Below are 52,352 nucleotides of genomic sequence, written 5' to 3' on the forward strand. Positions count from 1 at the left end.
CCGCTCGCCTCGTCGTCGCGCCGCCGGACAGCCTGCTCCGGGTCGCCGACAGCCCCGGCGTCAGTGCCGACGACCGGCCGGAACGGGCTGATCTCAACGACTACGGCGGCAGTTACTCGGCACAACTGCTGGCGGCGTCGGGCTTCACACCGGGTGCCGAGGTGGTCCGGGACGGGGTGTCGTTCCGCTGGCCCGCCGCCGCTCCCGGTGAGCCCGACAACGTGGTGGCCCACGGCCAGACGATCCCGCTGCCCGGCGCCCGGCCAGGCGCGCCGACGCTGGGTTTCCTCGGTTCCGCGCTCGGTGGTCACGGCCAGGGGACCGGTTCGGTCACCTACACCGACGGTTCCACCGGCACGTTCACGCTCGCGTTGTCGGACTGGACGCTCAAGGGCGGCAGCGTGCCCGCCTTGCCGGGCAACCGGATCGCCGCGGACATGCCGTACCGCAACTACCCGGCCGGGCCCGACCACACCCGCACCTACCTCTTCTCCACCTCAGCCGCGCTGGACCCGGGCAAAACGGTGGCGAGCGTGACGCTGCCCGCCGATGTCGTGGATCGGGACCTGCACGTGTTCGCGATCGGAGTGGGCGGATGACCCGGGCACTACGGCTTGTCGTCGCGCTGGTGCTGGCTCTCGGGCTGACACCGGCGCCGCTCGCGAGCGCCACACCGGTGCCGTCGATCTTCCCGGTTCCGCAGTCGTTCGCGGTCCGGGGTGAGCCGATCACCATGCCGCCGGTGGTTTCGCTGAACACCGGCGCCACGGCGGATTCGGCGACGGTGGCCGAGGTCGAATCGATCCTGCGGGACTGGGGTGTGCGCGAGATCCGCCGCGATCGCCCGGCGCCCCTGACGATCTGGCTGGGCACGCCACAGGAGAACCCCGGAGCCGGGGAGGCGTTGCGGTGGCTCGGGATCGACGGTCCGGAGGGCTTGCCCGCGGAGGGATACGTCCTGGCGTCGGGGCGGAACACCGTGGTGCTGTCCGGTGTGGACGGAACGGGTTCCTACCGCGCGGCGGCCACGTTGCGGCAGCTGCCGATCGTCGCGGGCGGTCGTACCCGGTTGCCCGCGGTCCAGGTGCGGGACTGGCCGTCGATGCCGTGGCGCGGGCTCGTCGAGGCGTTCTACGGCCCGGCGTGGACCACCGCCGACCGGCTGGCGTACCTCGACCTGGCGTCGACGGCCAAGCTGAACACCTACGTCTACGCCCCCAAGGACGACCCCTACCACCGGGAACGGTGGCGTGAGGCGTACCCGCCGGATCAGCTGGCCGAACTGGGCCGGGTCGCCGGGCACGCGCGGGACCGGCACGTCCGGTTCGTCTTCGCGGTCTCGCCCGGCCTGGACATCTGCCACTCCGCGCCCGCCGAACTCGAAGCGCTCACCCGCAAGTCCGACGCGCTGTGGCAGCTCGGCGTCCGGGACTTCGCGGTGTTCTTCGACGACATCGGCGGCGGGCTGCACTGCCCGGAGGACGAACTCCGGTTCGGCGGCGACCCCTCGCCGCTGGCCGCCGCGCAAGCGCACCTGCTGGGCGAGTTCCAGCGTGCGTTCCTGACCCCGCGGCCGGGCGCCGGGCGCCTGATCACCGTGCCGACCGAGTACACCGGGGTCGGCGGATCGGTGTACCAGCACCGGTTCGGTGAACTGGTGGCGCCGGACGTGCTGATCTACTGGACCGGTGAGAGCACGGTTCCCGCCACCATCACCGGCGCGGACGCGGCCAAGGCCAGTGCGGTCTTCCGCCACGACTTGCTCATCTGGGACAACTACCCGGTCAACGACTACGAGCCGCGCAAGTTGTTCCTCGGCCCGCTCACCGGCCGGGCGGCGGACCTCCCGGCCCACGGGATCGCCGGGCTGACCGCGAACCCGATGCCGCAGGCGCGGCCGTCGGCCATCGCGCTGCTCACCTCCGCCGACTACAGCTGGCATCCCGCCGCGTACCAGCCGTCGAAGTCCTGGCAGCGGGCGATCGAGCAGCTGGGCGGCACAGCCACCGGCGCACTGCGGATCTTCGCCGACGCCGCCCGATCCTCACCACTGGACCCGGTCGAAGCACCCGAACTGGCTTCGCTGATCGACGCCTTCTGGGCGGATCCGGGCGGTGCGGCCGGTGCCGCGCTGGCCGACCGGTTCGCCGGGATGGCCGGTGCGGCCGGGCAACTGAGGGAAGGCATGAACGATCCCGCCTTCGTCGACCAGGCCGAGCCGTGGCTGACCAAACTGCGCTGGTACGGCGTCGCCGGGCAGGCACTGACCGACGGGCTGCGCGCCGAACTCCGCGGCGACGACACGACCGCCTGGCGGCAACGGGTGCTCGCCGGACGCGCCGCGACCACGGCGAGCGAGGTCTACGAACAGGTGGCCGCCGGGGTGGTGCGCCCGTTCCTGGACCGGGCCACGGCCGCGAGCCAGGTGGTCACCCTGGAGGCGGGCGACCGGCTTTCCGCGTCCGTGCGGGCGGGGGAGACCCCGATCGCCCGGGTCGAATTCCGCAGCGGCGGCACGGAAATCGGTCAGGACGCGACCGCGCCCTACGAGCTGGACTGGTCACCACCGCCGGGGCGCCATGTGCTGACCGCGCGAGCCGTCGCGGTCAACGGCGAGGTGGTGACTTCGGCGCCGGTCCGGGTGACCGTGGGGGATCCGCCGCCCGCGTTGCTGCTCACCGGCACCGAGCAACCGGCGGCCGACGAGTCCGTCCGGGAACGGCTGGAGCACCTCGGGTTCCCGGTGGTCGCGGTACCCGCGGCCGTCACCACCGAAGCGGATGCTGCGGGCAAGGCGCTGATCGTGGCGCCGTCGACGATCGCCTCCAGTGACCTCGGCACGAAGTTCCGTGAGACCCCGGTCCCGCTGCTGACCTGGGAGTCCTTCGCCTTCGACGATCTGGGCATGGCCGGTGAGGTCGGCGAGACCTGGCGCGTCGACCGGGTGCGGATGACCGAAGCAGCCGGTCCGCTGGCCGGCGGGCTCACCGGGGAGCAGGTCGTCTACAAGGGACCGAACCGGGTGCGCTGGGGAGTGGTGCCCGACAGCGCGGAACGAGCCGCCACCATGCCGGACGACCCGGCGCTGGTGACGTTGTTCGGCTACCCGACCGGCACGCCGATGCTCGGCACGACCGCGCCGGCTGCCCGCGTCGGCCTGTTCCTCGGTGACGACGGCCTGGACCCCGATGTGGTCACGCCCGCCGCGCTGCACCTGTTCGACACCGCGGTCCGGTGGGCGGTGAAACTCCCGTCGCTTTCCCCGGCGTAGCGCCGGAACCTAGAGCGCTTCTTCGATGGAGTGGTACAGCTTCAGCGCGTTGTCCAGTCCGGCGATCTCGATGGGGCGGATGACGCAGCTGTTGCTGTCCACCACGAGTCGTGGCCGGGGGCTGTGCCGAGAGGCGTCGAGCAGCGCGGTCAGTCCGGCGGCGTTCAGGAAGCCGACCCGGGTCAGGTCGACGATGCAGGGGTCCGGGTGCGCTTGGTCGATGGCGGTGGTCATCGCGTCCAGCAGGGCGGGCGCGGACTCCATGTCGATCTCGCCGACGACCTCGACCACGAGGGCACCCGACACTCTCCGGTGGGTGATGGTCAGCCATTCCGGCGGCGGGGTCGTTCTGGCCGGCTCGCCGAGTGCTTGCTGTGGCACCGTCGCTCCCTTCGCGTGGTAGGGGCTCAGCTGGGACGTGGTCCGCGGGGCGCGGCAGCCAGGTGCGGGGCGTGGCCGCTGCTGCCCGGCTGGTCGAGGGTCAGTTCGGCCCAGACGGTCTTGTGGTGGCCGTGGTGCTGGACGCCCCAGGAGGACGCCAGCCGGTCCACCAGGAGCAGTCCCCGTCCGCCGGTCGCGTCCGCCGGGCGGATCGCGGGTTCGCCCGGCGAGGTGTCGTCCACTTCGATCCGCAACGATCTTCGCTGGTCGATCAGCCCGAACCGGCACAGGCGCGGCGGCTCGCCGTGGCGGTGGGCGTTGCTGACCAGTTCGTCGGCCACCAGTACCGCGTCGTCGACCAGCAGCCCGGCTTCGCCGGAGAGCAGGTCCCTGATCCGCTGCCGGACCTCCCGGTTCCCGGTCACGTCGAGATCGCACACGGCGGCCAGCGGCACCGGTTCGGCCCGTTGTTCACCCCACGACTGTGTCTCCACGGCCATCCACCACCCTCATGTCGGACCGAGTTTCGTGCGGCATAGATACCCTGGCAGTCGCACTGGTCAAACCTGCCGCTGGCCAGGTGCGGTTTGTGCCGAGCGCATCGGGGGTACTGCGGCTGTTAGTTCCAACAGCGGGAGGTCACACAGTGCAGATCCAGGTCAACACCGATCACAAAATCGAAGGCGGCGAACGGCTGGCCGCCTACGTGGAGACCGAGCTCGCGTCCGCTCTCGCCAGGTTCGACGGGTGGCTGACCCGGGTAGAAGTGCACTTCAGCGAAGAAGGCGCGGGACGGACCGAGGACAAGAAGTGCGCGATCGAAGCCCGGCCGGCGGGTTCGCCGCCGGTCGCGGTCACGCACCACGCGGCGACGGTCGACGAGGCCTGCAGCGGCGCGGTGGACAAGCTGGCCAGCGCGTTGGACACCAAGTACTCCCGCGCCCACGACCACAAGGGCGGTGACAGCATCCGCCACCTGCCGGTGACCCCGGAACCGATCTGAGCACCCACGTGGCGAAACGGCCCATCGACAGCACGCTGTCGATGGGCCGTTCCCCTTTCAGCCGGCTGCGCGGGTGAAGGTGACATGCGTGACGCCGCTGGGCGAGGACGTGGCTTCGACCTGGTAGTGCTCCTCGAGCCCTTCGAGTCCGTCCCACAGGCGGACGCCTCTGCCGAGCAGGATCGGGACCACCACGACGTGCAGGTAGTCGACCAGCCCGGCCGCGAGGAAGTCGCGGATGACCGTGGGCCCGCCGCTGAGGCGCACGTCCAGGCCGCCGGCGGCTTCACGGGCCGTCTTCAGCGCCTCGGTGGGTGAGGCGTCGATGAAGTGGAAGGTGGTGCCACCCTCCATCTCGATGGACGGCCGGGTGTGCTGGGTGAGGACGAAGACCGGGATGTGGTACGGCGGGTTGGCACCCCAGGCGCCCTTCCACTCGGGGTCCTCGTGCCAGCCGGGGTGGCCGAACATCCCGGCTCCCATGATCTCCGCGCCGATCGCCGGGTCGCGCTCGGCGAGCGGGCCGCGCTGCCTGGCGAAGACGTCGTCCACGCCACCGCTGCCGCCGGCCTGCCAGAACCGGGTGGCGAACATCCATTCGTGCAGCCGCTGCCCGGCGTGACCGAAGTGCAGTTCGCTGCTCTGCCCTTCACCGGTGCCGAAACCGTCGAGGGAAATCGAAAAGTTGTGCACGCGGACGAGTGACATGGCTGCTGCTCTCCTCGGGTCGGGGAACTCGGTTTGCCCTACAGGAAGTTGGACCGGCGGCGACCGGAAAACTCATCGCTGCCCCGGCCGAGTCAACTCAGGGCGTCCAGTCCGCGCTGCCAGCGTTCCCGTCGCTCGGCGGAGTCCTGGTCCCACCAGGGCGTGCCGCGCTCGCCCAGTGCGACTTTGGCGGTGTGCACGCGTGCCCGGGCGTCGCGTTCGGCGTCGGTGTCCTGGTCGCGGCGGGCCGCGCCGACGTCCCGGCGGGCCCGCATCAGCAGGCTGCGCAACCGGGCCGCCGCTTCTTCCGGGATTTCGGGGTCGGTGGCCCGCCAGCGGCGGCCGTCGACCACGATGAACCGCCCGTCCGGCGTGCGTTCCGGCTCAGCCATCAGCGTGCGGGGACAGCTGGATCCGGATCGGGCCTTGCCACTCGGCGTCCGGGTCGAGCATGCGGCCTCGTTGGGTGAGTCGTACCTGACCAGCTCGGGCTAGGTCGCGGGCCACGTTCCGGGCCTGGGGCAGCAAGGGACGCCAGTCGTCGGCCACCGCCCTGGCCGCGTCGGACGGGCAGGTGCTGCTGTCTTCACCCCGGGCGCGGGCCAGGGCGAGAATGGCGGCCCGCAGCCGGTCGGGCGGGGACCCGGCGGTCAACGCGATGCGGGCCTGCTCCGCGCCGGGGCCGTCACCGTCCCGCGTCCGTTCCAGTTCCCGCCGTGGCCCGGGCACCTCGGTCATGCCGCCAGAATCGCACCGATCGGCTCACCCCGCCTGGCGGCGCACCATCTCGGCGATCCAGGCCGGCGCGAACGGCGACGTGCAGTTCGGCGGGGTCGGGTAGTCCTTGAGCACTTCGAGGCGCTCGCCGATGTCGATGGCGCGGGCGCGGTGCCCGGCGTGGTCGATGCCGATCTGCGCCAGGCAGTGGTTCATCGCCCACTGCAGGCGGTCCGGCGCACCCTTCATATCCGCCTCGATGACGTCGAGCAGGCCGGTGAGGTCCAGGCCGTCCGGCTTCTTCGCCACGCGGTCGGTGGTCAGTGCCCAGCCGGCACCCGCGACCACCGGATCGGCGTCGGCGAACCAGGCCAGGCGCAGGTCCTCGACGTGCGGGCTCTTCTTCACCACGTAGTTCACCAGCCAGTCCTGCACCTTGGGGGTGCGGGCCTCGCGCACCATGGCGTCCAGCTCGTCCCGCCCGAACGCCTTCGGACGGCAGATGAGCATCGCCAGCAGCCTGGCCGCGGTGTCGCCCGTGGCCCAGAGCTGACGCGCGAGGTCCTGCTGCGTCTTCAGCCGCTTCGCGACCGCACGCAGCTTGGTGAGGTTCACCCCGTGGTCGTCACCGTGCTTCTCGTTCACCGCACGTGCTTTCGGGTCCTCGAGGGCGGCCAGTTCGGCCATCACCCCGGCCACCGTCGTCTCGGCCACTTCGGCCTCCTTCCGGAACTCCGTGGCAGGCAGGATAGGGCTCGGACCGCTTCCCTGGCCGCGGTCAGGCCGTTTTGATCGCCCCGCCGTCGATGACGTGGTCCGCGCCGGTGGTGCTGCCTGCCAGCGGTGAGGCCAGGTAGGCGACCAGGGTGGCGACCTCCGCGGGCTCGACGAACCGGCCGGTGGTGACCCCCATCGCGGCAGGTATCCGGGTCAGCAGGTCCGCGTGCGGCACGCCCATCGAACGTGCGAGCTCCGCGCCGTAGCCGTCCGGGGACTCCCACAACGAGGTGCGCACCGGGCCGGGGGAGACGGTGTTCACCCGCACGCCCTGCGGGCTGACCTCCTCGGTGAGCGCCTTCCCGAACGCGGTCAGCGCGGCCTTCGCGGTGGTGTAGGGCATCGGCCCGGCGTGGGGGACCCGGGCGCCGTTGGACGAGATGTTCACGATCGTGCCCTTGCGCCGCAGCAGGCTGGGCAGGGCGGCACGGGTGGTCCGGACCGCGCTGAAGAAGTTCAACTCGAACGTCTGCTGCCACTGGTCGTCGCCGAAGGCGGTGAAACCGCCGGTCTGGCGGCCGTCGCTGTCACCGCCGCCGACGTTGTTGACCAGCAGGTCGATTTCCCCGAACTCGGCCAGTGCCCGTTCGACGAGCCGGGCGGGGCCCTCGGCGGTGGACAGGTCGATCGGGACCGCGACCGCACCGGACGCAGCCAGCTCCGGCGGCACGGTGCGCGAGCCGGACACCACGCGCATGCCCTCGGCGAGCAGCGAGGTGACGATGGCCAGGCCGATGCCGCGGCTCGCGCCGGTCACCAAAGCGGTCTTGCCGGTCAGTTGAAGGTCCATGTTGTCCACCCATCTGCATCACTTGAGACCCGTCTGGTCTCTTAGTTGCGACACTACTGTTGCAAGTACGGCCGCGCAAGGGTCGTGCCTGTAGTGTTTCGACCTGGCGAGAGGAGGTCGTGGTGACACAGCAGGATGAGGCGCGTCCGGCCGGGCGGCCGCGGCGTGCGGATGCCGAGCGCACCGTGCAGGCGATTCTCGAAGCGGCGGAACGGGTGCTCAGCGCCGATCCCACGGCGTCCATCGAGCAGATCGCCGCGGCGGCCGGGGTGGCCAGGACCACCGTCCACCGGCGGTTCGCCACGCGTGACGTGCTGATCGACGAGCTGACCGCCTGGGCCGCCCAGCGGTTCCGCGAAGCGGTGCGCCGCGGTCGCCCGGAGACCGCCCCGCCCCTGGTCGCGCTGTACCAGGTGACTGCGAACGTGCTGGACGTCAAGATCAGCTGGGGGTTCGCGATGAGCCGCACCTCCTCGGCCGATTCCCGCGTGGCCGAGGTGCACGACGAGGTGCGCGAGGAATGCGACCGCCTCTTCCTCCGCGCACGGGACGCCGGGGTGATCCGCGCCGACATCGATCTCGACTGGGCCCGCCACGTCTACTACGCGCTCATTCACGAAGCGACCCAGGTACCCGAGCCAGTGGACACGGACGCGCTCGCCACGCTCGTGGTCGACACGGCGCTGCGGGGAATCGGCGCCAACGGCGGACTTTGAGCGGCACCTCCACAGTGGCATCTCCCACAATGGGAGCGTCCACCATGGGCATCATGCACGTGAACATCGACGCCCGCGGTGGGCAGCACTGCGAGACGACGGCGCTGGCGGTACTGCTGGGGCACCAGGGACTCGAACTGTCCGAGCCGATGCTCTTCGGCCTCGGTTCCGGGCTGTCCTTTGTGTACTGGGACAGCAAGGACCTGGGTTTTCCCTTCCTCGGCGGCCGCGTCAAACCCTTCGAGCTCACCAGGAACCTGGCCACCAGGCTCGGGCTGGAGTTGCTGGTCCAGGAGACCACTTCGGCCCGCAAGGCGTGGCAGAACGTGGCGGGTCCCCTCGACGCCGGACACCCTGTCGGGCTGCAGCTCGACAGCTTCCACCTGGACTATTTTGGTTCGAAGGTGCACTTCGGGGGCCACGTCGTGGCCATGTACGGCTACGACGACCGGAACGCCTACCTGGTGGACACCGAGCAGCAGGGCGGGGCGGTCTCCACCAGCCTGACCAGCCTCGCCCAGGCCAGAGCCGCACGCGGGCCGATGACCGCCAAGCATCGGTCCTTCACCCTCACCGTCCCCGGAAACCGGCGCCCGGCACACGACCAGCTCGTGCTCGCCATCACCGCCTGCGCTGAAGCCTTCCTCGATCCGCCCATCGCCAACCTGGGGCACCGGGGCATCGAAAAGACCGGCAAGTCGGTGCGCGACTGGCTCCAGCGGACCGACAACCCGCAGCAGGACCTACCGCAAGCCGCCCTGCTGATGGAGAAAGCGGGCACCGGCGGCGCGTTGTTCCGCAACCTCTACCGCGATTTCCTCGCCGAATGCACCGGACTGGTCGACAGCGAGCACCTGCGTTCCGGCCACCGGCTCTACGCCGAGGCGGCCACGCTGTGGACGGAAGTCGCCGCGCTGATCGCCCAAGCCGGGGAATCCGGTGACGAGCAATGGCTCGTGCAGGCGAGCACCCTGCTCGGCGACCTCGCCCGCGTGGAGCGCGAAGCCATGCAAGCGTTGCGCCGCATGGGGGAATGACCAGGGAGGCGCGGGAACGCCCCCAATGCTATGAGTGGGGCATTACTTGCATCCATTGCAAGTAATGCCCCACTCATAGCATTCGCATGCTCCCCCCGGGACACCGTCAGGCCTTGCGCTGCATGCTTTCCCTGGCCGGGTTGCCCTGCTCGCCGGCCTTCGGGTCCTTCTCGTCCTGCTTGTCGCGGACACCGGCTTCGACGCGGTCGCCGAGGTCCTTGTCCACGTTGTGCCAGTAGTCGAAGGCACGCTGCAGCACCGGTTCGCTCACGCCGTTGAGCAGGTGACCGACGATGTTGTCGACCAGGCGCGCCCGCTCGTCGTCGTTGAGGACGTCGCGCACCATGGTGCCCGCCTGGCCCCAGTCGTCGTCCTCGGCGTGGTCGACGTAGGCAGCGCGGACCATCTCACCTTCCGCGGCCCAGCCCGCCGGGGTGCCGTAGCGCTGCAGGTCGGCGCGGGGCCCGCCCTTGGAGTTCGGCGCGTACACCGGGTCGGAGACCTTGGTGTAGCGCATGCTGCCGTCCTTGCTGTAGCTGTGCACCGGCGAGGTCGAGGCGTTGACCGGCAGCTGCTTGTAGTTCGCGCCGATGCGGTAGCGGTGCGCGTCGGCGTAGGCGAACAGCCTGCCCAGCAGCATGCGGTCCGGGCTCGCCCCGATGCCGGGCACCAGGTTGCTGGGTTCGAAGGCGGCCTGCTCGATCTCGGTGTGGTGGTCGGTCGGGTTGCGGTCCAGGGTCATCCGGCCGACCTCGTGCAGCGGGTAGTCGCCGTGCGGCCAGACCTTGGTCAGGTCGAACGGGTTGAACCGGTAGTCCTTCGCCTCGTCGAACGGCATCACCTGCACGTACAGCGTCCAGCTCGGGTGCTCGCCGCGGGCGATGGCCTCGAACAGGTCGCGGGTGTGGTAGTCGGTGTCGGCCGCGGCGAGCTGGTCGCCCTCGTGCTGGGTGAAGGTTTCCACGCCCTGGTCGGTCTTGAAGTGGTACTTCACCCAGAACCGCTCACCCGAGGCGTTGATCCACATGTAGGTGTGCGAGCTGTAGCCGTTCATGTGCCGCCAGGTGCGCGGGATGCCGCGATCACCCATCAGCCAGGTGACCTGGTGCGCCGACTCGGGGGAGAGGGTCCAGAAGTCCCACTGCATGTCGTGGTCGCGCAGGTTGTTGTCGGCACGCCGCTTCTGCGACCGGATGAAGTGCTGGAACTTCAGCGGGTCCTTGACGAAGAAGACCGGCGTGTTGTTGCCGACCATGTCGTACACGCCTTCGGTGGTGTAGAACTTCAGCGCGAAGCCACGCGGGTCGCGCCACGTGTCGGGGCTGCCGCGCTCGCCGGCCACGGTGGAGAACCGGGCGACCATCTCGGTGCGGACCCCCGGCTGGAAGACCGCGGCCTTGGTGTAGAGGCTGACGTCCGCGGTCACCTCGAACCGGCCGAACGCCCCGCTGCCCTTCGCGTGCGGCTGCCGCTCGGGCACGCGTTCGCGGTTGAACTGCGCCATCTGCTCGATGAGGTAGTGGTCCTGCAGCAGGATCGGACCGCCAGGGCCGAGGGTGAGCGAATGCTCGTCGCTTTCGACCGGGATACCGGCGTCGTTCGTGGTGGGCTGGTCGCTCATCGGTTCCTCTCATCAGGGGGTGGGAGCGGCCCCTCCGGCGCACGCCGGGCACAGCCCCCAGAACACGATCTCCGCCTCGTCGACGGAAAATCCGGAGTACCCGGCGGGTTCCAGGCACGGCGCGGCACCGCGCACGCAGTCGACGTCCTCCGCGCGGCCGCACCGGCGGCACACCACGTGGTGGTGGTTGTCACCGGTCCGCCGTTCGAAGCGGGCGGGCTGCCCGGCGAGGTCGATGCGCCGCACCAGCCCCGCCTCACCGCAGGCGGCGAGCACGTCGTAGACGGCCTGCACCGAGATCCGGCCGAGCGCCTCGCGCGCGCCGCCGACGATGGCGTCGGCGGTCGAATGCGGGTGGTCGGCGAGCCAGCCGAGCACCGCCAGGCGGGGCCGCGTCACCCGCAACCCGGCTTGGCGGAGTTCGGCGTGCGACGCGGTGTGAACCACTGCGCACCCCCCATAATCTGGAACCATTCGAGTTATCCAGGGGTACCCGGGGCCTTTCGTGTTCACACCTCCCCCGTTCGCGCGACGGGACGAGGGGGCCTGGTTTCAGTCGAGAGCGCCGTCCAGCACGGCTTGGGTGACGCGGTCGTCCAGCGAGCTGACCGGGGCTTCCGCGGTGACCCAGTGGGCGCCGCCGAAGTACTTGGTGAAGATGTGCTCGGCGGTGCGGGTGGCCACCGCCTGGGTGGTCAGGGTGGGGTTCGGGCCGCCGAGGGCGTTGGCGAGCGCGGAGTTGTCGCCGACGAACAGGCGGTCGACCCACCGCGCTTCGGCGTGCGGCCCGAGCACCGAATCGGCGGGGTCGGTGCCCATGCGCATCGTGGAGTGCACGTGCAGCGGGACCGGCGGGAAATCCATGCGCAGCACGGTTCTCGCGCCCGCCTCGCGGAGCACGGAGGCCCCGCGTCCACAAAGGAATTCGCGGTTGCGCTGGGTGCGTGCGCTGCGGTTGCGGTGTTCGAAGATCACCTTGGGGATGGGGCCGTGCTCGTCCGGCGGCAGGATCGAGCGCTCCACCCGGTTGTCCGCTTCCACGTCGTCGTCGGTGAGCACCAGGATGTTGACCAGGCGGTCGACGTCGGACAGCGCGGCCTTGAGCTCGGCACCGACCACCCGGCCCGCCTTGCCGTCCCAGGCGCCGGTCGGGCCGCGGCCGTTGTCGTAGGCCCCGCGCACGCCGCTGTCGCTGAGGCCCATGCTGAGGGCCTGCAACGCGGGCGGGAGCCCGACCTGCTCGATCGCGCCGTACCCGGGGAAGTCCGCCCGTGCCGAGGAGGACGCGCCCTTGGAATTGCCGGTGTACTCGTCGAACACGCCGATCACCCAGTCGATGGCGTGATCGGTGTAGCCGCGGCCCACCCAGCCGTTCGGGTCGGGCAAGCCGCTGTTGAGCCACAGCCGTGGGTTCTCGGTGCACCCGCCCGCCAGCACGACCACGGCCGCGGTCTCCTCGTGTTCGGTTCCGGTGCGCGTGTCACGCCAGCGCACACCCCGTGCGACGGTCCGGCCGCCGCGTTGCTCGGTCAAAACCTTGGTCACGAAGGCGTCGGGGACGAACGACGCGCGGCGGCCGCCGGACGCCCACCTGTCCGCGGTGAGCATCATCGGCAGGTAGGAATTGTCCGTCTGCCGCTTGGCTTTGAGGTTCCGCGGCGCCTGCCGTGGTTCGAGGCAGCCCTGGAAGCAGTAACCGCAGAACGTGCAGCCGGTGGCCTCCGGGAACCTCAGGTGCGCTGACTCGTTCGTCCGGCCCGCCGTGCCGCCGGGTTGCAGGATGGCGTTCTCCTGCGGCCGGAAACTCGCCCGCAGGATGTCCTTGGTGGTGTTCACCGGCAGCCCGAGCCGTTCGCAGCCGCGGAAGAACAGCGCCTCCTTCGTGCCCATCGCCGCGGTCTGCACGGGCAGCGTCGCTTCGACCCACTCGTAGTAGGGGATCAGGTCGCGGTAGCCGAAGGGGAACAGGTGCGCCACGTCGTAGGCGCCGCGGTCGGCTCCGGTGTAGTCGGTGAACACCCCCGGCATGGCGCGCGGTGAGTTGCCGAAGTAGTGCTGCGTGGTGCCGCCGGATCCGGCGAGCTGGAAGGTGAAGGCGTACTGCGGCAGCTCGCGGAACCACGGCGGCTGCTCGAAGCGGTCCGACGAGCCGAAGCGGAAGTAACCGTCCGCCGGGCTGTTGCAGTCGTTCTCGTAGCGGGACCACTGGTTCTCCGGGTCGCGGTAGAACGGTCCCGCCTCCAGCACCAGCACGTCCAGGCCGCGCCCGGCCAGTTCCTTCGCCACCACCGGCCCGCCACCACCGGCGCCGGCCACGATCACGTCACGCATCAGCCTTCTCCGTACTCGGGCGCGGTCGCCACCGCCCGTCGTCCCTGGTAGTAGCCGAGGAATTCGTTCCAGCCGTCCGCGGGCACGGTGCGCCCGGGCATGTAGCGGCTCAGGTCCCAGCCGACCGGCCGCCGCACCGCTTTCCCGCTCGCCCGATCGAACACCGCGTATTCGGTGTAGGCCGAGTAGGTCGACAAGGTCAGCAGCAGCCCGCCCGCGTACTTCAGCAAGCCGGACGCGGTCTCGTTGAGCGGTTCGGGCAGGTGGCCGTCGATCAGCTCCACCAGCGCGGGGTTCGCCTGCTCGATCCGCTGGAAGGCGTAGGCCTTCTCCTGGTGGGTCAGGTTCGCGAACGGTGAACCGGCGATGGGCCCGGCGACCGAAGTCGCCCGGACCTGGGTCGCCGCCACGTTCATCAGCAGCGCCAGGACCAGCGACATCGGCAGGGTGCGGTCGTTGCGCAGGGCCAGCTGGATGACGTCGTCGAGCGTCGCGCCCACCGCCTCCAACGGCGCCAGCAAGCCGCCGAGCAACGACGACGGGATCGGCACCTCGCTGACGCCGGTGGTGAAGGCCGCGGTGAGGGCGTGCACGTAGGCGTCGGGCCACGGCACGAAGAAGTCGACCGTGCGCTGGAGCAGCGCCGGCGAACCCGCCTCGACCCCGCCCGGGGTGGGGCTGGTCAGGCCCTGAGCCGCGGAGTACCGGTCCGGCCCCGGCACGCCGAACACGGCCAGACCGGCGTAGGTGTCCGCGGTGAGCAGGTTCAGCGCGGGCTGGACAACCAGTTCCAGCAACGGTTCCAGGGCTTCCGGCACGTCCGCCGACGCGCGCGCGGGCAGCACGCCGCCGACCGCGGCGACAGCGCCGAGCAACCCGGCGCGGATGAGCAGATCCCGCCGTCCCAGCAGCGCGGACGGGCGTCCGTTTCTCGGTGGTGGGGAGTCACCCAGCCATCGTCATCGGAGTCTTCCATGATCGCCCGCCGGGCGACGGGAAGTTGTGCCCCGCTTGACAAAAGCGCTTCGCGGACCGCTCATCCGCGAGTAGTCAGGACGGCCAGCTCCCGGCGGCCGCGGTGGCCTCGGCGAATTCGGCGAAGGTGCGCGGCGGACGGCCGAGGGCGCGCTGCACGCCGTCGGAGACGTATTCGTCGGTGCCCCTCCTCAGTGGTTCGATGACGTCGGCGAAGGCTTCGGCGTCCGCGGGCGGCAGTCCCACCTGAACGAGTTCGGCGATGTAGTCCTCGACGGAGAGCGGCACATAGCGGATCTCCCGGCCGGTGGCCTCGGAAATCGTGGCGACCGCCTCGGTCAGCGACACCGCTCGCGGGCCGGACAGCTCGTAGATCCGGCCGGAGTGCCCTTCTTCGGTGAGTGCGGCGACCACCACCGCGGCGATGTCCTCGGCGTCGACGAAGCTGGCCGCCCCTTCCCCGGCGGGCAGTCGCAGTTCACCGGCGCGGATGGCGTCGGCGAAGAAGCCCTCGCTGAAGTTCTGCGCGAACCAGCCCGGCCTGCTGATCGTCCACTCCAGACCGCTCTCGCGCACGGCCGCCTCGCTGTCGACGAGACCGTCCAGCATTCCGCTGCTGTCCTTGGCGTAGTCCGGGTTGTCGATGCCGCGTCCCGAGGCCAGCACGACCCGCCGCACCCCGTGCGCCACCGCCCGCTCGACGAGCGGGCGGACGAGCTTCGTGCCGTCCAACTGGACGATGTAGACCGCGGACGCGCCCTCCAGTGCGGAATCCCAGGTGCCGCGGTCGGTCCAATCGAAGAGGTGCTCGCCGCCCCGCGCGGCGGCGCGAACCGGCAGTCCCTTGGCGCGCAGTCGCTCGACGACCCGGCGGCCGGATTTGCCGGTCGCGCCGGTGACAAGAATCGGTTGTTCAGCCATGACCCCAGTCAACCGGCGGTGATCGAGACGATCCATGGCTGGAAGCCTCCGGATGATGTCTGGGCGTCTACACTTCGCCCATGGACGCCGTGTCGGAGTTGCTGGCGGACGTACGGGCACGCGGAGCCGTCTTCCGGCAGACGATCATGCGGTCACCCTGGGCGCTGCGGATGTCCACTGGCGCACCGCTGACGCTGGCCACGATGCTGCACGGCGAAGCGTGGATCGTGCCCGAGCAGCACGAACCCGTGCGCATCGGCGTCGGCGACATCGCCGTCGTCCGCGGCGACGTGCCCTACTCGGTGGCCGACGATCCCGCCACCACCCCCGCGCTGACGGTGACCGACGCCGACTACTGCCCGGGCGCCGGTGGCCTCGAAGACACCCGGACCTGCGGCACACCCGCCGAAGGAGCCGCCGTACTGCTCAGCGGGGCGTTCGAGCGGCGGGGAGAACTCAGCGAACGGCTGCTGCAGGCCCTGCCCGCCGTGCTCGTGGTGCCCGCCGGGGACAGCGCCCACCCGTCGGCTGAGGTGGTGGCCGAGGAGATCACCAAGGACCGGCCGGGCCAGCAACTGGTGCTGGATCGGCTGCTGGACCTGATGCTGGTGTCCGCGCTGCGCTCGTGGTTCGACAACCCGCTCGCCGGGGCACCCGCCTGGTGCCGCGCGATGGACGACCCGGTGGTGGGCACCGCGTTGCGGCTCATGCACGACACCCCGGCCCACCCGTGGACGGTGGCGAACCTCGCGGCCAAGGTCGGCGTCTCACGGGCCGCGCTCGCCCGGCGGTTCACCGCGCAGATCGGCGAGCCGCCGATGGCCTACCTCACGAGCTGGCGCATCGCACTGGCCGCGGACCTGCTGCGGGGGACCGGCCACACCGTCGACACGATCGCCAGGAAGGTCGGCTACGCGAACGCCTTCGCGCTGAGCGTGGCGTTCAAGCGCCTGCGCGGCGTACGCCCCAGCGAACACCGGAGCCGGACCGGGCAGTAACGCGAGCGCTCCCCGACGTGGGACGGGCCGCCGTTCCGGCTGGTCTACGAGAACCCGGGGTTCCGCGTCTACCAGCTCACACCACCGGGTACGTGAGGTCCTTGGGCCTGCCGCGGAAGAGGGCGCGCTCGAGTTCGTCGGCGGCGCGGCCGTGGCGCCGGGCCCAGCGGGCGAGCAGGTCGCAGTAGCGCTGGTAGGTCTGCGCGGACCAGTTCCCCGTGGGCAGGGACTTCCAGTCGGCGTGATCGCGCAGCGCCATGGCCACCACGCTGTCGAGGATCAGGCACGGGTGGTCGGGCGCGCCACCACCGGCGAAGTAGAGGAACTTGGTGAAGAAGGCGGGGCCGAGCCAGGGAATCACGTTGCGCTGTACCGGTCGCAGGAGGGTGTAGGCCGCGGCCGGGGCGTGGCGGGACAGTTCCCGGGCTTCGGTGAGCACGTCCTTGATGAGGGCCGTCTCGTCGCGGATGCTGTCGAGTCGGCGGGTGTTGTTGCGCAGGTAGTGCCCCGAGCCCCACGCCAACGCGCGCCACAACAGGGTGAACACGTCGTCCGCGGCCGACCACACCTCGGCCCGGCTCAGCCGGTCACCGGCGGGTGGCGTGCCGGGCAGGCCGCGGGAGGTGATGGCGTGGTGCCACCACTGCGTCCGGATGGCAATGCTGTGCTGGGCCACGGCGATCGCGCGGGACTGGGCGGGAATGGCCCAGCCAGGCAAGGCCAGGTCGGTGGTCGGCATACCCATGAGTCGCGGACCGGGCACCGGTGTTACCCGCGCGGAACATCCCGCTTGGCAAGTCCCTGGCGTTCGCTCGATGCGGTGTTGAGGTGTGTCGGGGACGCGGGCCCGGTGATCTCTGCCGGACACTGCGGCGGTGATGAACACGTCGATGGAGGATGCCGGCCGTTGCCTGCTGTCCGTGGCCTGGAACATGCGCGGCGGTCACTCGGCCGAGTACAGCCGGAGCCAGGAAATCCGGGACCACCTCCAGCTCGTGTGCCGATCCACCGGGCATGCCGCGTGCGCATGGGCACGCACCCACGGCGCCGGCTCGGCGGCGGACTACCTGCCGTTCCTGCAGCTGGCGGACCTCGCCTACGAGATCGACACCCTGCTGCTCCTGGTCACCAGCCGCCTGGTGCCGGAAGTGGAACGCGACCTGCGGCGGTGGGACGAAATCGAGGCGCTGGTGCTCCGAGCCGAGCGGCTGACCGAACACACCGCCCGCTTCCTCGGCCGATCCCTCACCGCCCCCTGCTGAGCCTTCGCCGTGATGTCACGAATGTGGCTTTGGGGGCGGATTCGGCCCCGAAAGCCACATTTGTGTCGCGGACCGGGGTCGCGGGCGCGGCGCCAGGTGCTGCGACGTTCGACGAGGTAGGTCGCGCCGTGAATGTGGCTTTCACGGCACATTCCGCCGTGAAAGCCACATTCACGGCATGGGCGAGGGCCACCCGACTAGAACGATAGGCGTCGGTCGTTGAGGGGCGTGGTTGTGCGCCGGATGGTCCACCGCCGCAACTCCTCGTCAGTGACGGATCCGGGTGGGCCTGGTCGAAATCGGCCGCCGAGCGTGCACAAGCGCACTACGATGCGTATACATGCACAGCTGAGGGGACGGGTATGGCGATCACCAGCCACGACGTGGCCCGGCTGGCCGGGGTCAGCCAGGCAACCGTCTCGCGCGCGCTGCGGGGCGCGGCCCGTTCGACTTCGACACCGGTTACCGGGCGCTGCCCGTGCTGTGGGCGCAGGAGCCGCGGCCGACCGCGGTGTTCTGCGGCAACGACGTGACCGCGATCGGCGCGCTCAACGCCGCGCTGCGCCACGGGATCCGGATCCCGCAGGAGCTGACGCTGGTCGGTTTCGACGACATCCCGACGGCCGGGTGGGAGTCGTTCGACCTGACCACCGTGCGGCACGACCTGCACGAGATGGCGCGGACGTCGGCGCGCATGCTGGCCGAGCGGATCGACCACCCCGATCTCGCGCCGAGAAGAGCCCTGTTCACCCCGGAGCTCGTGCGCCGGGGCACGCACGCCAAACCCGCCGAGGAGGACCAATGCACCACGTGATCCGGGAAATCCACCCGCCTTCGGGGCCGCGCAACGCCCAGTTCATCGGCGAGCCCTACGGCGCCGACATTTCTTTCTTCCTGGTGGACGCCGAACCGGGCCAGGGCCCGAAGCCGCACCGGCACCCGTACCCGGAGACGTGGATCGTGCGCTCCGGCCACGGCACCTTCTACGCCGAAGGCGACGAAACCGAAGCGGGGCCGGGTGACGTCGTGGTGGTGGGTGCGCACACGCCGCACACCTTCCGCAACACCGGCACCGAACGACTGGAACTGGTGTGCATCCACGCGGCGAGCGAAATGAGCACCGAATGGCTGGAAAGCACCGACCCCATCCCGTAATCCGGGTAAGAATCTCGCCAGGACACGAATGTGGCTTTGGGGGCCGATTCCGCCCCCAAAGCCACATTCGTGTCCTTCGATCGAGTCGAGATGGAGCGGAGGTCCGCGCGTGAAGCGGTTTGTGGCGCCGGTGGCGGTGGGTGTGATCGCCGCGGTGGCGTTCGGGGTTTGGTGGGTCACCACGCGGCACACGGCCACTCCCGAGATCCTCGAAGGCTGGGCGATGCCGGACGCGGGCGGGGTCGCCATTTCCCTGCACGACACCGACGATGACTCGAGCGGGGAAGGCTACATCATCGCCGGAGCGGCGTGGGTCGGCCGGGACAACGCCTGGCACGAAGGAGCAGGCGGCCCCACCTGCGTCGGCACGGACACCACGACGAAGACGCGTGTGCGGCTGGGTGTGGTGCACGCCGAGCCCGGGGAGGGGATCGGTAGGGCCCTCGTGGTGTGGCTCCGCTGCCTCGAGTGATCGCCCGGAATTGTCGGTGTCGCGCGATAGCGTCCGGTGGTGGCAGAAATCCGCTACCTCGTCGGTGACGCGACCAGCCCCCAGCCGGCTGGGCCGTCGATCGTCGCGCACATCTGCAACGACCGCGGTGGCTGGGGCAAGGGTTTCGTGTCGGCGATCTCCCGCCGGTGGCGTGAACCCGAGGCCGCGTACCGGCGGTGGTATCGCGAGCGCGCCACGAACGACTTCGGGCTGGGTGCCGTGCAGTTCGTCGAGGTCGAGCCGGAAACCTGGGTGGCGAACATGGTGGGCCAGCGCGGGGTGCGGACCAGCCGCAGTACCGGCCCGCCCATTCGCTATGACGCGGTCCGTCAGTGCCTGGGTCACCTCGCCACCCGAGCGCGGGACCGGAAGGCAAGCGTGCACATGCCCCGGATCGGCTGCGGCCTGGCCGGTGGGTCGTGGGAGCAGATCGAGCCGCTCGTCCACGGTGAGCTGGTAGATCAGGGCATCCCGGTCACCGTCTACGACCTGAGCTGAGTGGGGGTGTCGATGTCGCGTGCGTTGGTCCTCGGCGGAACCGGCGTAATCGGCCGCGCGGTTGCCCGGCGGTTGCTGGCGGACGGCTGGTCGGTGCACGTCACCGGCCGCGACGAGTCGCGGGTGCCGTCGGAGCTCGGGGACGTCGGGGTTCGGTTCAGTCCCGTCGAGCGCGATGACGAGGTGGCGCTGCGCAGCGTCCTGGGCTCGGGTGTGGATCTGCTGGTCGACTGCCTCTGTTTCACCGCAGGCCACGCACGCTCGCTGATACCGCTGGCCCGGCACGCGACTTCCACGGTGATGATGTCGAGCAGAGCCGTCTACGTCGACCGCGAAGGCAACCACGTCAACTCGCCGGTCGCGCCGCGATTCAATGCCCCGGTGACCGAACAGCAGCCGACGATGGCCCCGGGCTCGATGCCCCACGACTCGCCGGAGGGCTACGGACCGAACAAGGTCGCGGCCGAACAGGCACTGCTCGACAGCGGCTTGCCGGTCACGGTGCTGCGGCCGTCGCAGGTTCACGGGCCGGGTGCCTCGTCGCCGCGGGAGTGGTACTTCCTCAAGCGTGCGCTGGATCGCCGTCCCGCTGTGCTCCTGGCCGGACGGGGCGGCGGTGCTGATCACTCGTCAGCCGCGGTCAACATCGCCGCGCTCGTCGCGCTGGTGGCCGAGCGGCCAGGGCGCCGCATCCTCAACGCCGCCGACCCGGACGTGACGGCAGCGTCGGCGATCTCACGGATCATCGCCGCCGCTGCCGGGCACAGCTGGCGGGGAAGTGCTGCTGGACGACGGCGCCCCACCCGGGCTCGGGCGGCACCCGTGGCATCGGGTGCCGCCGATCGTGCTGAACCTCAGCGCCGCGCAAGCATTGGGCTATCAGCCCGCGGGCAATTACGCGACCACCGTCCAGGAGGAACTGCGGTGGCTGATGTCCTCGCCACCCCGCACTTCCGACCCGGCCGATTTCGATTACGCGGCCGAGGACGCCTACCTGCGTTCTCGCTGACAGGTAGGCGCCCGAGGGTACCGGCGAGTGGTTACCAGGGGTGCCAGGCGCCGTTGAACCACTGTTCGTGGGCGTTGTCGTTGTGGTGGTCGACGTTCCAGTCGTTGGGGTAGTTGTGGATGTGGTTGTGCGGGTAGGTCCAGATGCCCGCCGACTCGTCGCAGACGTAGTCCCAGTGGCAGATGGACTTCACCGGGACGTCGCCGAAGTAGCGGTCCGCGCCGGCGAGGGGGTAGCCAATGATGCCGCCGAAGGGGACGCTGCCGCCGTTGAGGCCGGGCGGGGCCTGCCGCTTGGGGTCGGAGATGAGCACGGCGTTGACGTTGCCGAAGCTCTGCCAGTTCTCCGTCACCCAGACGTGCACCACCGCGGCGCCGAGCGAGTAGCCGACCGCCTTGGCGTGCTGACCGGGGCAGACGTGGCGCTGGTCGCGGATCAGCCGGTTCAGTTCGTTGACCCCGGCCCGGACGCTGGCGCCGTTGGGGATGGCGGTCGGGTAGCCGACGTGCTGCTGGATGTTGCCGGTGAACCCGTCGTTGTTCCAGGAACTGCCGGTACCACCGACCACGATCGTGTAGGTGCCCTCGCACGGGGCTTCCGCCTGCGCGACGGACCCCGTGGCCACGGAAAGCCCCGTCGCGGCGAGCAGGCCGGCCAGTACCAGCGCTGCCTTTCGTATTTTCATCACCGGCGGACCGTAGCGGGAAGCGATGAATTCCTGATGAAACAGAATCCGACTTTCGCAGGTGACGACTCACCGCGGCGCCGCTTACCGTTTCATCCATGCGTCTCGCTGCCACCGCTCTGGTCACCGCCGCCGCGTTGATCGGCCTTTACGCACCCGCCCAGGCCATCATCGACGGCGAGTTCACCGAATCGGCCCCGTGGTCCGCCCGGCTTTACCAAGATGGCGCGGACGGGTACTGCACCGCGACGGTCATCGCGCCGGAATGGATTCTCACCGCCCGCCACTGCATCGGCGGGAATCACCAGTGGGGTTTCCGCGTCGGAAATGTCGAGCACGCCCAAGGTGGTTATGTCGACGCCGCGCCGGGCGGGGTCACGCTGCACGAAAACGCGGATCTGGCGCTGGTGAAGCTGGCCGAAGCCGTGCAGGCGCCGCCGGTTTCGCTCGGCGACCTCGATTCCGTGGCCGACGGTGACACCGTCACCATCCACGGCTGGGGTGACACCGGCGGCGGTCAGCAGTCGCCGCGGCTGAAGAACGCCCGGCTGGAAGTGACCGACGTGCACGCCACCGACGCCTACGACGGCCGTGCGATCAACGGCGACCGCATCAACGGGGTGTGCGGCAGCGGCGACTCCGGCGGCCCGATGTTCAACGCCGCCGGTGTGCAGGTCGGCGTGCTCTCCACCGGCAACAGCACGAGCTGCCAGTACACCCACGTCGGCGCCTACCGTGACTGGATCAGTTCGGTCACCACCTGACCTTGCCGCTGCGGCCATCCCACGCCTACAGTGCTAGGTAACTAGCTAAATGGAGGCCGTGGTGCTGGAGTTCCACCTGGACGCCCGTTCGGGGCTGTCGCCGTACCAGCAGCTCGTGCGCCAGGTCCGGCACGCGCTGCGCCTGGGCCTGCTGCACGAAGGTGATCAGCTGCCGAAGGTCAAGGACGTGGTGGCGGCGCTGGCCATCAATCCCAACACGGTGCTCAAGGCCTACCGCGAACTCGAGCACGACGGGCTGGTCGCGGCGCGTCCGGGGGTGGGCACGTTCGTGACGGCGACGTTGTCCGGTGGCTCCCCGGCGGCGCTGGCCCCGCTGCGCCAGGATCTGCGCCGCTGGCTGGTGAAGGCGCGGCGCGCGGGGCTCGACGACGAGAGCATCGAGGCGTTGTTCGCCGACACGTTTCACGCTTCCGCCAGGGAGGGCATAGCGTGACCGTGCTGCGCGCGAGGGGGCTCGGCAAGAGGTACCGGCGCCGCTGGGCGCTGGCCGGGTGCGCGCTGGACATCCCCGCCGGTCACGTCACGGGACTGGTGGGGCCGAACGGTGCCGGCAAGTCCACGTTGCTCCGTCTCGCGGCCGGGATGCTGGCGCCGACGACGGGCACGATCGAGGTGTGCGGCGGGGTGCCGGGCAGCGGACCGGCGCAGCTGGCGAAGGTGGGGTTCGTCGCGCAGAATTCGCCTGTCTACCCGACGCTGACCGTGGAGGACCATCTGCGACTCGGCGCGCGGCTCAACCCGGGCTGGGACGCGACCCTGGCCCGTGACCGGGTCGAGCGGATCGGACTGGACCCGGGGCAGCGAGCCGGACGGCTTTCCGGTGGTCAGCGGGCGCAGCTGGCGTTGACGCTCGGCATCGCGAAGCGTCCCGAACTGCTGCTGCTCGACGAACCGGTCGCGGCCCTGGATCCGCTGGCGCGCCGGGAGTTCCTGCAGGACCTGATGGCGTCGGTGGCCGAGCACGGGCTCAGCGTGGTGATGTCCTCCCACCTGGTCACCGACCTGGAGCGGGTCTGCGACCACCTGATCGTGCTGGTGGATTCGCAGGTGCGGCTCACGGGTGAGGTCGAAGACCTGCTCGCCTCGCACCACCGCCTCAGCGGCCCCCGCCGTGATCTGGGCACGCTGCCCGGCGACCAGAAGGTCATTTCCGCGAGCCACACCGAACGCCAGACCACGCTGCTCGTCCGCACCGAAGGCCCGATCCTCGATCCGGCCTGGACGGTCGGCGGGCTGGGGCTGGAGGACCTGGTGCTGGCGTATCTGCGCGGTCCGGGCGCGGAGGCGCCCCGCGCGCTGGAGGTCGTGCGATGACCTGGTTGGCGTGGCGGCAGTTCCGTATCCCGGCGTTGTCGGTGTACGCCGGGATCGCCGTGGTCGCGGTGCTTCTGCTCGTCGGCCGCGGAACGGTCGGCGAGCAGAAGGAATTGTTCTATCGCGGCGGGCAGATCGCGCTCTACGCCCTGCCCGCCGCGCTCGGCGCGTTCTGGGGCGTGCCGATGATCACGCGCGAGCTGGAGACCGGCACGCACAACCTGGCGTGGAACCAGACCGTCACGCGGACCCGCTGGCTCGCGGTCAAGCTGGCGCTCGGCGTGGTGGCGGCCATGGTCGCCACGGGGTTGCTGAGCGCGGTGGTCAGCTGGTGGGCCGCGCCCATCGACGGTGCCGCTGCGACGGATCCCGGCAGTTCCTATGAGCCGCGCATCGCGGTCGCCATCTTCGCCGCGCGCGGGGTCGCGCCGGTCGGGTATGCCGCGTTCGCGTTCGTGCTCGGCGTCGCGGTCGGGCTCGTGGTGCGCCGCACGGTGGCGGGTATGGCGGTGGTGCTGGTCGTGTTCGCCGCCGTGCAGGTGGCGGTGCCGCTGGCGGTGCGCCCGCACCTGCTGCCGGCGACCGAGCAGGCGGTCACGCTGACCGCGGAGGTCATCGAAGGTGTCCGGACGGAGGAAACCGCCGGTGGGCAGGTGCCCGTCTCGCTGGCCGTGGCCCGGCCGTCGGGGGCTTGGGTTCTGGCCGACGAGACCGTGGACCGGGACGGCACCGCGATCAGCCCCCTGCCCGAGGCGGTGCGTGGTTGCTCGCCGGAACCGCAGCCAGGGGTGATACCGGACTTCGAACGGTCGCACGCGTGCTTCGCGCAACTGGCCGATCTCGGGTACCACCAGCGCCTGGTCTACCAGCCGGGCGAGCGGTTCTGGCCGCTGCAGTGGCTCGAAACGGCGCTGTTCCTGGCTATGTCGGTTTTGCTGACGTGGTTCTGCTTCCGGCGGCTGCGTCACGTGTCCTGACGCCTCAGTCCCACGGCAGGCGAGCAGCAGTGCGATTGAACAAGAGCATCCGCAGCGTCGAAAGCCCACCTGTCGGTCTTCTCGCTACCAGCGACCACGCACAAACGGCGCTCGCGATCTCGACTTGAGAGCCAAGGTCACCTGAGCCCGTGTTCGTCCAGCCAGGTGGCGATGGCGGCGGCGACCGCTTCGGGCTGGTCTTCCGGGGTGTGGTGCCCGGCGACGAGATCGTGGTGGGCGAGGTCGAGCCCGGCGATGTTCGCGGCGCACCAGTCGATGAGGTCCTGGCTCAGCATGGTGTCGAAGCCGGGGCGGAAGGTGATCAGCAGTTTGGGGACCTCGGGGGTGGTGGCGAGCCAGTGGTCGTAGCGTTCGACGCGGCGCACCACGTCGGCGGGCTCGCCGTCCAGTGGCATCATGCGGGCCCAGCGCAGCAGCGGCAGCCGGCTTTCGCTTGTCGGGTACGGCCGCCGGTAGGTCTCGAGGTCCTCGCCGGTGAGCCGGGCGGACGACTGTGGCAGGGCCTCGATGAACGCGTTCTGTTCCTGCATCATCGCCTCTCCCACGCCGGGGGTCTTGATGGCGCGGAACAGTTCGCGCGCGGCTTCGGGGAACTCCGCCCAGGTCATCGGCTTGACGATGGTCTCGGTGAAGGCGATGCCGCGCACCCGGCCCGGGTGGCGCGCGGCCCGGTCGAAGGCCAGCGCGCCACCCCAGTCGTGGCCGACGAGCACCACTTCGTCCAGGTCCAGCGCGTCGAACCAGGCGTCGAGGTAGCGGGCGTGGTCGGCGAAGGTGTAGCCGACGGGCGGTTTGCCGGACTCGCCCATGCCGATCAGGTCCGGCGCCAGGCGCCGCCCGGGGTCGCCGACCGCGGGCAGCACGTGCCGCCACAGGTGGGACGAGGTGGGGTTGCCGTGCAGGAAGACGATCGGCGTGCCGGTGCCGAGTTCGCGGTGGGTCATGGTCGAGTCGAGTACACGCATCGGGCGACTCATTTGAACGCGGCGGAGTTGCGGGCGGCCCAGTCGGCGAAGTCGCGTGGTGGCCTGCCGAGGACGCGTTCGACGTCGGCGCTGACCTCCTGCTCGGCGGGCAGCGGTGTGCCGAGGATGTCCAGGGTGGCTTCGGCGACGGGTTCGGGCATGTATCCGAGCATCTGGGCGCGGGCCTCGGCGCGGGTCTGTTCCTGGAAGCCCACGGGTTCGCCGAGCGCGTCCGCGAGCGCGGCGACCTGCTGTCGTGGCGTGATCGGTTCCGGGCCGGTGAGCACGTAGGCCTGGCCGTGGTGCCCGGGCCGGGTGAGGGCCGCGGCGGCGATTCCGGCGATGTCGGCCGGGTCGACGGTCGGCAGGGCGATGTCGGCGAACGGCGCGGCGACCAGCCGCCGGGTCCGGATGGTCTCGGCCCAGGCGAAGGTGTTGCTGTGGAAGCCGCCAGGGCGCAGCAGTGTCCATTCCGGACTCCCCGCGGTGACGGCGGCCTCGTGGACGGCGGGGTGCCTGCCGGTGGCCACGCCCTGGGAGGACAGCAGCACGATGCGCCCGATCCCGGCGTCCAGCGCGGTTTTCACGACCTCGGTGAGGTCGATATCGGGGCTGGCCATCAGGAACAGCGCTGAGGCGCCGGCGAGTGCGGGCCGCAAGGTCTCCGGTTGTCGCAGGTCGGCGTGGTGCTGCCGCACGCCGGGGATGGTGTTCGTCCGTGATACCGCTGTCACCTGCTCGCCCACGTCGGTCAGGGCTTGCACGAGCGGCCGTCCCACGTTGCCCGTCGCTCCGGTCACCACGATCATGTTCGCTCCCTCGGTTCGGTGTGCGAGGGACGTTACTGGCGCCGATATAGTAGGTACCTAGAGGAAAGTACTGGGAGAGGCGGCGGACTGTGATCGAGCACACCACGACCCCGGAGCTGGCCTGCCCGATCGCGCCGGTGGTCGACATCGTGTTCAGCCGCTGGACCACGCCGATCCTGTGGGCGCTGCACGAGTACGGGCGGCAGCGGTTCGTGGAGCTGGAGCGTCGCATCGCCACGATCACGCCGAAGGTGCTCACGCAGCGGCTGCGCCGGCTCGAGCGGGACGGGCTGGTCGTGCGCACCTACCACGCGGAGGTCCCGCCGCGGGTGGAGTACGAGATCAGCGAGCTGGGCCGCAGCCTGGCGCCGTTGTTCGCCGCGCTGTCGGAGTGGTCGGTCAACCTGCCCGAGGTCGAGCGGGCCAGGACCGACTACGACGCTCGCGGCGGGCGTCGCTGAACCCGGCTGCAGCGCCCGCCGCGGTGCCGGCCACTTACCGGTGTGATGACCGCGAGAAGCAAACGGGTGCCGGTGGCTGACCACGCATCCGATACCGAGTTGTGGCGGCGCGCGGCCCTGGGGGATCAGGACGCTTTCGCCACGCTGTTCGAGCGCCACGTGCAGGCGGTGTGGAACCACGCCTACCGGCTGACCGGCTCCTGGCCGGTGGCCGAGGACCTGGCGTCGGCGACCTTCCTGATCGCCTGGCGCAAGCGGGCCGAGGTGACGCTGGTGAACGAGTCGGCGCTGCCGTGGCTCTACACCGTGGCGGGCAATCTGGCGCGCACCGAGCACCGCAGTTCGGCGCGCCGGTTGCGGCTGGTGCGCAAGGCTGGGCCGCTCGCGGAGGTGTCCGACCACGCCGACTCGGTGGTGGACCGGGTGATCGCGGGTGACCGGTTGCGGGAGCTGGCCGCCGCGGTGGCCCGGCTGCCGACGGCGCAGCGGCGGGTGGTTCAGCTGTGCCTGCTCGGTGAGCTGCCGGTGCCCGACGCCGCGGTACTGCTCGGCCTGGCCGAATCCTCGGTCCGGTCGCACCTTTCCCGGGCACGTGCCCGCCTGCGGACGGAACTGGAGGAGACCCGGTGAACGACTTCGACCTGCCCGCACGGCGGGAACTGCCGGACGAGGTGCGCGACAGCATCCGGCTCAAGCTGAGCGAGGGGATGGACCAGCCGCGACGGCGTTCGTGGCGGCGCCCGGCGCTGGCCGCGGCCGCTGTGGCGGTGCTGGCCGCGGGCGCGCTGGTGGCGACCGGTGACTTCCGGGCGCCGGACGACGTGGCACCGGCCACGGCGCCGCCATCCGGTGTCCCTTCGGAGACCGCGCTGGTCGACGAGGCGCTCGACCGCTGCTGGGCGGCGCTCGGCGCGGCGGGCAAGGCGGACGGCTTCCCGGACCGAAGCACCTGGATACCGGTGCGCGACATCAAATCCCAGGTCTACGCGCCGTTCCAGGTGACAGTGCTGTCCCGCGCCGAGGGCAAGCCGCTGGTGTGCGACACCACGGAGACCACGGTGACGGTGTCGGACCCGAACGCCGTGCCACAGTACGCGCCGGGCACCTCGACCGCGGTGCTGCTGGCCACCCCGGGCGGGCTGATCGCCGGAGTCGCCGGTGGCCCGGGGATGCTCCGGCTGGTCTACCCGCAGGGCTCGAGCGCGGTCGGTATCGAGCCGGTGGACGGCCTGTTCGCCTACCCGATGTCGGAACGCCCGTCGAGCGGCACGCTGACTTTCGACGACGCGGAACTGACGTTGCCCGCGCCCGCGCTGAGCGTGGTCGACCGGCCGACGCCCGGGGTGGACCGGACCAGCGACCGGGGCCGCCTGCTGGGCGACTGCCTGGCCGGGGCGCACGACGCGACGCTCGATCCGGGGAGTTTCCAGCCGGGTGCTTCCCTGTCCCAAGGACCGACCACGGTGGTGGTGGGCTCCTTCGGCCAGCGGTTCGTCTTCTGCGCCCAAGCCCCGGGGAAGATCCTGTCGAACGACGTGGTGTTGTCCCAGCCCACCGCGGTGCGCGCGGTCCGGGGGTTCACCAACGGCATCAACGCCGCGCCCGAGTCGGTGGGTCAGGAGGTCATCGGTGGTTTCGTGCCGCCGGAAACCACGCGGATGGAGGTGCGGCGCGCGAACGGCAAGCCGACGCTGACACCGGCGGTCGTGGGCGGCACGTTCGTCACCGTGCTGCCCGAGGACTTCGGGCGGCAGGGGGAGAACGTGACCATCGCCCTGTACGACGCGCGGGACGAGCTGATCCTCGAGGAGCCCGCGCTGTTCCCGGCGGCGGGCTAGCGCGGTTTGAGCTGCCGCAGCGTGAAGCCGCGGCCTGCCGGGTCCAGCGCCCGGGTCGCCTGTTTGAACAGGTACTCGGCGCGTTCGTAGGACAACCTGCGGCGGCCGGTCTCCGGGCAGAGATCGGCCGCCGCGGGCGTGCGGGCGGGGCCGGGGCGGCGGTCGGCGAGGAACAGCGGGCCGCGGGTGCGGCCGTCGAGCAGCTGGGGGAGCAGGCGGGCGGTGCCGGAGCGCCAGGTGACCCAGGTGCCGCCGACCCGGGCGCGGCGGTCGTCGAGGTCGAGGTGCTCGATGTCGAGGGAGAGCACGGTCCGCACGCCGGCGCCGGATTCGTGCAGCAGCCGCCAGAGGGTCCGCTCCCGCAGGGGCTGGTCGCCGGACCAGAGCGCCTCCAACTCGGCCGGTGCCATCGACGGGGTGCGCGGGCGGGTTTCGGCTCGGCGCTCCAGGCCCGCGGCGATGTCGGGCATCCCGGCCCAGGCGGCGAACGAGCGCAGCGCCGAGCGGTGCCGGTTCCAGGTCTTGGCCGCCGATTCGCCCCAGGCGGTGGTGCACACGCGGGCGAGCTGGTCGGCGGTGAGCGTGGCCAGGGGCAGCTGGTCGCCGAGGGTGGTGCGCAGGCGCCGCAGGGTCTGGCCGTAGGAGCGCACGGTCTGCGCGTCGAGGGTGTCACGGGCGAGGAAGTCCTCGGCGGCCTCGGCGAGGGTGATCACGGGTGCGCCACCGGCGGGCAGGCCGTCGGCGCGGCGCAGCAGGAAGGCGCGTTCGGCGGCGTTGCGGGTCAGCGCGGCGGCGCGCTGGAACTCCAGCCGGGCCTCGTCGTTGCGGCCGAGTTCGGCCAGCAGGTCGCCGCGGACCCCGGGCAGCAGGTGGTAGTCCTGCAGGGCGGGGTCGGACAGCAGCGCGTCGGCCATGGCCAGCCCGGCCGCGGGACCGTGGGCCCTGCCGTAGGCGACCGCGCGGTTGAGCTGGACGATCGGGGTGGGCAGCAGCCGGACGAGCGCGTCGTAGAGGGTGGCGATCTGCCGCCAGTCGGTGTCCTCGGCGGTGCGTGCCTGGGCGTGGCAGACCGCGATGGCGGCCTGCAGCACGTACGGGCCGGGTTTGCCGCCTGCTTCGCGGGCGCGCAGCATCGCGGTGAACCCGCGGCGGATGAGCAGGCGGTCCCAGCGGCCGCGGTTCTGCTGGTGCAGCTGGACCGGCTCGCCGGACGGGCCGGTGCGCGCGGCCGAGCGGGATTCCTGGATCTCCATCAGCGCGACCAGGCCGTGCACTTCGGCTTCGCCGGGGGCGAGCCTGGCCAGCAGCCGCCCGAGCCGCAGCGCCTCCAGGGTCAGGCCGGGGCGCAGGAGGTCGTCGCCGGAGGTCGCGGAGTAGCCCTCGTTGAAGATCAGGTAGATGACCTCGAGCACCGAGGAGAGCCGTCCGGCCAGCTCGGCGGGGCCGGGCAGGTCGAACGGCACGCGTTCCTCGGCCAGCGTGCGTTTGGCGGTGGCCACGCGCTGAGCGATCTTCGGTTCGCTGAGCAGGAAGGCCCTGGCGATCTCGGCGGTGGTGAGCCCGCCGAGCAGGCGCAGGGTCAGTGCCACCCGGGCCGGGGCGGGCAGCACCGGGTGGCAGGACAGGAACATCAGGCGGAGCACGTCGTCCTGTTCGGGCTCCGCCGCCACCGCGGCGGTCTCGGTCTCGGCGGTCTCGACGGTCTCGTCGAGTTCGCCGAGCCGCCGGGACCGCCGCAGGTGATCGATCGCCCGCCGCTTGGCCACGGTCATCAGCCAGGCGCCCGGGTTGTCCGGGACGCCTGCCTCCGGCCACTGTTCGAGCGCGGCCACGAGCGCGTCCTGCGCCATTTCCTCGGCGAGGCCGACGTCGTGGACCAGCCGGGTCAGCCCGGCCACGATCCGGGCCGACTCCAGCTTCCAGACCGCGTCGATCGAGCGGTGGGCGTCCATCACCGGCTCACGCGAAGACCTGCTGGATCACGCTGCGGCTGTTGCCGACCATCTTGACGAACCGCCGCGCGATCTCCACGACCTCTTCCTCGGTGCGGACCTCCACCAGCGCGAACCCGGCCACGGACTCCTTGGCCTCGGCGAACGGGCCGTCGGTGACGGTGACCTCGCCGTCGTTCTCCTGGACCTCGATGCCGGTGGGGGCCAGGCCGCCGGTGGCCAGCAGCACGCCGGAGGCGGTCAGTTCCTCGATCCACGCGCCCATCTCGGCTTCGAGGTTCGGGTTGGTGGTCTCGCCGGTCGGGGTGGACATCATCAGGTAGCGCATCGCCATCTCCTTCGTTCGGGTGCCTTCGCTGACGCGTCGAACCACCCATGTGACAGGGAATGTAGCCGTTCCCTGTCACATCCCGGCCGCGACGCGTCAGCAGCACCCACCGAAAACGAAAGGTCCGGCCATGATCGCCACCGCTTCCCCCGCCACTTCCTCGACCAAGGCCTCCACCCGCTCCCTGCTCACCTGCGCGGTCGTCGCGGCGCCGCTGTGGGCGTCGGTCTCGCTGGCGCAGGCCGCCAGCCGCGACGGGTTCGACCTGACGCTGCAGCCGCTGAGCATGCTCAGCACCGGCCCGTCGGGCTGGCTGCAGATCACCAACTTCCTGGTGAGCGGCGTGCTCATGGTGCTCGGCGCGGCCGGGCTGAGCCGGGTCCTGCCGGGCCGCTGGGCGGCGAGGCTGCTCGCCCTCAGCGGCGCCGGGGTGATCGGAGCGGGCGTGTTCACCATGGACCCGGCCGACCCGTTCGGCGGCGCGAGCCTGCTGCACCTGCTGGCGGGCACGCTCAGCTTCGCCACCCTGATCGCCGCCTGCCACGTGCTGGGCAGGCGGTTCGGCCGGGCCGGGAAGCGCCGCCACGCCGTGGCCTCGCACGTCGCCGGCGCCGCGTTGCTGGCCGGTGACCTGTGGGCGATGAGTGGCGGCGTCGCCGGCTCGCTGACCCTGGCCATCGGCTGCATCACCGCGCAGCTCTGGATCTCCTTCGTCGCCGCCCAGTACCGCTGACCTTCACCCCCCGCTCTGGAAAGGACCGGAAACCATGCCCAAGTTCGCCACCGTCGAGGCCTACCGCGACTCCCTACCCGCCGCCCAGCAGGACCTGCTCGGCAAACTCCTGCCGCTCATCGACGCCGAGTTCCCCGGCGCCGGCGCCGTCTGGCACGGCCACCCCGTCTGGAGCCTGGGCGCGACACCCGGCCAGAAGCCGGTCTGCTTCGTCAAGGCCTACGCCGGGCACGTGAGCTTCGGCTTCTGGCAGGGGCAGTCGATCACCGATCCGTCCGGGCGGCTGACGGCCGGGGCACAGGAGATGGCGAGCGTGAAACTGCGCGAGGTGGCCGATCTCGACAGCGCGCTGTTCGCCGAGTGGTTGCGCCAAGCGCGCGAACTCGCCGGTTGACCCTGACACGGTGTCAGGTCCTAGAACTGCCGCCATGGACTACCAAGGCAACGTTCCCTACTGCTACGCCGACTCCCTCTCGATGCTGTTGTCGGTGCACGGCGAGCGGGTGCGCCCCGGGCTGATCGAGCCGCTCACCGGCGTCGGGCTCGGGGCGCTCCGCGTGCCGGACGGGCGCACCTACTTCAGCGCGATCACCCCGCCCCAGGGCCTGGACGCCGCGCTGCGGCTGCTCGGCTGCGACTTCACCGGCACCTGCGGCCCCGACGACGTCCCGGTCGAGGAGATCCTGCGTGAGGAACTCGCGACCGGGCCCGTGCTGCTGGGACCGCTGGACATGGGGCACCTGACCTACGTGCCCTGGCACCGCGACGTCCCCGGTGCCGATCACTACGTGGTCGCCTACGACCTCGACGACGAAGGCGTGCTGCTGCAAGACCCGGCCGGGTTCCCGTGCGCCCGGCTCGGTTTCGCCGACCTGGAGGCGGCCTGGCGGGCCGAGCGGGTCGACTACGAGCACGGTGTCTACCAGCGCTGGACGCGGATCGGCCCGCCGCGGGAGGTCGTCTACGACGAGGCGAGGGCGTTCTTCAGCGGCATCTACCGGGACAACCCCGGCGCCGGTGAGGTGATCCGCGCGCTGGCCGCGGACCTGCGCGGGCCGGTCGACCCGGCGACGGCCGGGTTCCTCACCGGGTTCACGCTGCCGCTGGGCGCGCGCCGGGCGCTGGACTTCGCGGTGCTGTTCGAGCAAGGCGGCGACCACCGGCTCGCCGCGGTGAAGAACGAGCAGGCGCACCTGTTCGCCCGGGCGCGGGCGGCCGGGTTCCGGGAGGGGTGGGCCGAGGCGGCCGACGTCCTCACCGAGCTCGCGGGCTGCGAAGACACCGTCGAACGCCTCCTGCTCAAAGATAAACCGAGCACGCGGTCTATTATTCGGTGACATGACGCGCACCTCCTCCTCGACCGTGGTCGCGCTCGCTCCCGGCTGGCGGGTGCTGGGCTGGCTGCTCTGCCCGCTGCTGGGCGCGGCGCTGCTGTGGGGGCTCAAGCTCGCCGCCGGCTGGGTGAGCACGCTGGCCTGGTTCCCGTTCCAGGGACCGTTCCGGCTGGTGGAGTCGATCCCGGAGCCCGCGGCCACACTCGGCGCGCTGGGCCTGGGCGCGGTGGCCGGCCTGGGGCTGGCGCTGCTCGGCGAACTGGACCTGCTCAGCCTCGACATCGGCACCTCCGGGGTCGAGCTGCGCCGGGGCGGGCAGAGCCGGCGGTTCGACCGCGGCTCGGTCGGGGCGGTGTTCTTCGACAGCGGCAAGCTCGTGCTGCTGGGTACCGGCGGCGACGAACTCGCGCGCGAATCGTCGGACCTGAGCAAGGCCCGCGTGCGCGCGGCGTTCGAGGACCACGGCTATCCCTGGCACGCCGACGGTGACCCGTACCGCGAGGACTACCGGCTCTGGGTGGAGGGCACACCGGAGTTGTCCGACCGGGCCAACGCGCTGCTGCGGGCACGCAAGGAGGCGCTGGCCAAGGACCAGGGCGACGAGGCCAAGGAGCTGCGCCGGGAGCTGGTGAAGGCCGGGGTGTTCGTCCGCGAGGAGAAGAAGCGCCAGTACTGGCGGACGAGCCCGGACCGACAGCGCTGACAGCGGCCGTCAGCCGGTGGTGCGCGGATGGTCAGCGTCACCGCCGAGCCTGGGGCCATGACGAAGAAGATCCTGATCTCCGGCGCCAGCGTGGCCGGCCCCTCACTGGCCTACTGGCTGCACCGGTACGGCTTTTCCGCGACCGTCGTCGAGCGCGCGCCGGGCCTGCGTGGTGGCGGGTTCGCGGTGGACTTCCGCGGGGATGTGCACCTGCGGGTGCTGCGTGAGATGGAGTTGCTCGACGAGGTCCGGCGGCGCCAGACCAACATGGGCGACCAGGTGGTCGTCGACGGGCGGGGACGGCAACTGGCGAAGCTGCCCTCGGCGTTCATGAGCGGCGACGTCGAGATCGAGCGCGACGAACTCAGTCGGCTGCTCTACGACCGCACCCAGGACCACACCGAGTACCTGTTCGGGGACTCGATCGCGTCGATGACCGAGAGCGCCGACGGCGTGCACGTGAGCTTCGAGCACGCCGAGCCGCGCACGTTCGACCTGGTACTCGGCGCGGACGGGCTGCATTCGAATGTCCGGGCGCTGGCCTTCGGGCCGGAATCGCGGTTCATCCGTCACCTCGGGTACTACGTCGCCGCGTTCGACATCCCCAACTTCCTCGGCCTCGACCACACGGGCCTGATGTACAACGAGCCGGGTCTGGGGGCGAGCATGGGCAGTGCGGGCGGCAAGACCGACGGCGGGTTCGTCTTCCCGTCCGAGCCGCTCGAATACGACCGGCGTGACCTGGACCAGCAGAAGCAGCTGGTCGCGGACCGCTGCGCGGGCGCTGGCTGGGAGGTGCCGCGGCTGCTGGAGGCGATGTGGGCGGCGCCGGAGCTGTACTTCGACTCGATCAGCCAGGTGCGGATGCCCCACTTCCAGCGCGGCCGGGTCGCGCTGGTCGGGGACGCCGGGTACGGCGCGACCCTGGGCGGGCTGGGCACGGGCACCGCGATGGTCGGCGCGTACGTGCTGGCCGGGGAACTGGCGCTCGCGCGCGGCGATCACCGCGTCGCGTTCCCGCGCTACGAGGAACTGATGCGTGACTACGCCGCGGGCTGCCAGAAGCTGGCCGAGGGCGCGGGCCCGTTCCTCGCCCCGCCGACGAAGTTCAGGATCTGGCACCGCAACCAGATGTACCGGGTGCTGGCGTGGCGGCGGCTGGCCGGGATCTTCGACAAGCTGACCACCAAGGCGGCCAGGAACATCACGCTCCCGGACTACCGGCCCGCACCGCGCTCGGCGGCACCCCGCGAACCCGCTTGAACGCGGCGCTGAAGGCGAACGCGTCCGCGTAACCGACCTGCCGCGCGATCGAGCCGATGCTCGCCCCGGACTCGGCGAGCAGGCCCGCGGCCAGCGTCATCCGCCAGCCCGCGAGGTAGCTCATCGGCGGTTCGCCGACCAGCGCGGTGAACCGCCGGGCGAACGTGGCGCGGGACAGCCCGGTCGCACCGGCCAGCGACGCCACCGTCCACGCTTCGGCGGGCCGCTGGTGCACCAGGCACAGCGCGTGCCCGATCTCCGGGTCGGCCAGCGCCCGGTACCCGGCGGGCGCGCGGGTGCCGGGGGTGGAGAACCAGGTGCGCAGGACGCGGATGAGCAACAGGTCCAGCAGGCGGTCGAGCACGGTCTGCTGGCCGGGTTCGTCGCGGCTGATCTCGACGGCGAGCAGGGCCAGTGCCGGATCGTCGCCGGCGGGCACGGTCAGCACGCCCGGCAGCGCGGCGAGCACCGGGCCGGCGGTCGGGCCGCGCATCGAGTAGGTGGCGGTGGCCAGCAGCGCGGAGCCGCCGGGGGTGCCGTAGGTGCGGGTGCCGAGCTTGAACCGGTCTCCGGCGGTGGCGGCGCCCTCGGCCGCGGCGTAACACTGGTTGCGCCCGTCGATGACCACCCGGGGTGTGGTGTCGCGGTGGTCGGCGATGGTGAAACCGCCGCGCACCAAGGCGATCTCCCCGGCTTCGAACCGGACGGGGTCGCCGCCGTCGCGCCGGATCCAGGCGGCGCCGTCGTCCAGGGTCAGCAGCATCAGCGGCCGCGGGTCGTCGAAGCGCAGGCCCCACGGCGGGGAGCAGACCGAGCGCACGAACACCGAGCCGTGCGCGCGAACGGTGGCGAGGTAGTCGTCGAGCGGGTCCACGGCTGAGACGATGCCACAGGCATCGGCGCTTTTCGACCATGGTCCGTCTCAGTCGCGGCTGGTGGGGTGGTCCCATGACGAACACACCGATTCTCGTGCTCGGCGGTCTGGGCAAGACGGGCCGCCGGGTGACCGGCCGCCTCGAAGCCCGCGGGCTGGCGGTCCGGCCGGTTTCCCGGTCCACCCCGATCCGCTTCGACTGGGCCGACGAGTCCACTTGGGACGCCGCACTGGCCGGCACCGGCGCCCTCTACCTCGTGCCACCGGCGGAACGCTGGGGCACCACGCCGATCGCGCGGTTGCTGGCCCGCGCCGGACAGCGCCGCGTGGTGCTCCTTTCGGCCAGGGGCGCCGATTTCGCCGGTGAACCCGTGCACGAGCGCGAGCTCCGGGAGAGCAGTCCGGAGTGGACGATCCTGCGGCCGTCGTGGTTCGCGCAGAACTTCAGCGAGGGCGAGTTCGCGGCGGGCATCGACGCGGGCAGGCTGGCCCTGCCGACCGGGGACGGCCGTGACGCCTTCGTCGACGCCGAGGACATCGCCGACGTCGCGGTCGCCGCGCTGACCGAGGACGGGCACGCCGGGCAGGTCTACGAGCTGTCCGGCTCGGAGCCGCTGTCCTTCCCCGAGGCGGTCGCGCGGATCGCCGAGGCGAGCGGCCGCCGGATCGAGTTCGCCCACTGCACCCCGGCCGAGTTCGCCGCGACCGTGCCCGGCCCGCTCGGCGAACTGCTGGCGACCCTGCTCGCCGGGGTCGCGCGGAACGTCGGTGACCACGTCAGCGACGGGGTGCGCCGCGCACTGGGCCGCGAACCGCGCTCGTTCGGGGACTTCGTCGCCCGGACGTTCGCCTCAGAGCCCGTCGAGGCCTGAGCGCAGCAGGCCGAACGCCTGATCGGCTTCGGCGGCGGCCGCGAGATAGCGCTTCGCGGCCGCCTCACCGGCGGTGATGTGCCGGTGGTTCTCCAGTGCGAGCAGGCGCTGCACGGTGACGATCTGCCCGGCGGCCAGGCGCGGCGCCAGCCCGCTGCGGCCGGTCACCTCGCGCAGCGCGGTGGTCAGCGCCTCGATGGAGTGGTCGTTGAACCGGGACATGCCCGCCACCAGCGCCGGGGTGTCGTAGATCAGCCGGTTGAGCGCGAGGACCTCGGGTTCGTCGCAGAGTCCGGTGATCGGGTCCCGCCGCTCCAGCCCGGACAGGAAGTGGGCGTGCAGCGCGGCCAGCGGCGGCTGCCCGGCCGCGGCGCGCACCACGTCGGCGGCTTCCTCGCGGTGATCGGCCAGCCGGTCGATCACCAGGTCCTCCTTGGCGGGGAAGTACTTGAACAGGGTCGGCTTGGACACCTCCGCGGCGGCGGCCACCTCGGCCACCGAGACCCGATCGAAGCCGGAGCCGAGGAACAGCGAGATCGCCGCATCCGAGATCGCCTGGCGTGTGCGCAGCTTCTTCCGCTCCCGAAGGCTCATGGGCGCATGCTAGCCCTCCATTGCCCGAGTTTAAAACTTGACCGAGTTAACTTTTGTCTGCCAGTCTCCACGCCATGACCACGACCCCCGCCCGCACCACCCGGTGGCCGGGCTTCGCCCTGCTCTGCACCGCCCAGCTGATGGTGCTGCTCGACACCACGATCGTGAACATCGCCCTGCCAGCCGCCCAGCACGACCTGGGCCTGTCCGACACCGACCGGCACTGGATCGTCACCGCCTACCTGCTCGCCTTCGGCGCCCTGCTCCTGCCCGCCGGACGGATCTCCGACGCCATCGGCCGCCGCCGCGCCCTGCTGATCGGCGTGCTCGGCTTCGGCCTCGCCTCGGCCGCCGGGGGAGCCGCGCTCAACGGCGGCCTGCTCATCGGCGCCCGCGCCGCCCAAGGCGCCTTCGCCGCACTGCTCGCCCCCACCGCGATGGCCCTGCTCACCGCGTTGTTCACCGACCCGGCCGAACGCGGCCGCGCCTTCGGCCGGTTCAGCGCGGTCGTCGGCGCCGGGGGAGCGGCGGGCCTGCTCGCCGGCGGGCTGCTCACCGCGGCACTGGACTGGCGCTGGTGCCTCTACGTCAACGTGCCCATCGCCGCGGTGGCCGCCACGCTCATCCCCGCCCTGCTGCCCGAAACCCCACGCCACCGGCTGCGCCTGGACCCGCTCAGCACCGCGCTCGGCGTCACCGGCGCCGCGGCACTGGTCTACGCGACCACCGGCGAACCGCTCTGGCTCCTGCCCGCCGCCGTGCTGCTGGGCACGTTCGCCCTGCGCCAGGTCAAGACCGCCCATCCGCTGCTGCCGCCCCGCCTGCTCACCGACCGCCGCCGCCTCGGCTCGCTCACCGCGATCGCCACCACGATGGCCGCGATGTTCGGCACCATGCTCGTGCTCACCTACCAGCTGCAGGAAGTGCTCGGCTTCGACCCGCTGCGCACCGGACTGGCCATCCTGCCCGGCACCGCGGTCACCGTGCTCACCGCCTCGCAGCTCTCCGGGCGCCTGATGACCAAGCTCAGCCCGCGCCTGCTCATCGTGCCCGGCATGCTGGTCACCGCCGCCGGGCTGGCACTGCTCACCCAGCTCACCCCGGACAGCACCTACACCGGCGGCATCCTGCCCGCGCAGCTCGTCTTCGGCCTCGGCACCGGGCTGGTCATGTCCCCGAGCATGAACGCCGCGCTCACCAGCGCCGCCCCCGCGGACACCGGGACCGTGTCGGCCCTGCTCAGCACCGCCCAGCAACTAGGCGGCTCGATCGGCATCGCCGTGCTCAACGGCATCGCCACGGCCGCCGCCGGGGGAGCGACCCTCGCCGCCCAGGTCCACGGGCACGCGATCGCCGCCGCCGCGGCCGCGGGCCTGATGCTCGCCGGGGCACTACTGAGCGGGCTGCTCCTCGGCCGTTAGGTAGGCGTCCAGCCGCACGGCCAGCTCCTTCGGCCGGGACAACGGCACGCTGTGGCTCCCGTCGATCACGTCGGGCTCCATCCCGAGCCGTTCCCGCGCCACGCGCCGCAGGAACTCCAGCGGGAAGAACCGGTCGTCCCGGCACGCCAGCAGCCGGGTCGGGACCTCCGGCCACCGCGCGAGCGGCCACGGCCTGCCCAGCGAATCACCCGACTGCGGCCGCCCCTTCGCCAGCGCCTGCTCGGCCAGCTCCGGCGGCACGTCGTGCAGGAACGCGCCGATCGGGTCCGCCTCCATGTCCACAGTGGACTTGTGACCGGTGTTGGCCCACCAGTCCGAAGCCGGCTCACCCGGCCGCGGGATCATGCCCGCCAGCAACACCAGCAACCGCACCGGCAGCCGATCGCAGACCAGGGGAGCGACCAGCCCGCCGAACGAATGCCCCAGCACCACCAGGTCCTCCCGCGCGCCCACCGCGGCCACCACCGCCTCGGCGTACTCGGCCAGCCCGTTCGCCCCGTCCTCGATGGGCAGATCCGGGGCCACCACATCGTGTCCCAGCGCCCGCAACTCCGGCTCGAGCAGGTGGAAGTCCCAGCCGCTGCCGCCGCCACCGTGGATCAGCACAAAGGTCGCCATCCGTCCTCCTCGTCGTGGTTTCACCCACCGACGAACAGCTCCGGCCCGGACCGACACCCGCGGTCAGGAAACTTCCGCGAGCCGCTTCTCCAGGTAGCGCCGCTCCGCGTCGGTCGCCGCCAGCTCCAGCGCCTCCCGGTAGGCCACCGCCGCCTCACCCGCGCGCTCCAGCCGCCGCAGCAGATCCGCCCTCGCCGCGGGCAGCAGGTGGTACCCGGCCAGCTGCCCGCCCCCGGCCAGCTCGTCCAGCAACAGCAACCCGGCCTCCGGGCCCTCCGCCATGCCCACCGCGACCGCCTGGTTCAACCGCACCACCGGCGAAGGCACCACCCGCGCCAGCCGCTCGTACAACGCGGCGATCTGCGCCCAATCGGTGTCCTCCGCCTTCGAAGCCGTCGCGTGGCAGGCCGCGATCGCCGCCTGCAACTGGTACGGCCCCGGCTGCCGCCGCCGCAACGCCGACTCCAGCAGCCGCGTGCCCTCCTCGATCGCCCCGGCGTCCCAGCGCGAACGATCCTGGTCCTCCAGCAACACCAGCTCACCCGCCTCGTCCAGCCGCGTCTCCCGCCGCGCGTCGTGCAACAGCATCAACGCCAGCAACCCCAGCGCCTCCGGCTCGTCCGGCATCAACCCGGCCAGCACCCGCGTCAGCCGGATCGCCTCCGCGCTCAGGTTGCGCCGCACCAGATCCGCACCCGCCGACGCCGAATACCCCTCGTTGAACAACAGGTACAGCACCCCGAGCACCGCGTTCGTCCGCGACGGCAGCAAGTGCGGCGGCGGCACCCGGTAGGGGATCCCGGCGTTGCGGATCTTCCGCTTCGCCCGCACCAGCCGCTGCGACATCGTCGCCTCCGGCACCAGGAACGCCCGCCCGATCTCCGCCGTGCTCAACCCCGCCAGCGTGCGCAACGTCAGCGCCACCCGCGCCTCGAACGGCAACGCCGGGTGACAGCAGGTGAAGATCAACCGCAACCGGTCATCGGGCACCCCGCTCTCGTCCGGCTCCCGGGCCTCCGGCGGCGGCAGAGCCGCCAGCTCCCGGAGCTTGGCCGCACCCACGGCCTCACGCCGCAGCACATCGATGGCCCGGTTGCGCGCGGTCGTGGTCAGCCACGCACCCGGCTTGCGCGGGATCCCGTCCCGCGGCCAGCGGCGCAACGCCGTGGAGAACGCGTCCTGCGCGCACTCCTCGGCGAGATCCCAGTCACCGGTGACCCGGATCAGCGTGGCCACCACCTGGCCCCACTCCTCCCGGAACGCCGCCGCGACCGCCGCCTGGACCTCGGCGCTCACCGGGGCAGGTCAGGCACGTCCGCCGGGTCGAACACCGGCCGCACCTCGATCATCCCGAACCGCGCCACCGGATGCGCCGCAGCCACCGACACCGCCTCGTCCAGATCGGCGCACTCGATCATGCTGTACCCGCCGACCTGCTCCTTCGTCTCCGCGAACGGACCGTCGGCCAGCAGCACCTCCCCATCGCGCACCCGCAACGTGGTCGCGTCCTCGGCCGGGTGCAGCAACTCACCCCCGAGCAACACCCCGCGCCGGGTCATTTCCTCGATCCACGCCCGCACGTCCTCACTCCGGCACACCTGCGCCGAAGTCTCCTCCGCACCGGTGTCCTCCCCGCCGATCAACAGCACGTACTTCACCCCGCGCCCTCCCTTCCGATCGGGCACATCATCGCCCACGATGTGTCTGTCCGCGCGCACCTCGGACGTCGGGGAGTCGAGAAGCCCACCACCGACGAAAGGCACACCATGTCCCACACCCTGCAGGTCCCTGGCGCCACCCTCCACTACGACGTTCAGGGCAGCGGCCCGGCCTTGCTCTGCATCCCCGGCGGCCCCGCCGACGCCGGCTCGTTCACCACCTTCGCCCCCGAACTGGCCACCGACCACACCGTGATCACCTACGACCCCCGCGGCCTGTCCCGCAGCGCCATCGACGGAGCACCGGGGGAGGACCTCGTCGGCCAGCACGCCGACGACGCCCACCGCCTGCTCGCCGAGGTCTCCGCCGAACCCGGGTTCGTCTTCGCCAGCAGCGGGGGCAGCATGACGGCCATGGAACTCCTGCGACGCCACCCCGGCCAGGTCCGCGCCGCGATCCTGCACGAACCGCCGACGACCTCCCTGCTGCCCGCCCAGGAGGACGAAGCCCGCCGCACGGCCGCCATCGACGAGGCCTACCGCACCGGCGGCCCCTTCGCCGCCATCGCCGAGTTCCTCGGAAGCACCGGCCTCGGCGACGGAAACAACGGCGGTCACGGCGACGGCGCCGAACCCACCCCCGAGATGCGCGAGCAGATGGCCGCCATGCGGCCCAACCTCGACTTCTTCTTCGCCCACCTGATGCACGCCGTCGGCGACTACCGGCCCGACTACACCGCCCTGCGCGCACTGGGCAACCGCATCACCGTCGCCATCGGGGAGGAGTCCCGCGGCCAGCTCGCCTGCGAGGCCGCCGTCGCACTCGCCGACAAGCTCGGCGTCGAACCCGCGCTGTTCCCCGGCGACCACGGCGGCTTCAACGAACACGCCGCCGCCTCCGCCGACCTGACCCGGAAGATCTTCAGCTAGGGCCGTACCGGCGCGCCAACTCCGCGCCGATCCTGGCCAGCTCCGCCCGCACCGGCTCCGACTCGACCACCTCCACCTGATCGCCCCACCCGGCCAGCTGCTGGGCGATCATCACCGGAGCCGGTGCGGCCACCCGGACCCGCGCCCGCCCGTCCACCGCCTCACCCTCCACGTGGCAATGCCTGCCGAAGTGCGACCGCAGCACGAACACCAACCGCGGCTCGATCAACACCGTCGCCGACACCAGCGACCGCTTGATTTCCACCTCGTCGACCACCCGCCGCCACGCCTCGCCCAGCTCGAAATCCGCCGGCCGCGTCGCGGGCTCCTCGGTCACCACCGCCTCGGCGATCCGATCCAGCCGGAACGTGCGCTGCCCGGCCTCCGTCCCGGCGATCAGGTACCACAGATCGTCCTTGTCGATCAGCCCCCACGGCTCCACCAGCCGCTCAGCGCGCTCCCGCCCCCGGCTCGTGTAGACCAGCCGCACCTTGCGCCGCCGGACCGTCGCCTCCTGCAGCAACTCCACCAGCGCCGGCCGCTCCCGATCCGCCTCACCCCAGCGCGCCGAATCGACGACCACCGCGCTCGCCGCCGCCTCCGCCTCCGCCCGGAACGTGTCCGGCAACGCCCGCACCAGCTTCCGCAACGCCGAACGCACCTCCGGCGACACCGCCGCCCCCGGACCCGCCAGCAGGAACAACGCCTGCGCCTCCACCGAGGTCAACCCACTCAGATCCGTCCGCGCCCCACCCACCAGCGACCAGCCCCCACCCCGGCCCGGCTGCGGGTACACCGGCACCCCCGCCGCCGACAGCGCCTCCAGATCACGCCGCGCCGTGGCCACCGACACCTCCAGCTCACCAGCCACCTCCGCCGCGGTCACCCGGCCCCGCGACTGCATCAGCAACAGGGTGGCCACAAGGCGATCAGCGCGCATGAACCGAGTCTGGCAAACAAAGTGCTCACAAGGTGCGCACTTTGACCGGAAGACTGATCCCCAACAGCACCGGAAAGGACCCGAAAATGCTCCGAGGACTCGCCCAATCCACCTTCTTCGCCGCCGACATGGACGCCGCCAAAGCCTGGTACACCGAACTCTTCGGCATCGATCCCTACTTCGACCGCATGCCCGGCTACATCGAGTTCCGCATCGGCGACTACCAGCACGAATTCGGCATCGTCAACGCCACCTACGCCCCACCGGGCGCGGTCCAGGACCGACCGGGCGGCGCCATCGCCAACTGGCACGTCGACGACATCGAAGCCGCCGTCGCCCGCCTGCTCGACCTCGGCGCCCAGGAATTCGAACCGATCACCGAACGCGGCCCCGGCTTCGTCACCGCCGCGGTCACCGACCCCTTCGGCAACGTGCTCGGCGTCATGTTCAACCAGCACTACCTCGACATCCTGGGGGAGAAGTGACCGAACTCCACACCGCCGACCCCGCCGCATGGCGCGACTGGCTCACCCGCAACTGCACCACCGCCACCGAAATCCAGCTCGTCATCCACAACCAGACCAGCCCCACCCCGAGCCTGCGCCAAGCCGAAGCCGTCGAAGAAGCACTCTGCTTCGGCTGGATCGACAGCAAATCCGTCAAACGCGACCAGCACAGCCGCTACCAGAGGTTCAGCCCCCGCAACCCGAAAAGCGCCTGGAGCCGGATCAACCGCGAACGCGCCGAACGCCTCATCGCCGAAGGCCGGATGACCCACCACGGCCAAGCCCTCATCGACCTCGCCAAGCACACCGGCACCTGGACCGTGCTCGCCGACGCCGAAAACCGCATCCTGCCCGCCGACCTCCGAGCCCGCTTCGACCACGACCCCACCGCCTTCGCCCACTACCAGGCCTTCCCACCCTCCTCCCAGAGCCGCATCCTCGGCTGGATCCTCACCGCCAAACGCCCCGAAACCCGCCGGCGGCGCATCGACCGGACCGTCGAACTCGCCGCGGCGAACATCCGCGCCAACCACCCGGAGGTGTAACGTCCCGGCATCGTGCACACCGTGATCACCCGGCTCCGGCGAGCGGGCTGCGTCTTCGCCGAGGACGAAGCCCGCCTGCTCACCGAAGCCGCCCGCACCCCCGCCGAACTCGACGACCTCGTCACCCGCCGCGTCGCCGGACTACCACTCGAGCACCTGCTCGGCTGGGCCGAATTCCACGGCCACCGCATCACCGTCGACCCCGCCGTCTTCGTACCCCGCCGCCGCACCGAATTCCTCGTCGACCAAGCCGCCGCACTCGGCGGACACGTCGTCGTCGACCTCTGCTGCGGCTCCGGCGCCGTCGGCGTCGCCCTCGCCGCCGAACTGGGGGACACCGAACTCCACGCCGCCGACATCGACCCCGCCGCCGTGCGCTGCGCCCGCCGCAACGTCGAACCCGCCGGGGGAGAGGTCCACGAAGGCGACCTGTTCACCCCACTGCCCGCACACCTGCGCGGCCGCGTCGACCTCCTCGTGGTCAACGCCCCGTACGTCCCGACCGACGCCATCGCGATGATGCCGCCCGAAGCCCGCGACCACGAACCCCGCGTCGCCCTCGACGGCGGCAGCGACGGAGTCGATGTCCACCGCCGCGTCACCGCCGAAGCCGCCCACTGGCTCGCCCCCGGCGGCCACCTCCTCATCGAAACCGGCGAAGCACAGGCACCCGTCACCGCCGCCGCGTTCACCGCCGGGGGACTGGCACCCCGCATCACGCACTCCGAAGAACTGTCAGGCACCGTCGTCGTCGGTGCCCTCCGCTAACGTCGGGCGCCATGACCGAACCCACCTACCTCACCGAAACCCGCGACGGCTACAACGCCATGGCCGCGGCCTACGCCGAGCACTTCGACGGCGTGCACGACACCGACACCCTCGGCCGCGCCATGCTCACCGCCTTCGCCGAACTCACCCGCGACCACGGTTCGGTCCTCGACGCCGGCAGCGGCCCCGGCTGGGTCACCTGGTTCCTGGACTCACTCGGCGTCAAGGTCACCGGCATCGACCTGTCCTCCTCGATGGTGAAGCTCGCCCGCGAGACCTACCCGGGACTGCGGTTCGACGAAGGCTCGATGACCGCACTCGACCAGCCCGACGACTCACTCGCCGGACTGGTCGCCTGGTACTCGATCATCCACATCGCCGCCGAAGACCTCCCCGCCGTCTTCACCGAATTCCACCGCGTCCTCGCCCCCGGCGGACACCTCCTGCTCGGCTTCCAGGTCGGCGACGACGTCCAGCACTACGACGAAGGCTTCGGCCACACACTCTCACTCGACTTCCGCCGCCTGCGCCCCGAACGCATCGCCGAACAACTGGGGGAGGCGGGCTTCACCGTGCAGGCACAACTGGTCCGCGCTCCCGCCGACGGCGAGCCGACGCCACAGGCCTACGTACTCGCCTCCACCAGCCAGGCCGCCGAGTCGTAACGAACCCCGTGCTCACCCAGGTGCGCGGCCAGATCCACCCGGAGCTCGGCACGCACCTGGGCCTGAGCCTCGTCCGGGAGATCCCGCACCATCCAGCCGAACTGCGCCTCGACGAACTCCGCCGCGTCCTCGGCGTCCCGCCCGAAGAACATCGGCTCACCGAGCCCGGCCGACCGCACACCGGTGAACCCGGCCGAAGTCAGCAACTCCCGCACCTGATCCGGATCGCCCAGCGAATTCGGATTCGGCTTCGGATTCGGCGTCGGGGGAGAGGCGGGTGATTCGCGCCCGGCCGAGAAGATCCGGCGGAACGTGCTCACCCACTCATTGCGCACCGACGGCTGCCAGGTCAACAACACCAGCCGACCACCGGGACGCAGCGCGGCGGCCAGATTGGCGAACGCCGCCTTGGCGTCGCCGAAGAACATCGCCCCGTGGCGGCTGATCACCACGTCGAACGAGTGCCGGGGGAAGGGGTACACCTGGGCATCCGCCTGGAGGAAACGCACGTTGGGCAACTCGGCTGCCCGCTCACGCGCCAACTCGATCATCTGGGAGGACAAATCCACCCCCCAGGCGTGCCCCTCGGGCGCCAGCTGAGCCGCTGCCCGCGTCATCTGCCCGGTGCCACACCCCACATCGAGCACCGCCGACGTCCGCTTGATCGCCGCCGCCTCGAAGAAGCGCTCGCGATACGCGGCCACACCATCGTCGAACCGGTCGGCGCGTTCCGCCCAGAACGCACCCTGATCACCGTCCCAAGCAGACAACTGCTCGGCATTTGAAGGATCCACACGCATTCGGAGCACCCTAACGGCCAAACAGTGCGGCGCCCACCCAAAAACCGCGGCGCCGGAGTCGATCGAACACACGGTCGATGAGCCGGGGGAGAACGCCTCAGGCGCGGACCCGCAAGGAACACAGTCCGGAGCTTCCGGCTGGCCGTCGAATCCGGCAAGCGACGCCGGAACGCGCCGACAACGCCGCACCGGACGCCACGCGTCAACTCGACACGACGGCGCGCTGGCTCTTATAGGGACCACCGGAGCATCGGGGAAGCTCCAGGCCCTTCCGGGGGCTGCCGACCATCTTACTTAACATAATGTCGCTTATCGGCGTTTGGATAACCTGGCTTAGGCCGCCCGAGAAGGGGTCTCCGGAGGTTTCGATCAGACGATGTTCGGTGCCCGCGAACGAGCCACCCGCCGCACCTCCGCGCCCGCCTATCGACCGGGCGCAGAGGCAGTCGCACCGGTGGCGGGCGGCCAGAGGGCCGCGGGCCCCCAGTGGAGAACGTCCGGGGTTACACCATCTCAAAACGTCACAGTGACGAAACTAGGTCGGTGGATCGTGTGTCGACAGCGACAAGATGCCGAAGTCGCCGGGCGCCTCCAGTCGCCCGGACTCCGTGGCAGGCGGTGCTCAACACGCGAACAAGAGCAAGGCGCGCCTGAGAGAACGTCCTGGGAGGTCTTCGGAGAGACACCGTCCCCCATAGGGCGGCAACCCCGCTCAGACCGCCGTTTCATGCATAATCGCCATTATGCATGAAACATGGTGAAAAGATCCTCGGTCATCGCCGATTCACTGACCCGCCTGCGCAGAACATTCCCATTGCCGCCGACTTCGGAGAAACGCCAGAATCCCGGAGTGAATGAACCGATGCCACCTCATCCTGATCCCCTCCCCGGCCACTCTGACTACCGATACGCGGAACTCCAGCGACTCGGCGACGCCGAACGTCATATGACTGCCGAACTCGTCAATACCCGCGCGGCCATAGCGCGACTGGTCACCGACCTGCTGCCGCAGCACGCTCCCCGCACGCGGATCGAGGAGGTCGTAGCGACCAGTGGCTACAGCCGCACCTTGATCGAAGCTCTCCGCAGCGGCAACCATCCCTGGGTGCGGCGATAAACTGTCGGTGTTGTGCGGTACAAGATCCACATGAGAGTTCTCGACGCCCAGCAAGCCTTCTTCGCCGCGCGCCGTCCGCGCAAGGACTCTCCGCACACCACTGCCGCGTACCGGCGGGATCTGGCGGGCCTCACTTCCCTGCTGGCCGAGGCCACCGGGCGGGCCGCTGAGGAGCTGCGCGTCGAGGAGTTGACGACGGCGTCGTTGCGAACGGCGTTCGGGGCGTTCGCCGACGGGCATGCCAAGAGTTCCGTGTTGCGTGCCTGGTCCACCTGGAACCAGTTCCTCACCTTCTGCGTGTCCGACGGGCTGTTGCCGGGAAATCCGATGGGTGCGGTGGCCCGCCCCAAGACCCCTCCCCTGGTTCCGAAGCCGTTGCGGGGTGAGGACACGCCGGAGAAGCTGCTCACGGCCGCGACCGAGGGCGCGCGGCAGGGCCGGGACCCGTGGCCGGAGCGGGACGTGCTGGTGATCGCGCTCGGTCTGGTGGCCGGGCTGCGGGCGGCGGAGATGCGGTCGTTGAGCGTGGAGTCGCTGATCGGGCGGTCCGGGGAGAAGCGGTTGCACGTCCAGGGCAAGGGCAGCCGGGACCGGTCGATCCCGGTGCAGCCGGTGATGGAGAAGATCATCGACGACTACCTCGCCTCGTGCCGCCGGAAGTTCCCGCACCTGCGGTTCAGCCGGTCGGCGCCGCTGCTGCGGGATCGTGCCGGGGAGCCGATCGGGCGTGGTGCGCTCGACTACCTGGTCAAGTCCTGTTATCGCGCGGCCGGGTTGCAGGATCGGGTGCCGACGGGGGCGAACCTGCACGCGTTGCGGCACACCTTCGCCACGCGGCTGGCCGAGGACGGTGCGACGGCCTCGGAGATCATGGCGTTGCTCGGGCACGCGAGCCTGGCGACCAGTCAGAACTACATCGAGGCGACGGGGCGTGAGCAGCGGGCGGCGGTGGCGAGCAACCGGACCTATCAGGCGCTGAACACCAGTTTCACGGAATGAACCGCTCGATGTCGCGGTAGCCGGGGATGTCGTCCGGGGCTTCTCCCCCGTCTCGGATCGAGCGGGCGAGGCCGGTGGCGGTGTGCAGGGCGGCGCGGTAGAGCAGGGAGCCGAGGCTGACCCGTGCGACGCCGAGGTCGCGGTAGTCCAGGTTCCGGGCGTAGAGGATGTTGAGTGGGACGGGGAGGCCGCCGGCGAGTGCGGCGATGTCGGCGCGGTCGGTGAGGCCGGGGACGAAGATGCCGTCGGCGCCCGCGGCGACGTAGCGCCGGGCTCGGTCGAGGACGCGGGCCAGGGGTGGTGGGTTCTCGGTTTGCCAGTGGGCGTCGATGCGGGCGTTGACGAAGAGGCCGGGGACGCGGGTTTTCACGGCTGAGACGAGGGCGGCGTGGTCGTCGGGTTCGGCGAGGCCGCCGGTGGGGCGGCTGTCTTCGAGGTTGATGCCCGCGGTGCCGAAGGAGGCGAGTTCGGCGGCCAGGTCGGCCACCTCCCCCGGGTCCTCGCTGAAGCCTGCTTCGATGTCGACGGTGACCGGGCCGGGCAGGCGGCTCAGGGAGCGGGCGAGTGCGACGGTTTCGGTGCGGGTCCGGCCGTGGCCGTCGGGTAGGCCGTGGGCGGCGGCGACGCCGAGGCTGGTGGTGCCGATGGCCGGGAAGCCGGCGTCGAGCAGGGCGGCGCCGGAGGTGAAGTCCCAGGCGTTGGGCAGCAGGAGCGGGGTTTCGGCGTGGTGGAGGGCGAAGAAGTCGGTCATCGGGTGGTCTCCAGTGCGGTGGCGAGGGCTTGGCCGGGGCATTCGTGGGGTCCGGCGCCGAAGCGCAGGCCTGCTGCGGTGAGGTCGAGTTCGAGGGTGGTGCCGTCGGGGGCTTGGCGGCGGGTGACGCGGACGGGTCCGGCGAGTCCGGCGCAGGCTTGGACGAGGATGCAGATCCTGGCGGCGGTGGGTTCGTCCCAGGTGCCGCCGCAGGCGTGGACGAGCCGGGTCAGTGCTTGTTCGGCGGTGGTGTCGGGGGTGAGGTGGGGGTGGTAGACGCGGGCGACTTCGGCCACGTCGGCGGGGTCCGCGGGGATGCCCACGGCTTGGGCGAGTGCGGCGATGGGGGTGGCCGGGTTCAGTTGTGCGGGGTCGATGTCGTCGAGCAGTCCGGTGATGAGGGCGCGGCGTCGGCGGTGTGCTTCGCCGTCGCTGAAGCGGGCGACGTGGTCGCGGAGCCAGCCGATGGGGCCGGGGTCGTGGTTGGGCGGCATGGGGAGGTTGAGCGCTTCGGTGATCTGCACGGGGGTCAAGTTAGGTGGTGGTTGTTTCGGTGGGGGCCGAAGTGTGGTGGGGGCAGGATGGGTGGCATGACTGCGTCCAGTGGGGAGTTGGCCGGGTTGGCGGGTCTGCTCGCCGATGGCACGCGGGCGGCGTTCTGCCTGGCGTTGCTCGATGGGCGGGCGTGGACGGCGGGTGAGCTGGCCGCGCACGCGGGGGTGGCGCCGTCGACGGCGAGTGAGCACCTGCACCGGTTGATCGAGGGTGGGTTGCTGGTGCAGCGGCGGCAGGGGCGGCACCGGTACGTGCAGCTGGCGGGGCCGGAGACGGCTCGGTTGCTGGAGGATCTGGTGGGCTATCTCGGGCCGCCGCGGGCGCGGGAGCGGACGTTGCGGGCGTCGGCCGCGTCGGCGGCGATGGCGCGGGGGCGGACTTGTTACGACCACCTCGCCGGGGAGCTGGGGGTGGCGATCAGCGATGCGATGACGGGCCGGGGGTTGCTGACGCAGGCGGACGGGTTCGCGTTGACCTCGTCGGGGGTGGCGTGGTTCGAGGGTGAGCTGGGTGCCGATGTCGCGGCGTGGCGTTCGGCGCGGCGGCCGGTGGTGAAGGCGTGCCTGGATTGGACGGAGCGGCGGTCGCACCTGGCGGGGGCGGCGGGGGCGTTCGTGTGCGTGTACCTGCTGGATCGGGTGTGGGTCAAGCGCATCGGATCCGGCCGGGCGGTGCGGGTGACGCCGGCCGGGACCGATGCGCTGCGGGAGTTGCTGGGGTTCCGGTTCACCGCCAGAGGCTGACGATGGTGGTGAGCAGGAGGAGTTTGAGCAGCCAGTCGCCGGCGTGGCCCGCGGCGATGCGCCAGGCGACCTTTTCCCAGAGCACGGAGCCGGAGAGCAGGACGGCCGGGAAGCCGGTCCAGAGCACGAGTGCGAGGATCAGTGCGGGGCCGAAGCGCAGGTCGAAGTGGGTGACCAGGCCGGCGAGCACGAGGCTGAGGGTGGCGCTGCGCAGGAGTTCGACGGCGATCTGCCAGGGCCGGGTTTCGCCGGCCTGGGTGCCGAGGACGGCGTAGTAGGCGGAGCTGGCGATGAGGGCCGTGACGGTGGCGGTGAGCACGGCGAGGTAGTTGATCTCGGTGAGCACGGGGTCTCCCCTGGTTCCGGGCGCCTCGGGTGGGTGCCTTCGTCAGGGACGTAGGTGCCGCGTGCCGGATTTCGACATCGGCACTACTGAGTAAATCGGTCGTGGGTCGGCGGGGGCCTTTGTGTAGGTAGTGAAACCCCCGCCATCGGTAGGCAACCACGCCACCACCCGACCTTCGTCGGTACTGGCGGGTGGCCCGGCTGCCCGATTCTCGGCGCAGCCACCGGACTCCCGATGGCTTCCCCGGTTCCCCGAAAGGACCTCGACGTGAGCCGAGTCCGTACCTTTGGCGCCGTCTGCGCCGCCACGGCCACCCTCGCCATGACCCTGCTCGCCGGCGGGACCGCCACCGCGGGCGGTGCGCAGCCGGACATCGTCGGCGGTGGGACCGCCCCGTCCGTGCCGTGGGGGGCGCAGGTCTACGTCAACGGCAGCTTCAACTGCTCGGGCACGATCATCGCGGCCCGGTGGGTGCTCACCGCGGAGCACTGCCTGGGTAGCTCGATGAGCGTGCGGGTGGGCAGCAACACCCTCGGTGCGGGTACGCAGGTCAGTGTGGACCAGCAGCGGGTGTCGCCGGTCGGGGACGTGGCGCTGCTGCACCTGACCAGGGCGGTCAACACCACCTACATCACGCTGGGCAACGCGGACCCGGCGGTGGGTTCGACCAACCAGATCTACGGCTGGGGCCGCACCACGCCGACGGGTCCGGCTTCGTCGGTGCTGAAGACGGCCAACGTGCAGGTCACCGGGCGGTCGACCGATGCCTACGGTGGTCCGGCGATCCAGAGCCGGGGTATCAACGGTGCGGCGTGGAAGGGCGACTCGGGCGGCCCGCAGGTTTCGGGCGGTCGTCAGGTGGGGGTGGCCTCGACGGTGCAGAACCAGGGTGGCAGCAACCCGACCGGGACGAACAACTACGCGAGTGTGGCGAGCAGCCGGTCCTGGATCAGCCAGACGGCCGGCGTGTGACCCCCGGCTGTGCCCGTGGCCGACCGCGGCTGCGGGCACAGCCGGTTCCAGTGCGGTTTCAGCGGGGTTCTAGCGGAGTTGTTCGAGGTCTTTCGCGCTGCGGGCGATTTCCTGGGCGAGTTCGCGGAGTTCGGCGGTGGAGGCGCCGTCGTCGGCGGCGGTGACGATGTCTTCGGCGGCGCAGCGGAGTTGGAAGAGGCGGTCCTGCAGGTCGGCGATCTCGGTGTCGGAGAGGACGACGGCGTCTTCGGGCAGGCCGCTGCGCTGGAGGGCGGTGCGGCGTTCGTAGGCGCGCTGGCGGCAGGATTGGCCGCAGTAGCGGCGTCGTCGGCCGCGGGATTCGCCTTCTTCGAGACGTCGGCCACACCAGCCGCAGTGGGTGGCCGCGCCGGGCCGGCGCATCCGGCTCAGCTCTTCGCGGGTCACGCTGGGTTTCTCGGCCACCTCGCTCACGGGGTCGACCCTATCCGGTCATCCGGTGCTCACGCCGGGGCCACGCCGGGGAGGCAGACTGTGCTGGTGGAGACCAGTCACCCGTACCTCGCCGAGCCGCTCCCCCGTGCCCTCGCCCACCGCGGGTGGCACTTGGACGAGCTGGCCGACATGGAGAATTCGCTGTCGGCGTTCCGGCGGGCGGTGGCCGAGGGTTACCGGTACGTGGAGACCGATGTGCACGCGACTTCGGACGGGGTGGCGGTGGCGCAGCACGACGCGGCGCTGGATCGGACGACGGATCGTTCGGGGCTGGTCGCTTCGCTGCCGTGGGCGCAGGTGAAGCAGGCGAAGATCGGTGGCCGTGAGGGGGTCTCGCGGCTGGAGGACGTGC

General features: G+C 71.1%; 66 protein-coding genes and 1 pseudogene (2 of these 67 cut by a window edge). 38 read left to right on the plus strand and 29 right to left on the minus strand.

The genetic code is table 11. The annotated features are described in order from the left end of the window. Positions 1 to 599: the final stretch of a GH92 family glycosyl hydrolase gene (locus tag L3Q67_RS33825; protein WP_499185472.1), read on the plus strand. It extends 2,536 nt beyond the left edge of the window; only the last 599 of its 3,135 coding nucleotides appear in the window; its start codon lies beyond the left edge, outside the window; its stop codon occupies positions 597 to 599. Further along, complete coding sequence (locus L3Q67_RS33830; RefSeq protein ID WP_499185473.1) at positions 596 to 3,271, plus strand: beta-N-acetylglucosaminidase domain-containing protein; 2,676 nt, start codon at positions 596 to 598, stop codon at positions 3,269 to 3,271. The genes L3Q67_RS33825 and L3Q67_RS33830 overlap by 4 nt, the downstream gene beginning before the upstream one ends. A gap of 9 nt (positions 3,272 to 3,280) precedes the next feature. Here the strand turns inward: L3Q67_RS33830 and L3Q67_RS33835 are convergent, their stop codons facing one another. Next, the gene (locus tag L3Q67_RS33835) at positions 3,281 to 3,652 is read right to left on the minus strand and encodes an STAS domain-containing protein (RefSeq protein WP_499185474.1); all 372 of its coding nucleotides are present in this window, start codon (positions 3,650 to 3,652) and stop codon (positions 3,281 to 3,283) included. Between the two features lie 26 nt (positions 3,653 to 3,678). Further along, complete coding sequence (locus L3Q67_RS33840; RefSeq protein ID WP_499185475.1) at positions 3,679 to 4,152, minus strand: ATP-binding protein; 474 nt, start codon at positions 4,150 to 4,152, stop codon at positions 3,679 to 3,681. A gap of 146 nt (positions 4,153 to 4,298) precedes the next feature. Between L3Q67_RS33840 and L3Q67_RS33845 the strand changes: the two genes are divergently transcribed. Next, the gene (locus tag L3Q67_RS33845) at positions 4,299 to 4,655 is read left to right on the plus strand and encodes an HPF/RaiA family ribosome-associated protein (RefSeq protein ID WP_499185476.1); all 357 of its coding nucleotides are present in this window, start codon (positions 4,299 to 4,301) and stop codon (positions 4,653 to 4,655) included. Between the two features lie 57 nt (positions 4,656 to 4,712). On the opposite strand, the gene L3Q67_RS33850 is transcribed toward L3Q67_RS33845, so the two are convergent. From L3Q67_RS33850 to L3Q67_RS33870, 5 genes are all read right to left on the minus strand, one after another. Beyond that, positions 4,713 to 5,363 carry a dihydrofolate reductase family protein gene (locus L3Q67_RS33850; protein ID WP_499185477.1) on the minus strand — a complete coding sequence of 217 codons (651 nt, stop codon included), beginning with the start codon at positions 5,361 to 5,363 and terminating at the stop codon, positions 4,713 to 4,715. 92 nt (positions 5,364 to 5,455) lie between these two features. Continuing rightward, a complete protein-coding gene (locus tag L3Q67_RS33855) occupies positions 5,456 to 5,755 on the minus strand; it encodes a hypothetical protein (protein ID WP_499185478.1) in 300 nt (99 codons plus the stop codon). Next, entirely contained in the window at positions 5,748 to 6,101 is a 354-nt protein-coding gene (locus L3Q67_RS33860; protein ID WP_499185479.1) for a DUF3253 domain-containing protein, read from the minus strand. The genes L3Q67_RS33855 and L3Q67_RS33860 overlap by 8 nt, the downstream gene beginning before the upstream one ends. A gap of 24 nt (positions 6,102 to 6,125) precedes the next feature. Then, a complete protein-coding gene (locus tag L3Q67_RS33865) occupies positions 6,126 to 6,794 on the minus strand; it encodes a DNA alkylation repair protein (RefSeq protein ID WP_499185480.1) in 669 nt (222 codons plus the stop codon). Positions 6,795 to 6,858: 64 nt separating this feature from the next. Further along, the gene (locus tag L3Q67_RS33870; protein ID WP_499185481.1) at positions 6,859 to 7,647 is read right to left on the minus strand and encodes an SDR family oxidoreductase; all 789 of its coding nucleotides are present in this window, start codon (positions 7,645 to 7,647) and stop codon (positions 6,859 to 6,861) included. A 122-nt stretch (positions 7,648 to 7,769) separates the two neighbouring features. Between L3Q67_RS33870 and L3Q67_RS33875 the strand changes: the two genes are divergently transcribed. Beyond that, positions 7,770 to 8,363, plus strand: a complete 594-nt coding sequence (locus L3Q67_RS33875) for a TetR/AcrR family transcriptional regulator (protein ID WP_499185482.1) — start codon at positions 7,770 to 7,772, stop codon at positions 8,361 to 8,363. Positions 8,364 to 8,416: 53 nt separating this feature from the next. Then, positions 8,417 to 9,400 (plus strand): BtrH N-terminal domain-containing protein, encoded by a 984-nt coding sequence (locus L3Q67_RS33880; protein WP_499185483.1) that lies wholly within the window; start codon positions 8,417 to 8,419, stop codon positions 9,398 to 9,400. A 106-nt stretch (positions 9,401 to 9,506) separates the two neighbouring features. Here the strand turns inward: L3Q67_RS33880 and L3Q67_RS33885 are convergent, their stop codons facing one another. The 5 genes from L3Q67_RS33885 to L3Q67_RS33905 form a co-directional block, all read right to left on the minus strand. Beyond that, positions 9,507 to 11,021 carry a catalase gene (locus L3Q67_RS33885; protein ID WP_499185484.1) on the minus strand — a complete coding sequence of 505 codons (1,515 nt, stop codon included), beginning with the start codon at positions 11,019 to 11,021 and terminating at the stop codon, positions 9,507 to 9,509. Between the two features lie 12 nt (positions 11,022 to 11,033). Further along, positions 11,034 to 11,495, minus strand: coding sequence for a Fur family transcriptional regulator (locus tag L3Q67_RS33890; RefSeq protein WP_499185485.1), 462 nt, complete (start codon positions 11,493 to 11,495; stop codon positions 11,034 to 11,036). Positions 11,496 to 11,573: 78 nt separating this feature from the next. Continuing rightward, positions 11,574 to 13,352 carry a GMC family oxidoreductase gene (locus tag L3Q67_RS33895; protein ID WP_499185486.1) on the minus strand — a complete coding sequence of 593 codons (1,779 nt, stop codon included), beginning with the start codon at positions 13,350 to 13,352 and terminating at the stop codon, positions 11,574 to 11,576. Then, positions 13,352 to 14,227: a hypothetical protein gene (locus L3Q67_RS33900; RefSeq protein ID WP_499185487.1), complete on the minus strand. Its 876-nt coding sequence runs from the start codon at positions 14,225 to 14,227 to the stop codon at positions 13,352 to 13,354. Before L3Q67_RS33900 ends, L3Q67_RS33895 begins: the two co-directional genes overlap by 1 nt. Before the next feature lie 175 nt (positions 14,228 to 14,402). After that, on the minus strand, positions 14,403 to 15,248 hold the full coding sequence (locus L3Q67_RS33905; RefSeq protein WP_499185488.1) for an SDR family oxidoreductase: 846 nt from the start codon (positions 15,246 to 15,248) through the stop codon (positions 14,403 to 14,405). Between the two features lie 80 nt (positions 15,249 to 15,328). On the opposite strand from L3Q67_RS33905, the gene L3Q67_RS33910 reads away from it, so the two are divergent. Next, on the plus strand, positions 15,329 to 16,246 hold the full coding sequence (locus tag L3Q67_RS33910; RefSeq protein ID WP_499185489.1) for an AraC family transcriptional regulator: 918 nt from the start codon (positions 15,329 to 15,331) through the stop codon (positions 16,244 to 16,246). Positions 16,247 to 16,322: 76 nt separating this feature from the next. Here L3Q67_RS33910 and L3Q67_RS33915 read toward each other — a convergent pair whose 3' ends face one another. Beyond that, the gene (locus L3Q67_RS33915; protein ID WP_499185490.1) at positions 16,323 to 16,985 is read right to left on the minus strand and encodes an 8-oxoguanine DNA glycosylase OGG fold protein; all 663 of its coding nucleotides are present in this window, start codon (positions 16,983 to 16,985) and stop codon (positions 16,323 to 16,325) included. 139 nt (positions 16,986 to 17,124) lie between these two features. On the opposite strand from L3Q67_RS33915, the gene L3Q67_RS33920 reads away from it, so the two are divergent. The 8 genes and pseudogenes from L3Q67_RS33920 (at position 17,125) to L3Q67_RS33955 (ending at position 20,663) form a co-directional block, all read left to right on the plus strand. After that, positions 17,125 to 17,508 (plus strand): hypothetical protein, encoded by a 384-nt coding sequence (locus L3Q67_RS33920; protein ID WP_499191710.1) that lies wholly within the window; start codon positions 17,125 to 17,127, stop codon positions 17,506 to 17,508. Positions 17,509 to 17,870: 362 nt separating this feature from the next. Then, on the plus strand, positions 17,871 to 18,041 hold the full coding sequence (locus tag L3Q67_RS33925; protein ID WP_499185491.1) for a LacI family DNA-binding transcriptional regulator: 171 nt from the start codon (positions 17,871 to 17,873) through the stop codon (positions 18,039 to 18,041). Continuing rightward, on the plus strand, positions 17,987 to 18,322 hold the full coding sequence (locus L3Q67_RS33930) for a type 1 periplasmic-binding domain-containing protein (protein WP_499185492.1): 336 nt from the start codon (positions 17,987 to 17,989) through the stop codon (positions 18,320 to 18,322). The genes L3Q67_RS33925 and L3Q67_RS33930 overlap by 55 nt, the downstream gene beginning before the upstream one ends. Next, entirely contained in the window at positions 18,310 to 18,663 is a 354-nt protein-coding gene (locus L3Q67_RS33935; RefSeq protein ID WP_499185493.1) for a cupin domain-containing protein, read from the plus strand. Before L3Q67_RS33930 ends, L3Q67_RS33935 begins: the two co-directional genes overlap by 13 nt. A gap of 109 nt (positions 18,664 to 18,772) precedes the next feature. Beyond that, positions 18,773 to 19,135 (plus strand): hypothetical protein, encoded by a 363-nt coding sequence (locus L3Q67_RS33940; protein WP_499185494.1) that lies wholly within the window; start codon positions 18,773 to 18,775, stop codon positions 19,133 to 19,135. 39 nt (positions 19,136 to 19,174) lie between these two features. After that, positions 19,175 to 19,654: a macro domain-containing protein gene (locus tag L3Q67_RS33945; RefSeq protein ID WP_499185495.1), complete on the plus strand. Its 480-nt coding sequence runs from the start codon at positions 19,175 to 19,177 to the stop codon at positions 19,652 to 19,654. Between the two features lie 12 nt (positions 19,655 to 19,666). Continuing rightward, positions 19,667 to 20,176, plus strand: a pseudogene (locus L3Q67_RS33950) (NAD-dependent epimerase/dehydratase family protein); the annotation flags it as partial. A 256-nt stretch (positions 20,177 to 20,432) separates the two neighbouring features. After that, positions 20,433 to 20,663 carry a hypothetical protein gene (locus L3Q67_RS33955; protein ID WP_499191804.1) on the plus strand — a complete coding sequence of 77 codons (231 nt, stop codon included), beginning with the start codon at positions 20,433 to 20,435 and terminating at the stop codon, positions 20,661 to 20,663. Between the two features lie 31 nt (positions 20,664 to 20,694). Here the strand turns inward: L3Q67_RS33955 and L3Q67_RS33960 are convergent, their stop codons facing one another. Further along, positions 20,695 to 21,348, minus strand: coding sequence for an alpha/beta hydrolase family protein (locus L3Q67_RS33960; protein WP_499191711.1), 654 nt, complete (start codon positions 21,346 to 21,348; stop codon positions 20,695 to 20,697). A gap of 98 nt (positions 21,349 to 21,446) precedes the next feature. Here L3Q67_RS33960 and L3Q67_RS33965 point away from each other — a divergent pair, with 98 nt between their 5' ends. The 4 genes from L3Q67_RS33965 to L3Q67_RS33980 all read left to right on the plus strand — a co-directional run bounded on the left by L3Q67_RS33965 (position 21,447) and on the right by L3Q67_RS33980 (position 24,424). Beyond that, a complete protein-coding gene (locus tag L3Q67_RS33965) occupies positions 21,447 to 22,112 on the plus strand; it encodes a S1 family peptidase (RefSeq protein WP_499185496.1) in 666 nt (221 codons plus the stop codon). A 61-nt stretch (positions 22,113 to 22,173) separates the two neighbouring features. After that, positions 22,174 to 22,566, plus strand: coding sequence for a GntR family transcriptional regulator (locus tag L3Q67_RS33970; protein ID WP_499185497.1), 393 nt, complete (start codon positions 22,174 to 22,176; stop codon positions 22,564 to 22,566). Further along, entirely contained in the window at positions 22,563 to 23,447 is an 885-nt protein-coding gene (locus L3Q67_RS33975; RefSeq protein WP_499185498.1) for an ABC transporter ATP-binding protein, read from the plus strand. Before L3Q67_RS33970 ends, L3Q67_RS33975 begins: the two co-directional genes overlap by 4 nt. Next, positions 23,444 to 24,424, plus strand: a complete 981-nt coding sequence (locus L3Q67_RS33980; RefSeq protein WP_499185499.1) for an ABC-2 membrane transporter-related protein — start codon at positions 23,444 to 23,446, stop codon at positions 24,422 to 24,424. The genes L3Q67_RS33975 and L3Q67_RS33980 overlap by 4 nt, the downstream gene beginning before the upstream one ends. A 137-nt stretch (positions 24,425 to 24,561) precedes the next feature. On the opposite strand, the gene L3Q67_RS33985 is transcribed toward L3Q67_RS33980, so the two are convergent. Continuing rightward, on the minus strand, positions 24,562 to 25,410 hold the full coding sequence (locus tag L3Q67_RS33985; protein ID WP_499185500.1) for a haloalkane dehalogenase: 849 nt from the start codon (positions 25,408 to 25,410) through the stop codon (positions 24,562 to 24,564). Positions 25,411 to 25,418: 8 nt separating this feature from the next. Then, positions 25,419 to 26,219: a Rossmann-fold NAD(P)-binding domain-containing protein gene (locus L3Q67_RS33990; protein ID WP_499185501.1), complete on the minus strand. Its 801-nt coding sequence runs from the start codon at positions 26,217 to 26,219 to the stop codon at positions 25,419 to 25,421. Positions 26,220 to 26,311: 92 nt separating this feature from the next. Between L3Q67_RS33990 and L3Q67_RS33995 the strand changes: the two genes are divergently transcribed. The 3 genes from L3Q67_RS33995 to L3Q67_RS34005 are packed head-to-tail and all read left to right on the plus strand — an operon-like array spanning position 26,312 to position 28,518. Then, positions 26,312 to 26,680, plus strand: a complete 369-nt coding sequence (locus L3Q67_RS33995; RefSeq protein ID WP_499191712.1) for a winged helix-turn-helix transcriptional regulator — start codon at positions 26,312 to 26,314, stop codon at positions 26,678 to 26,680. Between the two features lie 45 nt (positions 26,681 to 26,725). Then, positions 26,726 to 27,310 (plus strand): RNA polymerase sigma factor, encoded by a 585-nt coding sequence (locus L3Q67_RS34000; protein ID WP_499185502.1) that lies wholly within the window; start codon positions 26,726 to 26,728, stop codon positions 27,308 to 27,310. Beyond that, a complete protein-coding gene (locus tag L3Q67_RS34005; protein WP_499185503.1) occupies positions 27,307 to 28,518 on the plus strand; it encodes a hypothetical protein in 1,212 nt (403 codons plus the stop codon). Before L3Q67_RS34000 ends, L3Q67_RS34005 begins: the two co-directional genes overlap by 4 nt. Here the strand turns inward: L3Q67_RS34005 and L3Q67_RS34010 are convergent. Beyond that, positions 28,515 to 30,470: a sigma-70 family RNA polymerase sigma factor gene (locus tag L3Q67_RS34010; RefSeq protein ID WP_499185504.1), complete on the minus strand. Its 1,956-nt coding sequence runs from the start codon at positions 30,468 to 30,470 to the stop codon at positions 28,515 to 28,517. The genes L3Q67_RS34005 and L3Q67_RS34010 overlap by 4 nt on opposite strands. A 7-nt stretch (positions 30,471 to 30,477) precedes the next feature. Next, the gene (locus L3Q67_RS34015) at positions 30,478 to 30,798 is read right to left on the minus strand and encodes a YciI family protein (protein WP_499185505.1); all 321 of its coding nucleotides are present in this window, start codon (positions 30,796 to 30,798) and stop codon (positions 30,478 to 30,480) included. Between the two features lie 130 nt (positions 30,799 to 30,928). On the opposite strand from L3Q67_RS34015, the gene L3Q67_RS34020 reads away from it, so the two are divergent. From L3Q67_RS34020 to L3Q67_RS34040, 5 genes are read left to right on the plus strand one after another with little or no spacing between them, the layout of a single operon-like run. Further along, positions 30,929 to 31,531, plus strand: coding sequence for a DUF998 domain-containing protein (locus L3Q67_RS34020; RefSeq protein ID WP_499185506.1), 603 nt, complete (start codon positions 30,929 to 30,931; stop codon positions 31,529 to 31,531). A gap of 34 nt (positions 31,532 to 31,565) precedes the next feature. Continuing rightward, positions 31,566 to 31,925, plus strand: a complete 360-nt coding sequence (locus L3Q67_RS34025; protein ID WP_499185507.1) for a DUF1801 domain-containing protein — start codon at positions 31,566 to 31,568, stop codon at positions 31,923 to 31,925. A 34-nt stretch (positions 31,926 to 31,959) separates the two neighbouring features. Further along, the gene (locus tag L3Q67_RS34030; RefSeq protein ID WP_499185508.1) at positions 31,960 to 32,868 is read left to right on the plus strand and encodes a cysteine peptidase family C39 domain-containing protein; all 909 of its coding nucleotides are present in this window, start codon (positions 31,960 to 31,962) and stop codon (positions 32,866 to 32,868) included. 1 nt (position 32,869) lies between these two features. Next, complete coding sequence (locus L3Q67_RS34035) at positions 32,870 to 33,568, plus strand: YqeB family protein (protein WP_499185509.1); 699 nt, start codon at positions 32,870 to 32,872, stop codon at positions 33,566 to 33,568. A 57-nt stretch (positions 33,569 to 33,625) separates the two neighbouring features. Next, positions 33,626 to 34,831 carry a Rossmann-fold NAD(P)-binding domain-containing protein gene (locus L3Q67_RS34040; protein WP_499185510.1) on the plus strand — a complete coding sequence of 402 codons (1,206 nt, stop codon included), beginning with the start codon at positions 33,626 to 33,628 and terminating at the stop codon, positions 34,829 to 34,831. Here L3Q67_RS34040 and L3Q67_RS34045 read toward each other — a convergent pair. Beyond that, positions 34,773 to 35,705, minus strand: a complete 933-nt coding sequence (locus L3Q67_RS34045; protein ID WP_499185511.1) for an AraC family transcriptional regulator — start codon at positions 35,703 to 35,705, stop codon at positions 34,773 to 34,775. The two genes, L3Q67_RS34040 and L3Q67_RS34045, sit on opposite strands and share 59 nt — an antisense overlap. Before the next feature lie 74 nt (positions 35,706 to 35,779). Between L3Q67_RS34045 and L3Q67_RS34050 the strand changes: the two genes are divergently transcribed. Further along, positions 35,780 to 36,577 carry a Rossmann-fold NAD(P)-binding domain-containing protein gene (locus tag L3Q67_RS34050; protein WP_499185512.1) on the plus strand — a complete coding sequence of 266 codons (798 nt, stop codon included), beginning with the start codon at positions 35,780 to 35,782 and terminating at the stop codon, positions 36,575 to 36,577. Here L3Q67_RS34050 and L3Q67_RS34055 read toward each other — a convergent pair. After that, positions 36,557 to 37,171 carry a TetR/AcrR family transcriptional regulator gene (locus L3Q67_RS34055; RefSeq protein ID WP_499185513.1) on the minus strand — a complete coding sequence of 205 codons (615 nt, stop codon included), beginning with the start codon at positions 37,169 to 37,171 and terminating at the stop codon, positions 36,557 to 36,559. The two genes, L3Q67_RS34050 and L3Q67_RS34055, sit on opposite strands and share 21 nt — an antisense overlap. 74 nt (positions 37,172 to 37,245) lie before the next feature. On the opposite strand from L3Q67_RS34055, the gene L3Q67_RS34060 reads away from it, so the two are divergent. Next, positions 37,246 to 38,592: an MFS transporter gene (locus L3Q67_RS34060; RefSeq protein ID WP_499185514.1), complete on the plus strand. Its 1,347-nt coding sequence runs from the start codon at positions 37,246 to 37,248 to the stop codon at positions 38,590 to 38,592. Here the strand turns inward: L3Q67_RS34060 and L3Q67_RS34065 are convergent. The 3 genes from L3Q67_RS34065 to L3Q67_RS34075 all read right to left on the minus strand — a co-directional run bounded on the left by L3Q67_RS34065 (position 38,563) and on the right by L3Q67_RS34075 (position 40,889). After that, complete coding sequence (locus tag L3Q67_RS34065; protein WP_499185515.1) at positions 38,563 to 39,231, minus strand: alpha/beta fold hydrolase; 669 nt, start codon at positions 39,229 to 39,231, stop codon at positions 38,563 to 38,565. The two genes, L3Q67_RS34060 and L3Q67_RS34065, sit on opposite strands and share 30 nt — an antisense overlap. 63 nt (positions 39,232 to 39,294) lie before the next feature. Next, the gene (locus L3Q67_RS34070) at positions 39,295 to 40,527 is read right to left on the minus strand and encodes an RNA polymerase sigma factor (protein ID WP_499185516.1); all 1,233 of its coding nucleotides are present in this window, start codon (positions 40,525 to 40,527) and stop codon (positions 39,295 to 39,297) included. Then, positions 40,524 to 40,889 carry a YciI family protein gene (locus L3Q67_RS34075; RefSeq protein WP_499185517.1) on the minus strand — a complete coding sequence of 122 codons (366 nt, stop codon included), beginning with the start codon at positions 40,887 to 40,889 and terminating at the stop codon, positions 40,524 to 40,526. The genes L3Q67_RS34070 and L3Q67_RS34075 overlap by 4 nt, the downstream gene beginning before the upstream one ends. Before the next feature lie 108 nt (positions 40,890 to 40,997). Here L3Q67_RS34075 and L3Q67_RS34080 point away from each other — a divergent pair, with 108 nt between their 5' ends. Then, positions 40,998 to 41,819, plus strand: a complete 822-nt coding sequence (locus L3Q67_RS34080; protein ID WP_499185518.1) for an alpha/beta fold hydrolase — start codon at positions 40,998 to 41,000, stop codon at positions 41,817 to 41,819. On the opposite strand, the gene L3Q67_RS34085 is transcribed toward L3Q67_RS34080, so the two are convergent. Further along, on the minus strand, positions 41,812 to 42,759 hold the full coding sequence (locus L3Q67_RS34085; protein ID WP_499185519.1) for a helix-turn-helix transcriptional regulator: 948 nt from the start codon (positions 42,757 to 42,759) through the stop codon (positions 41,812 to 41,814). The genes L3Q67_RS34080 and L3Q67_RS34085 overlap by 8 nt on opposite strands. A gap of 86 nt (positions 42,760 to 42,845) precedes the next feature. On the opposite strand from L3Q67_RS34085, the gene L3Q67_RS34090 reads away from it, so the two are divergent. From L3Q67_RS34090 to L3Q67_RS34105, 4 genes are read left to right on the plus strand one after another with little or no spacing between them, the layout of a single operon-like run. Further along, positions 42,846 to 43,244 (plus strand): VOC family protein, encoded by a 399-nt coding sequence (locus tag L3Q67_RS34090; RefSeq protein WP_499185520.1) that lies wholly within the window; start codon positions 42,846 to 42,848, stop codon positions 43,242 to 43,244. Then, positions 43,241 to 43,810 (plus strand): YdeI/OmpD-associated family protein, encoded by a 570-nt coding sequence (locus L3Q67_RS34095; protein ID WP_499185521.1) that lies wholly within the window; start codon positions 43,241 to 43,243, stop codon positions 43,808 to 43,810. Before L3Q67_RS34090 ends, L3Q67_RS34095 begins: the two co-directional genes overlap by 4 nt. A gap of 12 nt (positions 43,811 to 43,822) precedes the next feature. After that, positions 43,823 to 44,578, plus strand: a complete 756-nt coding sequence (locus L3Q67_RS34100) for a putative protein N(5)-glutamine methyltransferase (protein ID WP_499185522.1) — start codon at positions 43,823 to 43,825, stop codon at positions 44,576 to 44,578. 11 nt (positions 44,579 to 44,589) lie between these two features. Continuing rightward, positions 44,590 to 45,243, plus strand: coding sequence for a class I SAM-dependent DNA methyltransferase (locus tag L3Q67_RS34105; protein ID WP_499185523.1), 654 nt, complete (start codon positions 44,590 to 44,592; stop codon positions 45,241 to 45,243). Here the strand turns inward: L3Q67_RS34105 and L3Q67_RS34110 are convergent. Continuing rightward, entirely contained in the window at positions 45,204 to 46,043 is an 840-nt protein-coding gene (locus L3Q67_RS34110; protein WP_499185524.1) for a class I SAM-dependent methyltransferase, read from the minus strand. The two genes, L3Q67_RS34105 and L3Q67_RS34110, sit on opposite strands and share 40 nt — an antisense overlap. A 754-nt stretch (positions 46,044 to 46,797) precedes the next feature. Here L3Q67_RS34110 and L3Q67_RS34115 point away from each other — a divergent pair. Together L3Q67_RS34115 and L3Q67_RS34120 are read left to right on the plus strand one after the other, a co-directional pair. Continuing rightward, positions 46,798 to 47,160, plus strand: coding sequence for a hypothetical protein (locus L3Q67_RS34115; protein WP_499185525.1), 363 nt, complete (start codon positions 46,798 to 46,800; stop codon positions 47,158 to 47,160). A gap of 12 nt (positions 47,161 to 47,172) precedes the next feature. Continuing rightward, a complete protein-coding gene (locus tag L3Q67_RS34120) occupies positions 47,173 to 48,159 on the plus strand; it encodes a tyrosine-type recombinase/integrase (protein WP_499185526.1) in 987 nt (328 codons plus the stop codon). Here the strand turns inward: L3Q67_RS34120 and L3Q67_RS34125 are convergent. After that, a complete protein-coding gene (locus L3Q67_RS34125) occupies positions 48,149 to 48,910 on the minus strand; it encodes an isocitrate lyase/PEP mutase family protein (protein WP_499185527.1) in 762 nt (253 codons plus the stop codon). The two genes, L3Q67_RS34120 and L3Q67_RS34125, sit on opposite strands and share 11 nt — an antisense overlap. Next, positions 48,907 to 49,434, minus strand: a complete 528-nt coding sequence (locus tag L3Q67_RS34130; protein WP_499185528.1) for a hypothetical protein — start codon at positions 49,432 to 49,434, stop codon at positions 48,907 to 48,909. Before L3Q67_RS34130 ends, L3Q67_RS34125 begins: the two co-directional genes overlap by 4 nt. 66 nt (positions 49,435 to 49,500) lie before the next feature. On the opposite strand from L3Q67_RS34130, the gene L3Q67_RS34135 reads away from it, so the two are divergent. After that, complete coding sequence (locus tag L3Q67_RS34135) at positions 49,501 to 50,208, plus strand: ArsR/SmtB family transcription factor (protein WP_499185529.1); 708 nt, start codon at positions 49,501 to 49,503, stop codon at positions 50,206 to 50,208. On the opposite strand, the gene L3Q67_RS34140 is transcribed toward L3Q67_RS34135, so the two are convergent. Continuing rightward, a complete protein-coding gene (locus L3Q67_RS34140) occupies positions 50,192 to 50,554 on the minus strand; it encodes a DUF1761 domain-containing protein (RefSeq protein ID WP_499185530.1) in 363 nt (120 codons plus the stop codon). The two genes, L3Q67_RS34135 and L3Q67_RS34140, sit on opposite strands and share 17 nt — an antisense overlap. 267 nt (positions 50,555 to 50,821) lie before the next feature. Between L3Q67_RS34140 and L3Q67_RS34145 the strand changes: the two genes are divergently transcribed. Then, the gene (locus L3Q67_RS34145) at positions 50,822 to 51,526 is read left to right on the plus strand and encodes a S1 family peptidase (RefSeq protein ID WP_499185531.1); all 705 of its coding nucleotides are present in this window, start codon (positions 50,822 to 50,824) and stop codon (positions 51,524 to 51,526) included. 69 nt (positions 51,527 to 51,595) lie between these two features. Here the strand turns inward: L3Q67_RS34145 and L3Q67_RS34150 are convergent, their stop codons facing one another. Continuing rightward, complete coding sequence (locus tag L3Q67_RS34150; protein WP_499191713.1) at positions 51,596 to 51,928, minus strand: hypothetical protein; 333 nt, start codon at positions 51,926 to 51,928, stop codon at positions 51,596 to 51,598. A gap of 117 nt (positions 51,929 to 52,045) precedes the next feature. Between L3Q67_RS34150 and L3Q67_RS34155 the strand changes: the two genes are divergently transcribed. Then, positions 52,046 to 52,352, plus strand: the 5' portion of a protein-coding gene (locus L3Q67_RS34155; protein WP_499185532.1) for a PI-PLC domain-containing protein. 476 nt of this gene lie beyond the right edge of the window; the window shows 307 of its 783 coding nt (coding positions 1–307); its start codon is at positions 52,046 to 52,048; its stop codon lies off the right edge, out of view.

The sequence above is a fragment of the Saccharothrix sp. AJ9571 genome, from assembly GCF_021725495.1.
GTDB lineage: Bacteria > Actinomycetota > Actinomycetes > Mycobacteriales > Pseudonocardiaceae > Amycolatopsis > Amycolatopsis magusensis.

Excerpts from the sequence above, each read along its gene's own strand:
- L3Q67_RS34115 (WP_499185525.1), top strand. The coding sequence starts at position 46,798 with ATGGTGAAAAGATCCTCGGTCATCGCCGATTCACTGACCCGCCTGCGC.
- L3Q67_RS33855 (WP_499185478.1), bottom strand. The coding sequence starts at position 5,755 with ATGGCTGAGCCGGAACGCACGCCGGACGGGCGGTTCATCGTGGTCGAC.
- L3Q67_RS33880 (WP_499185483.1), top strand. The coding sequence starts at position 8,417 with ATGCACGTGAACATCGACGCCCGCGGTGGGCAGCACTGCGAGACGACG.
- L3Q67_RS33920 (WP_499191710.1), top strand. The coding sequence starts at position 17,125 with ATGAACACGTCGATGGAGGATGCCGGCCGTTGCCTGCTGTCCGTGGCC.
- L3Q67_RS34065 (WP_499185515.1), bottom strand. The coding sequence starts at position 39,231 with ATGGCGACCTTTGTGCTGATCCACGGTGGCGGCGGCAGCGGCTGGGAC.
- L3Q67_RS34000 (WP_499185502.1), top strand. The coding sequence starts at position 26,726 with ATGACCGCGAGAAGCAAACGGGTGCCGGTGGCTGACCACGCATCCGAT.
- L3Q67_RS33985 (WP_499185500.1), bottom strand. The coding sequence starts at position 25,410 with ATGCGTGTACTCGACTCGACCATGACCCACCGCGAACTCGGCACCGGC.
- L3Q67_RS34150 (WP_499191713.1), bottom strand. The coding sequence starts at position 51,928 with ATGCGCCGGCCCGGCGCGGCCACCCACTGCGGCTGGTGTGGCCGACGT.
- L3Q67_RS34030 (WP_499185508.1), top strand. The coding sequence starts at position 31,960 with ATGGACTACCAAGGCAACGTTCCCTACTGCTACGCCGACTCCCTCTCG.
- L3Q67_RS34105 (WP_499185523.1), top strand. The coding sequence starts at position 44,590 with ATGACCGAACCCACCTACCTCACCGAAACCCGCGACGGCTACAACGCC.
- L3Q67_RS34110 (WP_499185524.1), bottom strand. The coding sequence starts at position 46,043 with ATGCGTGTGGATCCTTCAAATGCCGAGCAGTTGTCTGCTTGGGACGGT.
- L3Q67_RS34135 (WP_499185529.1), top strand. The coding sequence starts at position 49,501 with ATGACTGCGTCCAGTGGGGAGTTGGCCGGGTTGGCGGGTCTGCTCGCC.
- L3Q67_RS34090 (WP_499185520.1), top strand. The coding sequence starts at position 42,846 with ATGCTCCGAGGACTCGCCCAATCCACCTTCTTCGCCGCCGACATGGAC.
- L3Q67_RS34020 (WP_499185506.1), top strand. The coding sequence starts at position 30,929 with ATGATCGCCACCGCTTCCCCCGCCACTTCCTCGACCAAGGCCTCCACC.
- L3Q67_RS33885 (WP_499185484.1), bottom strand. The coding sequence starts at position 11,021 with ATGAGCGACCAGCCCACCACGAACGACGCCGGTATCCCGGTCGAAAGC.
- L3Q67_RS33925 (WP_499185491.1), top strand. The coding sequence starts at position 17,871 with ATGGCGATCACCAGCCACGACGTGGCCCGGCTGGCCGGGGTCAGCCAG.
- L3Q67_RS33905 (WP_499185488.1), bottom strand. The coding sequence starts at position 15,248 with ATGGCTGAACAACCGATTCTTGTCACCGGCGCGACCGGCAAATCCGGC.
- L3Q67_RS33830 (WP_499185473.1), top strand. The coding sequence starts at position 596 with ATGACCCGGGCACTACGGCTTGTCGTCGCGCTGGTGCTGGCTCTCGGG.
- L3Q67_RS34080 (WP_499185518.1), top strand. The coding sequence starts at position 40,998 with ATGTCCCACACCCTGCAGGTCCCTGGCGCCACCCTCCACTACGACGTT.
- L3Q67_RS34085 (WP_499185519.1), bottom strand. The coding sequence starts at position 42,759 with ATGCGCGCTGATCGCCTTGTGGCCACCCTGTTGCTGATGCAGTCGCGG.
- L3Q67_RS33980 (WP_499185499.1), top strand. The coding sequence starts at position 23,444 with ATGACCTGGTTGGCGTGGCGGCAGTTCCGTATCCCGGCGTTGTCGGTG.
- L3Q67_RS33915 (WP_499185490.1), bottom strand. The coding sequence starts at position 16,985 with ATGCCGACCACCGACCTGGCCTTGCCTGGCTGGGCCATTCCCGCCCAG.
- L3Q67_RS34125 (WP_499185527.1), bottom strand. The coding sequence starts at position 48,910 with ATGACCGACTTCTTCGCCCTCCACCACGCCGAAACCCCGCTCCTGCTG.
- L3Q67_RS34040 (WP_499185510.1), top strand. The coding sequence starts at position 33,626 with ATGACGAAGAAGATCCTGATCTCCGGCGCCAGCGTGGCCGGCCCCTCA.
- L3Q67_RS33965 (WP_499185496.1), top strand. The coding sequence starts at position 21,447 with ATGCGTCTCGCTGCCACCGCTCTGGTCACCGCCGCCGCGTTGATCGGC.
- L3Q67_RS34055 (WP_499185513.1), bottom strand. The coding sequence starts at position 37,171 with ATGAGCCTTCGGGAGCGGAAGAAGCTGCGCACACGCCAGGCGATCTCG.
- L3Q67_RS33895 (WP_499185486.1), bottom strand. The coding sequence starts at position 13,352 with ATGCGTGACGTGATCGTGGCCGGCGCCGGTGGTGGCGGGCCGGTGGTG.
- L3Q67_RS34060 (WP_499185514.1), top strand. The coding sequence starts at position 37,246 with ATGACCACGACCCCCGCCCGCACCACCCGGTGGCCGGGCTTCGCCCTG.
- L3Q67_RS33870 (WP_499185481.1), bottom strand. The coding sequence starts at position 7,647 with ATGGACCTTCAACTGACCGGCAAGACCGCTTTGGTGACCGGCGCGAGC.
- L3Q67_RS33910 (WP_499185489.1), top strand. The coding sequence starts at position 15,329 with ATGGACGCCGTGTCGGAGTTGCTGGCGGACGTACGGGCACGCGGAGCC.
- L3Q67_RS34010 (WP_499185504.1), bottom strand. The coding sequence starts at position 30,470 with ATGGACGCCCACCGCTCGATCGACGCGGTCTGGAAGCTGGAGTCGGCC.
- L3Q67_RS34015 (WP_499185505.1), bottom strand. The coding sequence starts at position 30,798 with ATGCGCTACCTGATGATGTCCACCCCGACCGGCGAGACCACCAACCCG.
- L3Q67_RS33840 (WP_499185475.1), bottom strand. The coding sequence starts at position 4,152 with ATGGCCGTGGAGACACAGTCGTGGGGTGAACAACGGGCCGAACCGGTG.
- L3Q67_RS33890 (WP_499185485.1), bottom strand. The coding sequence starts at position 11,495 with ATGGTTCCAGATTATGGGGGGTGCGCAGTGGTTCACACCGCGTCGCAC.
- L3Q67_RS33990 (WP_499185501.1), bottom strand. The coding sequence starts at position 26,219 with ATGATCGTGGTGACCGGAGCGACGGGCAACGTGGGACGGCCGCTCGTG.
- L3Q67_RS33935 (WP_499185493.1), top strand. The coding sequence starts at position 18,310 with ATGCACCACGTGATCCGGGAAATCCACCCGCCTTCGGGGCCGCGCAAC.
- L3Q67_RS34050 (WP_499185512.1), top strand. The coding sequence starts at position 35,780 with ATGACGAACACACCGATTCTCGTGCTCGGCGGTCTGGGCAAGACGGGC.
- L3Q67_RS33850 (WP_499185477.1), bottom strand. The coding sequence starts at position 5,363 with ATGTCACTCGTCCGCGTGCACAACTTTTCGATTTCCCTCGACGGTTTC.
- L3Q67_RS33860 (WP_499185479.1), bottom strand. The coding sequence starts at position 6,101 with ATGACCGAGGTGCCCGGGCCACGGCGGGAACTGGAACGGACGCGGGAC.
- L3Q67_RS33960 (WP_499191711.1), bottom strand. The coding sequence starts at position 21,348 with ATGAAAATACGAAAGGCAGCGCTGGTACTGGCCGGCCTGCTCGCCGCG.
- L3Q67_RS34035 (WP_499185509.1), top strand. The coding sequence starts at position 32,870 with ATGACGCGCACCTCCTCCTCGACCGTGGTCGCGCTCGCTCCCGGCTGG.
- L3Q67_RS34025 (WP_499185507.1), top strand. The coding sequence starts at position 31,566 with ATGCCCAAGTTCGCCACCGTCGAGGCCTACCGCGACTCCCTACCCGCC.